Origin of the sequence: Achromobacter sp. DH1f (assembly GCF_000633435.1) — a bacterium.
GTDB classification, from domain to species: Bacteria; Pseudomonadota; Gammaproteobacteria; order Burkholderiales; family Burkholderiaceae_B; genus Achromobacter; species Achromobacter deleyi.
This window is the reverse complement of the sequence record NZ_AYMF01000037.1, coordinates 1-45,014: the sequence shown is the minus strand read 5'-3', so window position 1 is coordinate 45,014 and position 45,014 is coordinate 1. Positions and strand designations below refer to the sequence as shown.

General features: G+C 66.1%; 37 protein-coding genes. 18 read left to right on the top strand and 19 right to left on the bottom strand.

Annotation, left to right across the window (positions count from 1 at the left end):
* The 4 genes from U858_RS34475 to U858_RS35790 form a co-directional block, all read left to right on the top strand.
* Positions 1 to 2,926 (top strand): LysM peptidoglycan-binding domain-containing protein (locus U858_RS34475; protein WP_115597041.1); only part of this gene is annotated, 2,926 nt, incomplete at its 5' end.
* A 585-nt stretch (positions 2,927 to 3,511) separates the two neighbouring features.
* A complete protein-coding gene (locus U858_RS35800; RefSeq protein WP_157838874.1) occupies positions 3,512 to 3,808 on the top strand; it encodes a hypothetical protein in 297 nt (98 codons plus the stop codon).
* 2 nt (positions 3,809 to 3,810) lie between these two features.
* The gene (locus tag U858_RS35795) at positions 3,811 to 4,293 is read left to right on the top strand and encodes a hypothetical protein (RefSeq protein WP_157838873.1); all 483 of its coding nucleotides are present in this window, start codon (positions 3,811 to 3,813) and stop codon (positions 4,291 to 4,293) included.
* Positions 4,294 to 4,464: 171 nt separating this feature from the next.
* A complete protein-coding gene (locus U858_RS35790) occupies positions 4,465 to 4,632 on the top strand; it encodes a hypothetical protein (RefSeq protein WP_157838872.1) in 168 nt (55 codons plus the stop codon).
* A gap of 582 nt (positions 4,633 to 5,214) precedes the next feature.
* Here U858_RS35790 and U858_RS0129505 read toward each other — a convergent pair.
* Both U858_RS0129505 and U858_RS0129500 read right to left on the bottom strand, forming a co-directional pair.
* Positions 5,215 to 6,189: a zinc-dependent alcohol dehydrogenase family protein gene (locus tag U858_RS0129505; RefSeq protein ID WP_025140715.1), complete on the bottom strand. Its 975-nt coding sequence runs from the start codon at positions 6,187 to 6,189 to the stop codon at positions 5,215 to 5,217.
* Between the two features lie 137 nt (positions 6,190 to 6,326).
* Positions 6,327 to 6,629, bottom strand: coding sequence for a helix-turn-helix transcriptional regulator (locus U858_RS0129500; protein ID WP_025140714.1), 303 nt, complete (start codon positions 6,627 to 6,629; stop codon positions 6,327 to 6,329).
* A gap of 289 nt (positions 6,630 to 6,918) precedes the next feature.
* Between U858_RS0129500 and U858_RS0129495 the strand changes: the two genes are divergently transcribed.
* Entirely contained in the window at positions 6,919 to 7,800 is an 882-nt protein-coding gene (locus U858_RS0129495; protein ID WP_025140713.1) for a hypothetical protein, read from the top strand.
* Here U858_RS0129495 and U858_RS34470 read toward each other — a convergent pair.
* The 4 genes from U858_RS34470 to U858_RS0129475 form a co-directional block, all read right to left on the bottom strand.
* Entirely contained in the window at positions 7,797 to 8,444 is a 648-nt protein-coding gene (locus tag U858_RS34470; RefSeq protein ID WP_025140712.1) for a 2OG-Fe(II) oxygenase, read from the bottom strand. The two genes, U858_RS0129495 and U858_RS34470, sit on opposite strands and share 4 nt — an antisense overlap.
* Before the next feature lie 23 nt (positions 8,445 to 8,467).
* Positions 8,468 to 10,756, bottom strand: a complete 2,289-nt coding sequence (locus U858_RS0129485) for a YcaO-like family protein (protein WP_198529767.1) — start codon at positions 10,754 to 10,756, stop codon at positions 8,468 to 8,470.
* A gap of 10 nt (positions 10,757 to 10,766) precedes the next feature.
* Complete coding sequence (locus tag U858_RS0129480; RefSeq protein WP_081821765.1) at positions 10,767 to 13,025, bottom strand: YcaO-like family protein; 2,259 nt, start codon at positions 13,023 to 13,025, stop codon at positions 10,767 to 10,769.
* A gap of 91 nt (positions 13,026 to 13,116) precedes the next feature.
* A complete protein-coding gene (locus U858_RS0129475) occupies positions 13,117 to 13,305 on the bottom strand; it encodes a hypothetical protein (protein ID WP_025140709.1) in 189 nt (62 codons plus the stop codon).
* 171 nt (positions 13,306 to 13,476) lie between these two features.
* Between U858_RS0129475 and U858_RS0129470 the strand changes: the two genes are divergently transcribed.
* Positions 13,477 to 13,932, top strand: a complete 456-nt coding sequence (locus U858_RS0129470; protein ID WP_157838871.1) for a hypothetical protein — start codon at positions 13,477 to 13,479, stop codon at positions 13,930 to 13,932.
* Positions 13,933 to 14,184: 252 nt separating this feature from the next.
* Here the strand turns inward: U858_RS0129470 and U858_RS0129465 are convergent, their stop codons facing one another.
* Entirely contained in the window at positions 14,185 to 15,651 is a 1,467-nt protein-coding gene (locus U858_RS0129465; RefSeq protein ID WP_029954493.1) for an SEL1-like repeat protein, read from the bottom strand.
* A gap of 275 nt (positions 15,652 to 15,926) precedes the next feature.
* Positions 15,927 to 16,862, bottom strand: a complete 936-nt coding sequence (locus U858_RS0129460; RefSeq protein WP_025140706.1) for a LysR family transcriptional regulator — start codon at positions 16,860 to 16,862, stop codon at positions 15,927 to 15,929.
* 305 nt (positions 16,863 to 17,167) lie between these two features.
* On the opposite strand from U858_RS0129460, the gene U858_RS0129455 reads away from it, so the two are divergent.
* Positions 17,168 to 18,322 carry an MFS transporter gene (locus U858_RS0129455; protein WP_025140705.1) on the top strand — a complete coding sequence of 385 codons (1,155 nt, stop codon included), beginning with the start codon at positions 17,168 to 17,170 and terminating at the stop codon, positions 18,320 to 18,322.
* Positions 18,323 to 18,673: 351 nt separating this feature from the next.
* Positions 18,674 to 19,159 carry a phospholipase D family protein gene (locus U858_RS0129450; RefSeq protein ID WP_025140704.1) on the top strand — a complete coding sequence of 162 codons (486 nt, stop codon included), beginning with the start codon at positions 18,674 to 18,676 and terminating at the stop codon, positions 19,157 to 19,159.
* A 44-nt stretch (positions 19,160 to 19,203) separates the two neighbouring features.
* Here the strand turns inward: U858_RS0129450 and U858_RS0129445 are convergent, their stop codons facing one another.
* Complete coding sequence (locus U858_RS0129445) at positions 19,204 to 20,103, bottom strand: LysR substrate-binding domain-containing protein (RefSeq protein WP_025140703.1); 900 nt, start codon at positions 20,101 to 20,103, stop codon at positions 19,204 to 19,206.
* Between the two features lie 199 nt (positions 20,104 to 20,302).
* Here U858_RS0129445 and argH point away from each other — a divergent pair, with 199 nt between their 5' ends.
* Both argH and U858_RS0129435 read left to right on the top strand, forming a co-directional pair.
* Entirely contained in the window at positions 20,303 to 21,820 is a 1,518-nt protein-coding gene (argH, locus tag U858_RS0129440) for an argininosuccinate lyase (protein ID WP_025140702.1), read from the top strand.
* Positions 21,821 to 21,936: 116 nt separating this feature from the next.
* Entirely contained in the window at positions 21,937 to 22,917 is a 981-nt protein-coding gene (locus U858_RS0129435; RefSeq protein ID WP_029954490.1) for a tripartite tricarboxylate transporter substrate binding protein, read from the top strand.
* Between the two features lie 12 nt (positions 22,918 to 22,929).
* On the opposite strand, the gene U858_RS0129430 is transcribed toward U858_RS0129435, so the two are convergent.
* Complete coding sequence (locus U858_RS0129430) at positions 22,930 to 23,421, bottom strand: GNAT family N-acetyltransferase (protein ID WP_025140700.1); 492 nt, start codon at positions 23,419 to 23,421, stop codon at positions 22,930 to 22,932.
* A gap of 357 nt (positions 23,422 to 23,778) precedes the next feature.
* On the opposite strand from U858_RS0129430, the gene U858_RS0129420 reads away from it, so the two are divergent.
* Positions 23,779 to 24,813, top strand: a complete 1,035-nt coding sequence (locus tag U858_RS0129420; RefSeq protein ID WP_025140699.1) for an AraC family transcriptional regulator — start codon at positions 23,779 to 23,781, stop codon at positions 24,811 to 24,813.
* 12 nt (positions 24,814 to 24,825) lie between these two features.
* Here the strand turns inward: U858_RS0129420 and U858_RS0129415 are convergent, their stop codons facing one another.
* Complete coding sequence (locus U858_RS0129415; RefSeq protein WP_025140698.1) at positions 24,826 to 25,716, bottom strand: LysR family transcriptional regulator; 891 nt, start codon at positions 25,714 to 25,716, stop codon at positions 24,826 to 24,828.
* Between the two features lie 163 nt (positions 25,717 to 25,879).
* Here U858_RS0129415 and U858_RS0129410 point away from each other — a divergent pair, with 163 nt between their 5' ends.
* On the top strand, positions 25,880 to 27,304 hold the full coding sequence (locus U858_RS0129410; protein ID WP_025140697.1) for an MFS transporter: 1,425 nt from the start codon (positions 25,880 to 25,882) through the stop codon (positions 27,302 to 27,304).
* A gap of 85 nt (positions 27,305 to 27,389) precedes the next feature.
* Here U858_RS0129410 and U858_RS0129405 read toward each other — a convergent pair whose 3' ends face one another.
* From U858_RS0129405 to U858_RS0129380, 6 genes are all read right to left on the bottom strand, one after another.
* Positions 27,390 to 29,510 (bottom strand): DNA/RNA non-specific endonuclease, encoded by a 2,121-nt coding sequence (locus U858_RS0129405; protein ID WP_025140696.1) that lies wholly within the window; start codon positions 29,508 to 29,510, stop codon positions 27,390 to 27,392.
* A gap of 151 nt (positions 29,511 to 29,661) precedes the next feature.
* Entirely contained in the window at positions 29,662 to 30,510 is an 849-nt protein-coding gene (locus U858_RS0129400) for a class I fructose-bisphosphate aldolase (protein ID WP_025140695.1), read from the bottom strand.
* 27 nt (positions 30,511 to 30,537) lie between these two features.
* Entirely contained in the window at positions 30,538 to 31,518 is a 981-nt protein-coding gene (locus U858_RS0129395; RefSeq protein WP_025140694.1) for an aldo/keto reductase, read from the bottom strand.
* Positions 31,515 to 32,546, bottom strand: coding sequence for an ABC transporter permease (locus U858_RS0129390; RefSeq protein WP_025140693.1), 1,032 nt, complete (start codon positions 32,544 to 32,546; stop codon positions 31,515 to 31,517). Before U858_RS0129390 ends, U858_RS0129395 begins: the two co-directional genes overlap by 4 nt.
* A complete protein-coding gene (locus U858_RS0129385) occupies positions 32,543 to 34,066 on the bottom strand; it encodes a sugar ABC transporter ATP-binding protein (protein ID WP_025140692.1) in 1,524 nt (507 codons plus the stop codon). The genes U858_RS0129390 and U858_RS0129385 overlap by 4 nt, the downstream gene beginning before the upstream one ends.
* On the bottom strand, positions 34,063 to 35,097 hold the full coding sequence (locus U858_RS0129380) for a substrate-binding domain-containing protein (RefSeq protein WP_025140691.1): 1,035 nt from the start codon (positions 35,095 to 35,097) through the stop codon (positions 34,063 to 34,065). Before U858_RS0129380 ends, U858_RS0129385 begins: the two co-directional genes overlap by 4 nt.
* Before the next feature lie 184 nt (positions 35,098 to 35,281).
* Here U858_RS0129380 and U858_RS0129375 point away from each other — a divergent pair, with 184 nt between their 5' ends.
* The 3 genes from U858_RS0129375 to U858_RS0129365 all read left to right on the top strand — a co-directional run bounded on the left by U858_RS0129375 (position 35,282) and on the right by U858_RS0129365 (position 39,311).
* A complete protein-coding gene (locus tag U858_RS0129375; RefSeq protein WP_025140690.1) occupies positions 35,282 to 36,763 on the top strand; it encodes an FGGY family carbohydrate kinase in 1,482 nt (493 codons plus the stop codon).
* 71 nt (positions 36,764 to 36,834) lie between these two features.
* Entirely contained in the window at positions 36,835 to 38,556 is a 1,722-nt protein-coding gene (locus U858_RS0129370; RefSeq protein WP_025140689.1) for a glycerol-3-phosphate dehydrogenase/oxidase, read from the top strand.
* Positions 38,553 to 39,311, top strand: coding sequence for a GntR family transcriptional regulator (locus U858_RS0129365; protein ID WP_025140688.1), 759 nt, complete (start codon positions 38,553 to 38,555; stop codon positions 39,309 to 39,311). The genes U858_RS0129370 and U858_RS0129365 overlap by 4 nt, the downstream gene beginning before the upstream one ends.
* A gap of 115 nt (positions 39,312 to 39,426) precedes the next feature.
* On the opposite strand, the gene U858_RS0129360 is transcribed toward U858_RS0129365, so the two are convergent.
* Positions 39,427 to 40,032, bottom strand: coding sequence for a hypothetical protein (locus U858_RS0129360; RefSeq protein ID WP_025140687.1), 606 nt, complete (start codon positions 40,030 to 40,032; stop codon positions 39,427 to 39,429).
* A 349-nt stretch (positions 40,033 to 40,381) separates the two neighbouring features.
* Between U858_RS0129360 and U858_RS0129355 the strand changes: the two genes are divergently transcribed.
* From U858_RS0129355 to U858_RS0129345, 3 genes are read left to right on the top strand one after another with little or no spacing between them, the layout of a single operon-like run.
* Positions 40,382 to 41,095: a gluconate 2-dehydrogenase subunit 3 family protein gene (locus U858_RS0129355; RefSeq protein WP_025140686.1), complete on the top strand. Its 714-nt coding sequence runs from the start codon at positions 40,382 to 40,384 to the stop codon at positions 41,093 to 41,095.
* A 3-nt stretch (positions 41,096 to 41,098) separates the two neighbouring features.
* Positions 41,099 to 42,874, top strand: coding sequence for a GMC family oxidoreductase (locus U858_RS0129350; protein WP_025140685.1), 1,776 nt, complete (start codon positions 41,099 to 41,101; stop codon positions 42,872 to 42,874).
* Between the two features lie 10 nt (positions 42,875 to 42,884).
* Positions 42,885 to 44,204 (top strand): cytochrome c, encoded by a 1,320-nt coding sequence (locus U858_RS0129345; RefSeq protein ID WP_025140684.1) that lies wholly within the window; start codon positions 42,885 to 42,887, stop codon positions 44,202 to 44,204.
* 144 nt (positions 44,205 to 44,348) lie between these two features.
* On the opposite strand, the gene U858_RS0129340 is transcribed toward U858_RS0129345, so the two are convergent.
* Positions 44,349 to 44,864, bottom strand: coding sequence for a GNAT family N-acetyltransferase (locus tag U858_RS0129340; protein ID WP_025140683.1), 516 nt, complete (start codon positions 44,862 to 44,864; stop codon positions 44,349 to 44,351).
* Between the last annotated feature and the right edge of the window lie 150 nt (positions 44,865 to 45,014).

Sequence of the window (45,014 nt, the reverse complement as noted above, 5' to 3'; positions counted from 1 at the left end):
CATCTACGCCGACGGCGGCACGGCAGCGGGCTTCACCACGGAAAGGTACACCTACGACGCCATCAACCGCCTGACCACGCTGCGGCGCGACGGGCTGCTGCTGGATGCGCGCTACTACGACGGCGCCGACCGCGTGGTGCTCAGCGGCATCGACGGCTCATTGGGCAAGGCGTTCTTTGATCGGTCGGGGCTGGCGGGCGAACAGCGCCGCAACGTCTACGACGGCGCCGGACGCTTGTACTCGGCGCGGGTGCTCAAGATGACCGATGCCGGCTTGTCGGGCGGCTACGCCACCACGTATTCCGGCTACGACCAGGCCGGCAACGTCACGCAGTACCGCATGGATGTGTACGACGGCTCGCCGTACACCAACACATACACCTACGCCCACGACCGCTTCGAGGGCTACCGCGAGAAGACGCTGTCCGGCACCAGCACCGCGCTGGATCCGGGCCAGACGACCTACCAGTACGACGTCAACGGTAATTTGATTGGCGTGGTCGACACCAAGGACGCCAGCAAGAACCAGACCCTGGTCAACGACGCCAGCGGCAAGATTTTGCAGCGGGTGCAGAACGGCCAGACGATCCGGTCGCTGGTGGTCAACGGCGAACTGCTGGGCACGACCGGCCCGGCCGCAGGCGCGGATGACTTCTCGCCGAGTTTCCGGCCAATTGATGGGGGCAACCCGTCGGCCAGCCCGGGGTCTTATCGGATTCAGGCGGGGGATACGCTGCAAAGCATTGCGCAGCAGGCGTATGGAGATAGCCGGTTGTGGTACCTGGTGGCCGAAGCCAATGGCCTGGCCAGCGACCGCGATCTGCGGGTCGGGGCCACGGTCACGATTCCGAATCGGGTGTCTGGGAACCACAACGACTACAAGTCGTTCAAGCCGTATGACCCGGGTAAGTTGATCGGGGATACGCAGCCGACGATGCCGGTGCCGAAACCGGATAGCGGTGGCGGTGGCGGGTGCGGCGGGATCGGGATGATCATCGTTGCGGTGGTGGCGGTGGTAGCGACGGTCTTTACGGCCGGGGCGCTGGCGCCTGTGGCGGCCGGCGCGGCTACGGGCTTTGGGGCCACGATGGCGGCAGGCGCTGCCGTCCTTACCGGTGCCTCGGCGGTGTCTGGATTGGCGGCTGTAGGGATCGGTTTGGCCGCTGGCGCGGTGGGAAGCATCGTGAGCCAAGGCGTAGGCATGGCGATCGGCGTGCAGTCCAAGTTCTCGTGGAAGGGAGTCGCAACCAGCGCGTTAGGCGCGGGTGTGACCGCAGGGGTCGGCGCTGCATTCAACGGCGCGAATTTCCTGAGTGGAAATCAGGCCTTGGTGGATGCCGCAGCGAGAGGTGCAGCGACAGGATTCACCACTGGTTCCACCGCGGTGGATATGGCGTTGCGCGCGACCGTGAGTTCCACCATGAGCCAGGGCATCGCGATGGCGACCGGGTTGCAGTCCAAGTTCAACTGGACGAACGTAGCGGCCGCCGGCATCGGCGCCGGTGTCGGTTCGGCAGTGGGAGCGCAAGTGTTCCCGAACGCGTCGGATTTCAGTGAAAGATTGGCGCGTGGCTTTGTGGCGGGCGCAGCGGGCGGCGTTGCTGCATCGGTGTTGTCGGGCGGCAAGGCGAACTACTTGCAGATTGCCACTGACGCGTTTGGGAATGCGCTGGGGAATTCGGTGGTGGAGAGACTCGCTGCGCAAACTTTTGGGTCCGGATCGGATAGTGTTCAGCTACGCGGAATTCGTGTGGACGAAAAAGATCTTCCTGCGTGGGCAAGAGAGGCTGGTTCACAAGATCTTCCCAAGGTTGCTGGGCCGCGGCAGTCAAACGACGCGATGTACGACGCCCTGGTGGCCGAATTTGGAAGGGCCAGAGATGAGAGGAGTGGGTCGTCCGATAGTGGGACGCTAGTTGCGGGGCCGGCGATGTTGGTCAAGCAAGGACCCAAGAGTGGTGATGAAGATATCGTCACCATGCCGGGAACGACGGCGTACTCGGATGATACGTGGGAGTTCGAAGGCACCCCGCGAGGTTTGCTGTTCAGTCCAGGCACGCCGGTTGGCCTGGAGGGAGCTCCATGGGAGCAGCGGAAGTATTCGGGAGCAGGGATTTCGTCCAGCTTCCTGGATGATTTCGGCCGGGGATTCAATGGAGGCCATTTGGGCGTGATGGAAGGCCCAAGTCCCAGCTTTGGAGTGACTGCTGGCGATGCCGCGCGGGAGTTCTGGGGAGGGACGAAAGCGCTTTGGTCCTCCCTGAGCGGAGCGGGTAGCGTGGACAGCATGTCCAGCAATTGGCAGAAAGGCAATTACGGGCAGGCTGTGCTCTATGGATTAAAATCATTGGGCGAAGCGGGTTCGACTGTATTTGGGATCGGGTTGACGAAAGCCCCTGTGGTGGGTCTAAGCGGTTCGAATATAAGTGCTACTTCAACCAGAGTTCTCAGTGCTGGAAATACCACTGGCACAGGTGCCAAGCTGTCGTTTGATACCTCCCTCAATGTTGTGGACAGAGCATTCAGTAAGGAAGCTGGTTTAATTCTCTCGGAGAACGGTGTTGGGCGCGCCTCCTATGCTCGCCTACAGGCTCAAGGAACTGAAGTGCGTTTTGTAAATGATCCGCAGATGCACGAGATGGGGCTCTTCAATCCTTACAACAACACTGTTACGGTGAATATGCTGAGGCACACGTCGGCGAAAGAGGCAGCCTCTACTGTTGTGCATGAGGCCGTTCATCAGAATCGCGCGTTTAGGAGTAAGATCTTACCGACTACGCAGTATGAGGAATATCTGGCGTTTCGGAATGAATTTCTCTTCAGTGAAAGCCGTAGGCCTAGTTTGATTGAACGCCAATTAATATTGGATAGGGTGCAGGAACTGTATCCTCACCTGCCCAGTGGGAAGATTCCGTTCGGAGGTTAAAGATGCAAGAAACAGTCAATGCAGGTTCCCTATCGGGAGCCGAGCCGCTTCGGAAGTATGAGGAAGGCCTACGTGTAGTCTGCCCTGTGTGCTCTGCAGTACTTCAGTCCATCCCTGCAGGAGTGCAGCCGGGGCACCCCATATCTGGTCTTATTTGCCCAATAGATCAGCAGCATTACTGTCTGTATGGTGAAAACGAGTTTGCTATGAAGAGCATGCGTGCATTTATGAAGGAACTTGCAGCAAAGGGGAAGTAGGTCCATTTGAAATTTAGAATTTAGAGATACCGTCTTGCCGGTCAAGCGTTTAGTTGTAATCGGGGCAGTATGGTGAGTAGATTTAATGTATTAGACCACGTTTGATGCGGCAGGAATTGGGAAGCCCCGGCCATGTGGTGGTGCCGGGGTTTTTTTATTTCCTGAAGTTCGGTTTGACTAGGCCAATTATTTAATCCGATCATGATTTTTTCCTTGCGCGGCCATTGCAATATTCTGTCTGCGTGAGGTGTCAGAGAGCTACCTGCAAATTAACGTGTCAGACTACGCATAATGCAATCCGAGTGGTGGTGCAATTGGAAATGAAATTTTGCTCCCCAGTGAGTTTTCTATTTCTGCGCTAAGACATGAGTATGGGCATTTTTTAGACCATCAAGCCCTTGGCTTTCCAAGATGTGTTGAGTATTTCAAGAACCCCGAGCTAATTATTGCTACAGAGCGTCGCCAATATTTGGGCGAAATTGGTTTTGCGCGGCGCATCGGTGACCAAGGGGCGCGACGTACGCTTATTGAAAACTATCTTTCCGAGCGCAATCGTACTATTGAAAATTACTACCAACGTCCATATGGTGGTGCATACAATTCGAATCCATTCGGAGGTAATTAGTCATGTATTTTCCATCGGATCCAAATAAGAATCCTGCTTTATGGGAAGCTCTTAGAGATGGCCTACTTACTTCAAATATTTCGTATATTCTGGAGAATGGAAAAGACCAGTCTGCGAGCTTGTCAAGAAAGGCAACGAGTGCTGAAGCGGATGTTTTAATTAATCGGATGCGAAGTTTTGGCTATGTAAGGATAGGGGCAAGTCGACTAACAGCCACTCCACCACATTTTGGTGTGTCGCTAAGCTCTGATGGGAAGATCGCAAATCTAATGGAATATCTCGCTCTCGACAGTGAAAAGGATAGGCCGGATCGCGATATTTCGTTGCTTGTGGATTTGATGTTTTATGAGCTGCCCAATTTGCGTAAATTGATTGTCCCGCTTAGATTGGAAGTAATTGAGATTCCAGGGGTCGGGGTTGATATTGGTAGCCATAATGGTGTTGCGGAATTTTCTCGTGCTCCGATTTCCCAAGTTATTAAGTAGAGGATTTAAAGTATCAGACTACGTTTGATGCGGAAGTAATTGGGAAGCCCCGGCCACGTAGTGATGCCGGGGTTTTTTATTTTCTGAGGTACGGTTTGGCTAAGCCAATTATTTAACTTGGTCACGATTTTTCCTTGCACGGCCATTGCAAGATTCCGTCTGTGAGAGGAGTTGGACAGCTACCTGCGCCAGAACCTCGACTACGACGCCAACGGCAACCGCCAGTCCGACACGTATTGGGACAAGGTCATCTACGCCGACGGCGGTACGGCGGCCGGCTTCACCACGGAAGGGTACACATACGACGCCATCAAAATTAACGTGTCAGACTACGTTTGATTGCGAACAGCAACGCATGCAGCAATTGCAGGAATTCGTTGTCGAACGGGCAGTTCACAAACACCGACGTATTGAAATCAGCCTGGGCACCATTGCCTGCTGCGCGCAGGGTTGTCGTTACCGAAGGCGGCAATGCTGCGCCGTGTGTTGAGGCCACCCGAGATCACCGTGATTCTGCAGTGACCGCGGCCGCGACGGCCGCACGAATCCGTTCGACGCAGACGTGACGGGGCGCAATGGGCGAGGTATATACGACGAAACCGCCAGAGGACCTGCCTTGATGTATGGGGAGGGAAGTGGGTGTCGGTGATGCCTTGCCAGGCTCAGAAGGATGGGTATTTTTGATCTTGCCGGCCGGGCGCTGGGTTGAGGGGGGAGTGGAAGGTTTGGGCATGGCGATAGCCGATGAAGGTCGCTGGGTTGGGATGTATCCAGTCTAGGCATTGCGAGGTGAAAAACAATACGTATGACCCGCGAGAGCGTCCGAATTATCACGGTCGGGCGCTGCCCCCGCCCGTGCGCTGCCCGCCGACGCTTATGCGGTGTCAGCAGGCAGCGCACGACGCATTTCAGCGCTTTGTGTCATGCCTCCGCCAACGGCCCGACCGCAATCGCGATCTTCCCCTTCAAGCCATTGTTGGCGCTTTCCAACCGAGCATGGGCCGCCGGAATGTCCGCCAGCGCGTACACCGCGCCCACATGCGGCCGCAGTTGGCCGCGATCGACCAGCGCGCGCAGCTCGTCGAGCTTGCCGCGGTTCTGACGGGTGAAGACGAAGTGGTAGCTGGCGTTCTTGCCCCAGGCCTGGATCAGGTTTTGAGGTTGGGCGATGTCTACGATGCTGACGACCCGGCCTAGCTGCGCCAGCACGTCGGGGCTGCGGGCCAGGGTGTTGCCGCCGATGGTGTCGAACACAACATCGACGCCGCGGCCGTCGGTCAAGCGCATGACGGCGTCGACGTAGTCTTCTTGTTCGTAGTCGATGACCTCGTCGGCGCCCTGGCTGCGCGCGAATTCGAAGTTGGCTTCGCGGACGGTGGTGTAGACCTTGGCGCCGATGGCTTTGGCGAGCTGGATTGCGACGTGGCCCACGCCGCCTGCGCCGCCGTGAATCAGGATGCTTTCGCCGACCCGCAGCCCGGCGCGCACGACCAGGGCTTCCCACGCCGTGCCGCCCACCAGGGTCAGGCTGGCCGCTTCAAGATGGCTGAGCGACGCGGGCTTTTTGCCGACGATGCTTTCGGCGGCGACGTGGTATTCGGCGTAGCTGCCCGGGCCGTCGAAGATCTGCGGGGTGTACCAGACTTCGTCGCCGACGGCGAAGGCGGTGACGCCGGGGCCGACGGCCTCGACGACGCCGGACACATCGTGGCCGGTGATGGCGGGCAGGGGCACCAGGTCAGGGTAGTCGCCTCGGCGGACCTGGTAATCCAGCGGATTGATGGCGGTGGCCTGCACGCGGACCAGGACTTGTCCCGCCTGGGGCACGGGCTTGGGCACGTCGCGCAGTTCGAAGGCGTCCGGGCCGCCAAAGGCGGTAAGTACTAAAGCTTTCATGAGAATCCTTGTTTCGGTAAAAAGGGATATCGGGAATTATCGATGTGTTGGTGCGAAAAAAAGGGGTGAGAAAAAGTGCGAAAAAAGGGTGAAGGGAACGGTGAAAAAAAAGGGTGAAGAGAAGAGCACAGAAAAAATCAGAGATCTTTGCCAATCAGCCCGGCCAGCGTGCGGATGGTGGCTTCGTTGCGCTTGTAATAAGTCCATTGCCCAATGCGTCGGACTTCGACCAGACCCGCGCGTTGCAGGGTGGCCAGGTAGTCGGACACGGTGGACTGCGACAGCCCGACGCCTTCTTGAATGCTGCTGACGCAGACGCCCACGGTGTGAACGTCGCCTTCGTCTTGCGGCGGGAAATTCTTGGCAGGGTCTTTCAACCCTTTGAGGATGTCCAGACGGGTGCGGTTCGAGAGGGCTTTGAAGATTTCGAGCAAGTCCATGGTTGCCATGATATCGAGATTTTCCGATATGTCAATACACGGCCTGACGGCGTGAATGGCTTGGTCCCCTAAACCGGACGCCTGCGGACGGGAGAAGTTAACACTTGGGGGTGCGCAGGATTGTCCTGTCCACGACCCCTGTCACGCCCGCCCCAGTCACGCCCCCCCAGTCACGCCCGAACCTGCCTCGATGCACTATCTTTTTCGCCCCATCAAACACCTGTACCCGATCCGAGAGTGGGCGCTTGAGCGGGGCGCCCAGATGCGGATTGCACCTGAAACGTACGAGATGTCGTTGCAATTGGGCGAGCGCAAGGTGGTGCTGTTTCCGCGCTTCGTGACGGAAGAGCAGGGCCGCATCGTGTACCAGCGCGACATGTCGGCCGACGGCAATTTCATCGGATGGATGCCGTACATCGTGAAGTCGTGGGCGCTGTCCAACGACAAGCGCAATTTCAAGGACTACGCCGTGGCCAATGGCCTGCGGGTGACGGCCAGCTGGTCCGACGGCCCGACCCTGGCGCCCGACTACATCGTGAAACCGGCAGTGGGGTCGTTCGGTGAGGGGATACGCGGGCCGTTTGGCCCCTTGGCGCCGCTGGACCCGACGGTGGCGCTGGCGGAAGGCGAGTTCTTCGAGCAGTTCATCCGGGGTCGCAGCGCCAAGGCCTGGTTCTGGAATGGCCAGCCCGTGGCGCTGGAAGTACTGAGCCCGCCGACGATTGCGGGGGATGGCCGGCGCAGCCTGCGCGAGATCGCGGCGCAACCGCGCGGCAATTTCGATGTGGCGCTGAAGCTGGAAGACTCGGTGCAGATTCTGGCCTGGCAGGGCGTGGACCTGGATTCGGTGCTGCCCGCGGGGACGGAAGTGGTGCTGGATTATCGCTACATGACGCCCTACGACCGGGTGACGGTGGCAAACCGCAATGTGTGGTCGTCGGTGGCGCCGGAGATCGCCGCGCAGTTCAGCTATGCCGGGCAACTGCTGTACCGCGGCATCGACGCGGCGGTACAGCGCAATTCCGTGTTCACGCTGGACGCGGTGATCGACGCCGAAGACCGGGTGTGGCTGCTGGAAATGAACAGCCACCCCATGATTCACCCCAGCGTGTATCCGCACATGCTGGCGTCGGTCTTTGACGACGAGGCGCAGGCCGACGCGCCCGCTTAGCCCGGCTGGGCGGCCGGCCGCTTGATGTTGGCGGCATCCACCAAGGTCTGCAGCAGGGTTTCATCCCACATCTTGAAGACGAGCACGCGGCGGTCGCTGGGGCAGATGCGCGAGACGGAACGGCCGACGTGGTGGGGGTCGCCGCGCAGAATGGCGATGCGCCCCGGCCGGGGCATGATGCCGCCGCTGATTTCGCCGTCTTCGTCGAAGATCAACGTTTCGCCGGCCCAGGTGATGTCCCATTGCGGACTGCAGTAGATCAGCACGGTCAGGTGGGCGGGGGCGACAGCGCGGTTGCGAAAGTCGAAGTGCGGATTGCCTTCGGTGCCGAAGGTGTTGGCGCTGACGCTGCATTCGTACAGGCCCAGGGTGCCGCCGATGCGGGCGGCAACCATTTCCCAGGTTTCGCGCAGCACGTCCAGGGGCTCTTCCAGCGCGTCCATCTGGTCTTCGACGCGGCCGAACAGCGCTTCTTCGGTGACGGCGACGGGGTAGTACCAGTGGATGTCCAGCGAGTGGGTGTCGAACCGGCTGGCGCGGTTCAGGAAGTACATGGGCATCCAGTTGGACGCCTGGGTCAGGCGCTCGAGCAGGTCGGGCGTGAACCAGTCGTCATGGATGTCAACGCCGGCGGGCAGTTGCATGGGGTTTCCGGGTAGTGAAGCGTTCAGGGAAAGGGATGGGGGAAGGTCGACGCGGGATGGTGGCTGGCCACGCTGCCGCGCGGCTCCATGCCGCTACCGAATGACATGGGCACCAGGCCGGGTGCAAAGGCGCGCGCAACCGTCAGGCGTTCGCCCGAGCCCAGGGCGTTCTGGCGGGGCGTGATGTCGACGAACAAGGGGGCGATGCCTTGCGCGATCAGGCCGTCGTACAGCGCCTGCGCGTTCGGCAGGTCGCGGCGTTCGGCTTGCGTGAAAGGCTGGTGCGTCGTGGGCGTGGCCAGGTGGTCGGCCCGGTCAAACCAGGTGGGGCTGGCGTACAGGTCGAAGTGATCGTCGGGCGTACGGACGCTGGCCGGGCGGACGCGGCCGATGGCAACGCCGTGCAGCAGCGAGAACACGCGGGATTCCAGTTCGGCCAGGGCCGATTCCAGGGCGCGTTGCAGGCCCAGCCCGGCGCCTGCGCTGACGCAGGCGACGCGCCGCTCGGCATGACGCGCCATCAGGAAGATCACCTGGGCGTAGGGGGACGGCAAGGTCTGGACCGAGACGGAGAAACCGGTGTCGTGGATGGCCCGGACGCGCGCCTGGAACGAGCCAGGCAGCGAGTCGACCGGCAGGCCCGTGCCGGGCTGCTGGGCGAGCCAATGGCGCATGAAGCCATCGCGTTCGATCAGTTCCAGCATGCCGGCCAGGCGGGCGTCGGCCTGGGTGGTGCCGGCGGCGCAGCCCGAGGAATTGCTGTACCAGTAGAACGCGCTTTGCCCATGGCGGTTGCGCAGCGAGTCGGCCGAGTAGACCAGGTCGGCCAGCACGGCGATGCGTCGGCCGTCGGTCAGGCGTTCGGCGTTGGCCCAGAACTGGGGGGCATGCTCATCGAACGGCGTGCAGGGAAAGCCCTTGCGGCGGTATTGCTGCGGGGTAAAGCGCGCGATCTTGTGCGGATGCAGGACATCGGCCAGGTCGGCGTAGACGGCCTGGTTGAGGTCGCGCGGTTCGCAATAGCCTTGGCGTTCGATGGTCTCGGCGACGGCCTTGCGGCAGGCCAGCACGGGGTCGGTGTCGCGGCCCCAGGTGGGGCGTTCGATCGGGCCGTGCCGGAGCTTGGCGCGGCCAACGTAGTAGGGCAGCGTGTAGGCAGCCGAAGGCGCATCGGCCCACACGAAATCCACGGTGGGCGCGGCGTCTGCCTGGGCCAGTTGGCCGGCGGTGGGCAGGGCGCCGAAGATCGCCGCGCCCAGGATCAGGTGGTCCGGCGTGCCGCACAGGCTGCGCACGATGGCTTCGTAATAACTGCCGAAGGTGACGAAGCCCAGGTCGTGGTGGCTGGCAGCCAAGGCGCCATTCTGCAATGCCATGCCGGCTTCGGTGTACAGGTATTGCACCGCGCGGTTGCGATAGCGCAGCGTGGCCAGTTGCGCATCGGCCGCCAGGAAGATCATGCCCGCAGCCGATTCCAGCAGCCAGGGTTTGGCGATGGCGCGCGGCAGCGTCGCCAGCGACGGGTCGATCAATTCGTATTGCAGGCGATAGGCGTCGGGATAGCGCACGCGGTACAGGCCGGGCGCCAGCGTCTGGCCCGCGTCGCCCTGGGTGGGCCGCTGCAAGGCCAGGTAGACCTCGGTCAGGTGCATGGCGCCGGCCGACGGCGTGGTGCGTCGCGGCAGCACGTGACCGGCGCGTTGGCGGGTGGTGCAGACGATGCCGGCCAGCGACCAGGCCAGGGCGTCCAGCGCGTCTTGCGACACGGGGGCATCGCCGTAGGTGTAGGTCGAGCGGCGGGCGTCCAGGGCGGCCTGCAGGGCGTCGTCCGGTTGGCGGGCGATGGCGCGTTGCAGGATGGGTCGGGGCGTTGCCGCAGCGGCGGGAAGGGGCTGCTCGGACGCGATGGCCGCGTTGGCAAAGCGCTGGTCGATGCGGTCGGACAGGTTGTCGGCCGCTGGCTGGCCATAGGGGTTGCTGCCCCAGGCAAAGCCCATGTTGGTCAGCAGGTAGCTGCCGGCGTCCACCAGGGCGCCGCTGTCCAGCAGAAAAGGGATGAACCGGCTGAGCCGATCGCGGGTGTCGCGGTGGGTGACGCTGTCCAGCAGTTCCGTAATAGAACGGGTGCCGTCGCACAGGGCGAAGGCTCGGCGCAGCAAGGCGCGGTCGGCGCGAATGGCGATGTCGCCCTGGGCGTGGCGCACGGTGAGCGTGTCGCCATCGATCAGCGCGGGGCCGGCCAGCATGGGGCACACCCTGTCAGGGTCGTTGGCGCCCAGGTCTTCGGCGGTGATTAAGGCTGGCGTGAGCATGCAGAGGTCGTCAAGGAAAGGGATGGGGAAATTTGGCGTGGCGATGCACCGCATCGACCATGCCCAGGGGCTCCTGCCCCACGCCGAACGACAGGGGCACCAGGGACGGCACGAATGCCTTGACCACGTGCAGCGGGCGCGTGCCGTGGTCCAGCACGCACTGCGGGGTGGTGAGATCGACGATGACGGGCGCCAGGCCGGCCGCGGCCAGTCGCTGCGCCAGCGCGCCGGGCTGGGGCGGCTGCATCGGTTCGCGCCAGTCGATGGCGGGGGCCTGCGGTTGAATCAGCGCATCGGCGCGCCGGTAATACCGCCTGACGCCATACAGCTCGACATGATCGGCCGGGGTGCGCACCGCGGCCGGGTGGCTGATCGTGGGGGCATGGTCCAGCGTCCAGGCCAGTGCGCGCGATTCCAGCTCGGCCAGGGCATGCGCCAGGGCCTCATGCGGATCGGCGCCCGCGGCCGCGCCCAGGGTCGTGAAGGGGCGGGTGTCGTTGCGCGCCCAGGCAATGAAAACGTGTGCCCAGGGCGAGTCCAGCCGTTGCACGCTGATCTGGCAAGGCAGCGCGCGCAGCCGTTGCAGGCTCGCCCGGATATCCGCGGGCAGGCGGCTTTCGGCCAAGGGCGCGCCGGGCCGTTGGCCCAGCCAGTGGCGCATGAAGGCGTCGCGCTCGACCAGTTCCCACAGCGCGCGTTCGACGGCGTCGGGCACCGTGGCGCCGGCCGCGCAGCCGGACGTCGTGGCGTAGGTCAGGGGCGGATGGGCGGCCAGGCCGGCGGCAACGAGCGACGGCCGGGCGTAGACCAGGTCGGCGGGAATCCAGGCGGGGCGGCCATCGCCGCTGTGCGTGGCGCGGGCCCAGTGGTAGCGCTGGGCCGCCGAAAACGGCCGGAAAGGAAAGCCCGGCCGACGGTACTGGGCCGTGCGATATCGAATGAAGGCGGATGCGTCCAGCGCGCCGGGCAGGTCGCGGGCGCAGGCCTCGGCCGGCGCCGTCGGCGTACGCCAGGCCAGGCGTTCGATGGCTTCTGCGCTGGCTTTGCGATAGGCGGTGTCCGGGTCCAGGGCAGCGCCCCAGGCATCGTCGCGGTCGGGTGCGTCGTGCCGCAGGCGAGCACGGGCCAGGTGCAGCGACGGGGCGGCGCCCGGCGTAGCCGAAGCAGCCGGCGGGCCCGTGTCGATCCACGAGAATTCCAGTTCCGGGCCGGTTGCCATCGGCGCGGACGCGTTTGGCAGCGGGCCGAACACCGCCGAGCCCAGGATCAGTTGCGGCCCGGTGCCGCAAAGCGCCTGCACGGCCGCTTCGTCGTAGCAGCCCAGCGTGGCGTAGCCCAGGCCCAGCGCGGTGGCAGCCAGCGCGCCGTTGTGCAAGGCGGCGCCGGCTTCGGTGTACAGGTACTGCACGGCGCGGTTGCGGTAGCGGGCGGCGGCGACGGTGATATCACCGGCCAGAAACAGGCCGCCGGTGGCCGTCTGCACATGCCAGGGCTGGACGAAGGCGCGCATCAACAGGGCGGCATCGCCGACGCGTTCGAGCGCCACCTGGCGCGGCCCGGGATAGTGCACGCGGTAGACGCCCGCCGCATGGCCGTCGACCGGACGGCGCAACGCCACGTAGGGGTGGACCCGATGCAGCGCGCCGGCAGAGGCGAGCGTGCGTCGGGCAACGTCGCCGCCCAGCCGCTCGTGGCCGGCCCGCACGATGCCGCACAGCGCCCACAGCAAGCCCGTGAGGCTGCCGGCCGGCAGGGCCGTATCGGCGAAGGCGTAGCGGGAGATCCGCTTGTTCAGCGGCGCCATCCAGGCGGCTTCGTCGACGGTGTCGATGCGCAGATCACCCGCGGCCGACGCGGAGGCGGGCCCGCGCGGACGCCGGCTGAGACGATCCGTGTCCTGTGTCGGCGCGGACCGGCCGTGCGGGGCGGCCTGCCTGGCGTATTGCAGTGCATGCGCCGTCAACAGGTTGCCGTCCACCAAGGCCCCCGCCGCCAGCAGATCGGCCAGAAAGGCCGCGAAGCGCGTGGCGTCGATGGCGGCGGGCAACGCCGACAGGATGGTATCGACAGGGCGCGTGCCGTCGCACAGATCCAGCGCCGCGCGCAGAAAGGCGGGCGGCGCGGTGACGGACAGCTCGCCATCGGCGTGGCGGATGCGCAGGCGACGGCCGGTCAGGATGGCAGTGCCCGTGACCGCCGGACACATCGTCGTTGCCGCGCGCGGCGCCAGGGGGCTGGGCGGCGCGGTGGCGTCGGTCTGTGAAGCCATGAGGGGATGAGGGGGAAGAAAAATCCCTCACTGCCGCCAGGCGGGCGAGGGATCGGGCAATGCGGACAACGGAGGGGGCGGCGCGTGCAGCTCAGTTGCTGGCGTCGTCGCCGCTGCCACCGGAGCCCAGCGGCATGCCGACTTTGTGGGGCAGGCGCATCTTGTGCGTCACCGACCATTCGACTTCCCGGCGGGGCTTCTTTTTCTCGACCTTGCCCGCCGCGCCGCGTTCAAGCGCCTCGGCGGATTCCGCGACCTGTTGGGCAGCGATGAGCGTCATGGATCTCTCCTGATATGTGTAGACAACGAGGACCTGCGTCGACCTTTTTTGGCATCCTCGACAACATATCCGGCTGGCGTTGGAAAAGTTTAGCGGGGCGACGGCATTTGCCGCGCGGGTGTGGGGCATCAGCTTGCGCTACGATCTGATTTCGTCACCGAATGAGGGAGCATGGTGCCCATTGCCGCTCGAAGACGATGGCCGGTTTTTCTGGCGTTGATCCTGATCGCCGTCCTGGGCTACGCCGGCCTGTCGATCTGGTCGTTCAAGCTGCAGGAAGACGGCGTGCCGCGCGGCAGCTGGTCTGCCCGCTCCATGCCGGCCATGCTGAACGCTTTTCCGGTGTTCGAGACGTGCGGTCCGGTGATGCAGCGGCTGGAAGGCCGGGACGGTGAACGTGCCCAGGCCAACTTTGTGTCGTATGCGTCTTCGTTGTCTGCCGAGGCGCTGCTCGGCCGCTACCGCACAGCCTTGGCGTCATTGGGGTGCACGGTCTCTCCGGGCGACGCGGCGCTGTCGCTCAGTTTGGCGTGTCCGGGCCAGGCCGTGTCGGGCTTCGATATCGAGGTCACCGACGGTCCAAGTTGCCGATCGGTCGAGGCGTTCTGGTGGGGCGGCGAGGACTGAGGCTTCGCGGGTCAGTGGGTCTAGGGCGTGCCCGGCGGCCCGTCTGGCAAGAGCGCATCGCTGGCACGGGCAAACCTCTCGATCAGGAAATCCAAATCTAACGTGTCAGACTACGTTTAAAGGGGCTTGCCCTGGGGAGGCCTTGGAAAAATGTAGTCTGACACTGAGGTTTCAGCAACACTGAGGTTTCAGCATGTTCCGACGAACTTCTGTGGGAGCCAGCATTTTCCCCGCCGAGGTCGTCCGGCCGTGCTATTGCTTCAGAATGCCCGTCGCCAGCAAGTCCTGGTTCCACCTGTTCACCGTCGCGGTTGCGGCCTTGATGCGGTACTGCATGTCGCGATGGCAAAAATCATCGGTTTGCATGGGCACTAGCGCGGACCCCTCGAACGAGTTGACGTCGTGGCCGTTTTTTTCGTTCATGGTGTTCAGACCGAAGGGGGCAAAGGCCACGATGCGCTGGGAGGTCGCGCCTTTATCGTTCTGAAACTCGATGGTGATCCGCAGATTGGCGATTTCACCAATCTGATTGGTGCTGACCGAAAAATGGGGCTCGCATGCCACCTCGTTGCCGCCGAGAAAGGTTGATTTGTGCCGCAGCGTCAGTATGGGCTGCGTTTGAGCGGCGCGCTTGCGGGATGCCTGATCTAGCTTGCAGGTGCTCAGAAATCGGGGGTCTTTGGAAGGGTTTGCGCCATACCGCATCTGGCGATACTGCAAGGCCTTGTCGCAATCGACCTGGACTCCCTGGCCGTTGTAGTACATCCAGCTCAGCTGGCTGGCCGCACTGCTTGAGCCGCGTGTTACAGCCTGTTGGTACAGCGTGTGGGCTTTTGCGTAATCGACCCGAACGCTTTCCCCCTGGTAGTAGATGTCGCCAAGATTGACGAGGGCGTCCCGGTTGCCTTGTGCCGCGGACAACTCGAACCAATGCATACCCGATTGCGGATCGGCCTGGATACCCCACTCTCCGTTCAAGTAGAGCTGACCAAGGATATTCTGCGAATCGGCATCGCCGGCCTGCGCGGCGCGGCGGAACCATTTCAGTGCCTCGAGGTTTTCCTTGTCGACGTAGGACCAGCCGAAGTTGTAGAAGTGGCCGACCAGGAAGTTGAGGGTGGGGTCTCCCCCCTGGGCCCACAGCCTCGCGAGCCATAACGTGTGGCTTTTGCTGAAGCCGCTGCGCTCGGCCATCAGACGCATTTCGCTGTCGCCCGAGCCGGCCAGGTAACTTGCATTCTCGATCAGTTCCGGGCGTCGGGTCGCGTCGGCTTCAGCGCTTGCCTTGATGTCATAGGCAAGGCGAAAGTCTTTCTTGAGTTCGGCGGCGTAGGTCTTGTCGATGCCGTCCATATTGAGCAGGCGGTCATAGTGTCGGGCTTGGTCCGGGTCTTTCGCCACGCCGATGCCATAGTCATAGAAATATGCGGCATTGCCGCAGCCATAATCGCCGCCGAGCTCGCAGGCTTGCGCGTAGTAACGGATGGCTGCCGGGATGTTCTTGGGCACGGTCACGCCGTGTTCCTGGATGAAGCCCAGCGCAGCCAGCGCTTGGGCATCCTGTTTTTTCCCCAGGGCCACAAGGGCGTCATACGCCTTGGCATCATGCTGCTCGATGCGGTCGTAGAGGATGTCGACTTCGCGGTCATTCTGGTCGGCCGCGCATAGCGGCATCCAAAGCAGCAGGGCAATCGCCAGGTATTTGGGGGTTGAACGCATGGTCATTGTCCGGGTAAGAGCAGGCACCACCGGAGTCGGTATGCCTGGAAACCGGCGCAACGTATCACGCGAGCGTATGGGGCAGGGGCGCGTCATCACGCCCGCAATGGTGGCGGGCGGCATCGTGGATGGCGTTGGAATCTGCTGCCGACCGCCGCGTCATAGGGAAGCGGCATGCCCGGCATTGAAGTCGTGGTTGGTTGTTTTTTGTCGTTTTTTTTAACAAAAATGTTGGCGGCCCTGTGATGGGTGAGCCGGACAAGGGCGTGCGCGGCTCAACCCGAGCCTTGATCGTGGAGCAATACCTGGGTCGCTCGGGCGAAGCGTTCGATCAGGAAATCCAGCAGTCGCCTGACCCGCGGGGCCATGTAGCGGCTGCCGTGAAACACGGCGTGCACACCCGCTTCGGCGACGCCGTATTGCGGCAGTACGGCGAGCAGGCGCCCGGCGCGCAGGTCTTCGGCGGCGTCCCAGATGGTTTTGCGGGCAATGCCGCGGCCGGCCAGGGCCCAGTTGCGGGCCAGCGCGCCGTCGTTGGTTTCCCAGGCGCGTTCCAGCGGCACGGTGATGCTCTGGCGCTGGCCGTCGTGGGCGAAGTGGAACTGGTTCAGGGGGCCGGCGGCGGTGACGAGCACGATGAAGTCGTGGTCGGCCAGGTCGGCGGGCGTGCGGGGCTGGCCTCGCTTGGCCAGGTACTCGGGTGATGCGCACAGCACGCGCCAGTTGGGCGCCAGGTAGCGGGCGACCAGCGAGCCATCCTGGGGCTGCCCGAAGCGGATGACCAGGTCGATGTCGTCCTGTAGCAGGTTGGACAGCGAGTCGGACAGGGTCAGCGCGATCTTCAGGTCGGGGTGAGCGGCGCTGAATTCGTCGAGCCAGGGGCTGAGCAGGTGGCGGCCGAAGTCGGCGGAGGCCGACAGCCGCAGCTTGCCGCGCACGCTGTGCTGGCCGGCCTGCAGCGCGGCTTCGGCGTCATCGATGGCGCGCAGCGCGACTTCGCAATGGGCCAGGTAGACGCGGCCCTCTTCGGTCAGGCGCAGTTGGCGCGTGCTGCGGTGAAACAGCTTGGCGTGCAGTGCGGTTTCCAGCTTGATGAGGCGGGCGCTGGCCGCGGCCGCCGACAGGCCGAGCTTGCGGCCGGCGGCAGACAGGCTGCCTAGGGCCGCTGCCTGCGCGAACAAACGCATGTCACCGAGTCGATCCGTTGCCATCTTGAATTTGGATTTGAAAGTTATACAAATTCTAGGCCAATTATCAAATTCAATAATGGGTAGCGGACTGGCGTCTTTTCAATCCAGGGCCTTGGCCCACGATGCAAGGGAAGCCAACAATGCGTCAAACCTCTTCTTCGGCGGCGTTGTCCGCCCGCGTGCCGGATGCCCGTATGCCGGACGCCGTTATGCCGGAGGCCCGTACGCCGGATGCCCGTATACCGGCTGCCCTCATGTCGGCTGCCCATGTACCGGCTGCGGCGACTCCTACCTACAGGCAACCCGTCGCGTCACCCAGCCTGCCCATGGCGGCGCTGCTGGCACTCACGATGTGCAGTTTCATCGCGACCGCCAACGAGACCGTGCCGGCCGGCCTGTTGCCGCAGATTGCAGACGGCTTCGGGGTGTCCGAGGCCTGGGCCGGACAACTGGTGACGTTGTGCGCGCTGGGGTCGGGTCTTGCCGCGATTCCGCTGACGTTGCTGTTGCGGGGCTGTCGGCGGCGCGTGGCGCTGTTGCTGGCGATAGGCGGGTTCTTTGCGTGCAATGCGGTGACGGCGCTGTCGCCCCTGTACGGTTTGACGCTGGCGGCGCGTTTCCTGGTGGGCGTGGCGACGGGGCTGGCGTGGAGCCTGTTGGCCAGCTACGCGCGGCGCATGGTGCCACCGGCACAGCAGGGGCGGGCCATGGCGGTGGCGATGGTGGGGATTCCGCTGGCGCTGTCGCTGGGGGTGCCGCTGGCGGCGTGGCTGGGCGGCATCGTGGGGTGGCGCGGCATCTTCGGCATCTTGTCGGGCCTGAGTCTGGCGCTGATGGCGTGGGTGTGGTTGAAGGTGCCCGATTACCCCGGCCAGGCCGAGGCGCGGCGCGTGCCGATGCGGCAGGTCTGGACGATGCCGGGCGTGCGGCCCGTGCTGTTCGTGATCCTGGCGTGGATTCTGGCGCACTACACGCTGTACACGTATATCGCGCCGTTCATGGCGTCGCTGGGAATGGCGGGGCAGGTGGACGTGGCGTTGCTGGTGTTCGGCGTGGCGTCGTTGGCGGGCATCTGGCTCACCGGGCTGCTGGTGGACCGCTGGCTGCGCGCGCTGGTGCTGGCCAGTCTGGCCGCGTTTGCGGTGGTGGCGTTGGCGCTGGGACCGGGCCAGGTGCAGGCGCCCTGGGTGTTGGTGGGCGTGGCCGTGTGGGGCCTGAGTTTCAGCGGTGCGCCGACGCTGCTCCAGACGGCCTTGGCCGACGCGGCGGGCGACGGGGCTGAGGTCGCGCAGTCGATGCTGGTGACGGTGTTCAACCTGGCGTTCGCGGCCAGCGGGGTGCTGGGCGGCGTGCTGTTGGAAACGACAGGGGCGGGCGCGTTGCCGCGGGTGGTAGCAGCGTTGTTGGCGGTGGGGCTGCTAGCGGCGGGGGCGGCGCGGACGCATGGGTTCAGGCCGGGGCGGCGCGCCTCGGGGCAGTGAATCGGGAGCAATGGATAGGGAGCAATGAATCCGAGGCAATGAATCCGAGGCAATGAAGGGATGGCAGTGAATCTGCGACATTGGCTTGCGGCAATCACGGACAGCGCGGAAGGGGGCGTCGCGGTACAGTGACCACCTTGGGCGGCAACGAGGCCGCCGATGCTTTTTTTCCGGAAGATTGCCGTGAATGCTTCGTTTGCCTTGTCCCGATTCGCTGCGGTCTGTGCGACCGGTTTGGCGTTGACGTTACCGTTGCCCGCACAGGCGCAAAACAAACCCGCGGCGTCGGCGCCTGCAACGGCTGGCACGGGCGCAACAGGCGCCAGCGCCGCGCCCGCCGCACCCATTTCCGTGCCCGCCGCCGGCACGATCGAAGTCGGTTTTTCCCCCGACCAAGGGGCCGAAACATTGGTGCTGCGCGTGATCGATTCGGCCAAGACCGAGCTCAACGTGATGGCCTACAGCTTTTCCAGCAAAAGCGTCACCGAAGCACTGGTGCGCGCGGCCAAGCGCGGCGTCACGGTGTCGTTGCTGGCCGACCATAAACGGAACCTGGTCACGGACCGCAGCGGCAAATCTCGCAATGCCCTGGAAACGCTGGCCGAGGCCGGCGTGAACGTGCGCATCGTGTCGGCCTTCAAGCTGCATCACGACAAGGTGCTGATCGCCGACAAGCAGACCGTGGAACTGGGCAGCTTCAATTTCGCCTATTCCGCGGCACACGAGAATTCCGAGAACGCGCTGGTGAACTGGAACAACCCGGCGCTGGCCAAGGCGTACCTGGCGCACTTCGAACGCAATTGGGCGCTGTCGCAGCCGTTCCGTTCGGCGGATTGACCGGCCGCGCGACGGCTGTGCAAGCGGTCGAGCCAGGTTGTCGTTCAGCCCGGCGTGGCGGGCATGTCCAACGCGGTGAAGGTTTCGCGCACGCATTCGGCCATGCGCCGGGCCAGCGTGTTGACCGGATGGTGATCCGACGTGACCGCGTAGCTGTGGAATTCGACCTTCTCTGAAAACGGGATCTCGCGCAGGTTCGGGATGGCGAGCGCGCGCGGCACCACGGGATTGACGATGGAGATGCCCAGGCCTTTGCTGACCATGGTGCAGATGGTGGTGGCGTAGGGCGTTTCGATCGACAGGATGCGGGCGTCGTCGGGAAAGTAGCGGTCGATGGCAGCGCGGTTGAAGCTGCCCGCGGGCAACGAGATGAAGTTCTCGTCGTGAAAGTCGGCCGGGGTCAGCAAAGCTTTGGCGGCCAGCGGATGCGCGGCGGGCACGATGCCGGCGCCGTGGGCGGTGTTGATGCGTTCGTAATGCAGGCCGGGCAGGTCGGTGTGCAGCGAGCAAAAGCCAATGTCGCAAACGCCCGTGGCCAGCCATTTGGCGACGACATCTGACCCGCCCGTGTTGACCACCACGGGGATGTCGGAAAACTTGCGGCGAAACAGCCGCATGGCGTCGGGCAGCACGCATTGGGTGATGGACGCTACCGCACCCACGCGCAGCAAGCCGGTGCCGCGGCGGCGGATCGAACTGGCGCTGTCGTTCAGCGATTCCAGGCCGATGAAGGCGCGTTCGACATCGGTATAGAAGGCCTCGGCTTCGGGGGTGGGAATGATGCGGGTGCCCACGCGCTGGAACAGCACGAAACCCAGCGTTTTCTCGAGCAGGGCGATCCAGCGGCTGACGTTCGGCTGCGAGGTGTGCAACAGGCCGGCCGCGGTGGTCATCGAGCGCGTCATCATGACGGCGCGAAAGGCCTCGACTTGCTTGAAATTCATGGACGGAAATCCTGGCGGGGCGAAACGGAAACACGCCGCTTGCGTCAGACGGCGCCGGGTGCATGGGCATCTGCCGACCCCGGGGCGGCAAGCGGTTCAAATCATATCATTTTTGTATGAGAAGCCCTAAGAATCTGATTTGACGTATGAATTGGCCCGGCGAGAGACTACGGTTTTCCCTGTTTCCTCCGGACCCGATATGGAATCGAAAGTCAGTACGCGCTTGAAGCAACCCCTGGCCAAAGAGGTGCTGCAGCACCTTTTCCTGCCGCGCCTGAACCGGGAGTTCTTCGCCAATTTCGAGATGCTGACCCAGGTGAACCTGGCGCATCTGCTGATGCTGCACGAGCAGGGCATCCTGGACCACGACGCCTCGCAGCGCCTGGCGCAGGCGCTGCTGGTGATGCAGGCCGAAGGCCCCCATGTGGTCGAGCTGGACGCGGCGCGCGAAGAGGCCTATTTCAACTACGAGGCGCACCTGATCAAGGCGGTGGGGCAGGAATTGGGCGGCCGCCTGCACACGGCCCGCAGCCGCAACGACATCGGCGCCACCATCGACCGCATCCGCGCACGAGATTTCGCGGCCCGCATCGGCGCCGCCCTGATCGGCGTGTCGCAGGCGGCCTTGGCGCAGGCCGAGCGTTATGCGGACTGTGTCATGCCCGGCTACACGCACATGCAGGCGGCGCAGCCGATCACCTATGGCTATTACCTGTCGGCGCTGGTGGACGCCTGGTCGCGCGATATCGGCCGGCTGGCGCACGCGCTGGAAACGGCGGATGCCTCGCCGCTGGGCGCCTGCGCGCTGGCGGGCACGTCGTTTCCCATCGACCGCGGCACGACCAGCGCGCTGCTGGGGTTCAGCGCCCCGCTGGCCAACGCGCTGGACAGCGTGGCGTCGCGCGATTTCGCGTTGGAACTGAGCGCGACGCTGTCGATCATGATGATCACGTGCAGCCGCATGGTGCAGGACTTCTATATCTGGTCCACGCCCGAATTTGGCTACCTGACGTTCCCGGACAGCATTGCCAGCACGTCCAGCATCATGCCGCAGAAGAAGAACCCGGCGGTGCTGGAATACCTGCGCGGCAAGACGGGCCACCTGATCGGGCTGACGTCGGCGGCGCTGTCGACGGTGAAGTCGACCCATTTCACGCATTCGGGCGACAGCAGCCGTGAAAGCACGCGCACGTGCTGGGAGTCTTGCGAGGAAGCGCTGAAGGCGCTGGAACTGATGCAGCTGTTGGTCGAGCAGGTGGCGCCCAACCGCGACCGCATGGCCGCGCGTGCGGCGGACGACTTTTCCACGGTGACGGACCTGGCCGACCTGCTGGTGCGGCGCGCGGACGCCTCGTTTCGCGACGCGCACCACATCATCGGCGCGGTGGTGCGGCAAGCGCTGGAAGCGGGCCTGCCGGCGCGCGCCATCACCCCCGCAATGATCACGTCGGCGGCGGCCGAGCAGTTGGGCCGCCCGGTGACGCTGGACGAGGCGGACATCGCGGCCTGCCTGGACCCGGTGCGCAACGTGGCCGCACGCCAGTCGCTGGGCGGGCCGGCGCCGCAGTCGGTGCGGGCGCACCTGGCCGAGCAGCGCGCACGGCTGACGTTGCAGCAGGCGGCGATCGACGCGGCGCAGCAGCGGGCGGCCGATGCGCAGGGCGCGTTGCAGCGCCAGGCCGCCGCGTTGGCGGCCGCGGAAACGGCGGCGGCGTAGCGATTCTTTCAGGCACGCCGCCTGGTCGCGACAGATTCACATCGATTCAACACACGGCACAAGGCGCGGCATCCTGCGCCGCCGTATCAATCACACCATGCAAGGGGAATTCAATCATGGTCTATGCATTGCCGAAGTTCGCCGCGGCGCTGGTCGCGGCATTGGGAATCAGCGTGGGCGCCCAGGCGGCGCAGACGGGTTATCCGAACAAGCCGATCACGCTGGTGGTGCCGTTCGCGCCGGGCGGCACGGTGAACCTGATGGGGCGCCTGTTGGCCAACCATATGTCGGAAAAGCTGGGCCAGACGGTGATCGTCGAGAACAAGCCGGGCGGGGGCGGCAGCATCGGGGCCAATTTCGTCTCCAAGGCCGCGCCGGACGGCTACACGCTGCTGCTGGCGACGATGGGGCAGCAATCGATTCTGCCGCTCCTGTCCAAGAACCTGCCGTACAACGCCGACAAGGATTTCGCGCCGGTGGCGTTGTTCTCGACGGTGCCCAACGTGCTGGCGGTGTCCAAGGACGCTCCGGCTACCACGGTGGCGGAATTGGTGGCGTACGGCCGCGCCAATCCGGGCAAGCTGAACATGGCGTCGGCGGGTATGGGCTCGGTCAATCACCTGACCGGCGAGCTTTTCATGTTCCGCTCGGGCGCCAAGTTCGAGCACGTGCCTTACCGTGGGGCGGGGCCGGCCACGTCGGACCTGCTGTCAGGCCAGGTGCAGGTGCTGTTCGCCAATCTGCCCAATGTGCTGCCCTACGTGAAGACGGGCCAGGTGCGCGTGCTGGCGGTGGCCAGCGATAAGCGCAGCGCATCCATCAAGGACGTGCCGACGCTGGCGGAAGCGGGCGTGAAGGACGCGGTGGTCGAGTCCTGGTATGGCATGATGGCGCCGGCCGGCACCGACCCGCAGGTGATCCGCAAACTGCAGGACACGGTGATTGCGATTGCCAACGACAAGGCGCTGGTGGGGCAACTGGCCGATCAGGGCGCGGTGCCGTACCCGGGCACCAGCGAAGACCTGGCCAAGCTGTCTTCTGAAGAGACCCGGCGCTGGAAGGAAATCATCGACAGCGCGAAGATCCAGCTGGATTGAAGGCGCGTCCGCCTACAGGTCCATCACCATTTCATGCCAGGCCATGCCGCCGTGGTCGGACGGCGACGGCCGCACGTAGCGGTAGCCCAGCTTGCGGTAGAGCTCGACGTGGCGTTCCTTGCACATCAGGTGGATGGTCTGCTTGCCCAATTGGCGGGCGTTGTCGACGAAAGCGTGCATCAACCGGGTGGAATAGCCCTTGCCCTGGTGGGCGGGGTCGACCACCACCGACATGATCACCACGTTGGGCGCATCCGGGTCGTGGCCGACCAGTTCCTTGAACGCCTCGTCGGACATGACCACGTCGTGGGCGCAGCCGCTGTTGATGAAGCCGACGATCTGGCCGTCGGCTTCCAGCAGCAGGAAGCCCTGGGGATATTGGGCGATGCGGGTGGCGATCTTGGCGTGGGTGGCGGCTTCGTCGCCTTCGTAGGCGGTGGTCTCGATCTGGAAGCAGCGGTCGACGTCGGCGGGTTGGGGCGGGCGAAATACCAGGTTGGGCATGGCGGTAGCGGTGCAGCAAAAACAGGCAAAGGCGGTATGGTAGCCGGTTCGCCGGCCAGCGCCCGCGCTGGGGCCCGTCGACCGCGCCGCAGACAAAAAAAGCGCATTCCCCGGGGAGGGGGAATGCGCGAAATAGCTGTGTGGCGTCGCACGAGAAACCTGCTTGCGGCGCCCCGCCGGCTTGCGGTACTTCGGCCCGAGTCCGCGAACTGCTGCGGGAACTCGCGGCCAGATTAGATACTGTTGGTCGCACGGCTATACCGTGCGTCTCAGTTTCAGGGTAATCCTCGGGGTATTTACTTTTTGTTATGCTCGGGACAGCCCAGCCTGCAGCCCACCGCGCAGCGACCCTCGAGCATGAACGCAAATGCTTTCCTGGCCGGCCCGCCGCCGTCCGCCACGTCCGATATCGTCCACCATCATTTCGATGTGGCGGCGCAGGCCCCCGAACGCCGTTTGCTGGCCTGGCGGGAACAGGTCGGCCACGTGGTCGACGTGCTGCCCACGCGTGATGCGCTGCAACAACCCTTCAATGCCTCGATCGACCGCTTTCGGGTCGGCCCCCTGATGTTCACGGATTGCCGTTCCGACGCCATGCGGCTGGAACGGTCGCTGGTGCGCATTTCACGCGACAACATCCGGGATTTCGCCTTCCATGTGTTCCTGGAAGGCAGCGTGGACAGCGTTGCCGTGCGCAACGGGCCGCGCACGCAGGACGAGGGCGGCGGGGTACGGGTGCTGGCGGTGGACCTGGGCCAGCCGGTGCGGATGCGCCGCCATGCCTGCCGCATGCTGACGTTCTTCGTGCCGGCGGACATGGTGCTGGAAGTGTTTCCGGACCCGCAGGCGCTGCATGGCCGGATGCTGCGGGACGCCACGCCGCTGACCCGGCTGGCGCTGCGGCAGGCGGGGGCGCTGGGGCAGGCGGTGCGCGGCTTGAGCGCGGCACAGGCCCAGGACGACATCACCGCCTGCGTGCGGCTGCTGCTGGCCGCGTTCGGCAAGGATGCACGCCTGTCCGGCAATGCCCGGGCGGCGGCGCGGGCCGCGATGTTCGGCGAGGTGCGGCGCTACATCCAGGCCAATCTGCACCAGGCCGGGCTGACCCCGGAATCCGTGGTGCAGGCGCTGCAATTGCCGCGGCCCACGGTGTACCGGATGTTCCAGCACGAAGGCGGGCTGGGCGCCTACATCCGCCACCTGCGGCTGCAACTGGCGGCCGAGGAACTGGTGCGCTATCCGCACCTGACGGTGATGGAAATCGCGTACGGACTGGGGTTCGGCAGCGCATCGGACTTCACCCGGGCGTTCCGGCGCGCCTACGACATGGCACCGCAGGAATTTCGCGAGCAATCGTGGCGCTGGCCGGAACCGGCGAAGCAGCCGGCTTAGGGAAGTCCCGTCCTATTGCGTGCAGACTTGCCGCACGCATTCCCTCAACCAGCGGTGCCCGGGGTCGGCGTCCATGCGCGGATGCCACAGCATGGACACGGTGATGCCGGGCGTGTCGACGGGCAGCGCGAAGCTGTACATGCCGGCGCGCAGGTTGCCGGTGTGGCGTTCGGGCACGCTGGCGACGAGATCGGTGCCGCGGGCCAGCGTCAGCGCGTCGGAAAAACCGGCCACGATGGTGGCGATCTGGCGGGTCAGGCCCAGCGACGCCAGGGCCTCGTCGATGGGGCCCTTGTCCAGCCCGCGCCGCGACACCAGCACGTGCTGGCCGGCGGCGTAGCGGGCCGGCGTGATCTTGCCCTTGGCCAGTGGGTGATCGGCGCGCACGGCGCCGATGAACCTGTCACGGAACAGCGCGCGCGTGCGGATTTCGGGGCTGCTGGCGGCGCCGACGACGCCGGTTTCCAGGTCCACGCTGCCATCGCGCAGCGGCGCGCTGTTCTTGTCGGACTTGGCGACAAAGCGCAGCGTGACGCCGGGCGCCTCGCGGCCCGCCAACGCGATGAGGGCGGCGCCGAAATTCTCCACGAAGCCGTCGCTGGTGCGCAGCGTGAACGTGCGCGCCAGCCGGGACGGGTCCAGCAGTTCGGCGGGGCGCAGCACGGCGTGGGCTTCCTGCACCAGGCGGGCCACCTGCTCGCGCAGTTCGATGGCGCGCGGCGTGGGCACCAGCCCGCGGCCGGCCCGCACCAGCAAGGGGTCGCCGGTGGTGTCGCGCAGGCGGGCCAGCGCCCGGCTCATGGCCGACGGGCTCAGGTGCAGGCGGCGCGCGGCGCGGGCGACGTTGCCTTCGGCCAGCAGCACGTCCAGCGTCAGCAGCAGGTTGAGGTCGGGGCGGGACATGGCGCGACGTTATCACGGCAGGCGCATCAGATGGCGTCTGGTGCACGTATAAAGTGCAAATGCTGCGTCTTCCGCCAGGGTTTGGGCGGCCATAAGCTGGGGGGCACGGTCTGCCTAATGAATGTGGGGCGGCCTTTTTCGATGCCAGTCTTCGCAGAAAACCATGTCGCAAACTTTGTCGAACCCGAACCCGAACCCGAACCCGAACCCGCCGGCCGCCGCTGCGCCGCGCACCCCCTGGGCCCTGGTCAGCCTGGCGCTGTCCTTGCTGCTGGCGTCCCTGGGCACCAGCAGCGCGAACGTCGGGCTGCCGGCGCTGGCGCAGGCCTTCTCCGCACCGTTCCCGCAAGTGCAGTGGATCGTGCTGGCCTACCTGCTGGCGATCACGGTCTGCGTGGTCGGCGCCGGCCGCCTGGGGGACCAATGGGGGCGCAAGCGCCTGTTGCTGGCGGGTATCGCGGTGTTCACCTTGGGGTCGGCGCTGTGCGGCCTGGCGCCCACGCTGGGGCTGCTGATCGCGGCGCGGGCGGTGCAAGGCGCGGGCGCGGCGGTGATGATGGCGCTGTCGATGGCCTTCGTGGGCGACATCCTGCCCAAGCACCGGACGGGTAGCGCGATGGGGCTGCTGGGCACGATGTCGGCGGTGGGCACCGCGCTGGGGCCGACGCTGGGCGGCGTGCTGATCGCCGCGCTGGGCTGGCGTTTCCTTTTCCTGGCAAACCTGCCGCTGGGCCTGCTGGGCATCATCCTGGTGGCGCGCTTTCTGCCGGCGGATCGCCCCAGGACGTCGGGCGCGGGCTTCGATGTGGCCGGCACGATGCTGCTGGGGGTCACGCTGGCGGCCTATGCGCTGGCGATGACGCTGGGACGCGGCCAATTCGGCGCCTTGAATATCGCACTGCTGCTGGCTGCAGTGGCGGGCGTAGGGCTGTTCCTGCGGGTCGAGTCCCGGGTGCCGGCCCCGTTGGTGCGCCTGGCCATGCTGCGTGAACGCGGCCTGGGGGCAGGCCTGGCCATGAACGCGCTGGTGTCGACGGTGATGATGGCGACGCTGGTGGTCGGCCCGTTCTACCTGACCCAGGCGTTGGGGCTGGGCGCGGCCGAGGCCGGCCTGGTGATGTCGGTGGGGCCGCTGATCAGCGCGGTGTGCGGCGTGCCGGCAGGGCGCCTGGTGGACCGCCTTGGCGCCGCGCGGATTGCGCGGCTGGGCCTGGCCGCCATGGTCTTGGGCGCGGCCTTGCTGGCGGCGTTGCCCGCCACGCTGGGCGTGGCCGGGTATCTGGGACCGATCGTGGTGCTGACGATCGGCTACGCGGTGTTCCAGGCGGCCAACAATACCGGCGTCATGGCGGACGTGGACGCGCGTCAGCGCGGGCTGGTGTCGGGCATGCTGAGCCTGTCGCGCAATCTGGGGCTGGTGACGGGCGCGTCGGCCATGGGGGCCGTGTTTGCCCTGGCGGCGGGGGCGGTGGACCTGACCGCGGCGGCGCCTGGGGCGGTGGCGCGGGGAATGGGCGTGGCTTTTGGGATGGCCGCGGCGCTGGCGGCCTGCGCGTGGGGAATCGGCGGGCGTCAGCGGCGCGGCTGAGCCGGGCTGTACCGGATGGCGCCGGCGCCATCGCCGGGTCTGGCCGAACCCGGCCCGGTCGGACCGGATCGGCCAGACCCCGCCGTTATCGGCGCGTGCGCCTGGGCCGCGCCACCAGCCGTTCGATGGCGGCGTCGTCGACCCCATCAGACGCGCCGTCAAAGGTATCGGCCTCGCGCAGCGCTTGCGGAAACACCAGGCCGGTGGCGCTTTCGATCCAGCTGATGGGCTTTTGCTGCAGCTTGAACAGCTTGTCGAAATGCAGCACTTCGAAGTCGATGCCGTCGACCAGTTTTTCCTGCGACAGGCGAAAACCCGTGGCCCGCAGCGCGCCGCCCGCGTCGAACCAGGCGACCACCTTGAAGTTGCTCAGCGCCACCTGCACCGAGCTGTAGACGGGGTCGCTGTTCAGGAACAGCGGGCCGCTGTAGACGCAGATGCGCGCGCTTTTGCCGGCTTCGCCTTCCACGCCCTGTTCCAGCAGCAATTGTTCCAGCCGGCCCCATTGGCCGTGGTAGCCCATGACGGCGCGGTTGAAGGCCGGCACCTGCGGCACGGCATTGGCATACGAGCAGGTCATGTCCGCGGCGGTCTTGGCCGCCTCCATGGTCGGCCCCCACTCGGCGTCTTCGCGGCGTGACAGGTGGCCGCGGTCAAAGCCGCTCTTGGCATACCAGGCGTCGTCCAGCTGGGCGGCGTAGTCGATGCGGTTGTCGCGCAGCCAGCGGTCCTTGCGGGTGCTGTTGTCCAGCTCGGCATAGCGCTGCTTGCCGTTGACGTTGAGGGCGCTGAGCACCGGCACGCGCCGCACGGCGTGCTGGATCGTGCTGAAGTGGTGGTACTTCAGCACGTAGTCGTTGGGGGCGTTGCCCTGCATCGCCAGCTTCTTGCGCAAGGCGGCGCTGGGGGCGGGCAGGGCAAGGCGCAGGCCCATGAACTGGTCGTCATAGCCCAGGCAGGCCGAATAGTCCTGTTCGTCTTCGCGCTTGGTCTCGAAGGCTTGCGGCAGGGCCGTGGCCGGGTCGGCCAGCGTCTGCACCGAGACCGGCTGGCCGGCGCTGACCAGGATGCGGATTTCGACGGGGGCGGAATTCGCGGCGGCGGCCGGCGTCGGAACCGAAACCGGAGCCGCTAGCGGGGCAAGCCCCAGTTCCTGCGCGGCCAGCACCGGCAACGACACGGCGGTGAAGGGCCGGGCGTTGGTGTAGGCGGGGCTGCGCAGGGTCTGGATCAAGGGATGCCGGTCGACGCCGCTGGCCGGCGACAGCAGGTAGCCGACGATGGCGCTGACACGAAAGCCGCGATTGCTGATCCACACCACGCGGGATTCATCGACGCGGCCGTTTTCGACGGGAACGGGCTGGCCGTCGCGGTCCAGGTAGTTGCCCGCGGCGTCTTTCTTTGCCACGCCCGCGCTGTGCAGGGCAATGACCTGCCATTCGTTGTTGAAGACGGCCGCGCCGCTGCTGCCCGGCGCGGTGTCGCTCTGGTAGATCAGCGCATCGGGCAGGCTGTTGTCGACGATTTCGTTGTTGCGCAGCGCCACTTGCTTTTCGCGGCCGTCGGGGTGCTGCACGATGGTGGCGTAGTCGCCGGCGCCGGCCTTGCCCAGCGTGCCGTCCAGCACCAGGTAACCCTGGTCCGACAGGCGTCGCTGGCCACTCACGTCCCGCGGTTTGACCGCCACCAGCGCCAGGTCCAGCGCGGCGTAGGTGTGCAGGAAAGTATCCGGGTCCAGGGCGTGGGCCACGGGTTCCTGGCGCCGGCCCAGCACGTCGTATTCGTAGCCGAATTCGATCGCCGCGTCGTCGGCAAAGGCCGCGAATTCGGCGGCCGTGGCGACGGGAAAGACGTGATGGTTGGTCAGCATCAGTTCGGGCGTGACCATGAAGCCGGTGGCGTAGGCGGCCCTGCGCGTGGTCTTGTCCAGATAGCGGACCCGCCCGACCGAACGCGCATGCAGGTAGCCGGACAGCAGGTAATTGCTGGGCAGCAGGTCGTTGGTGCCGATGTAGCGTTCAAAGGCCAGGTCGGCGCTTTCGCGGGCGGTGGCCGACAGCATGGCGCGGCGCCGCTCGAAATGTACCGCGCCGTCCAGCTCGCGGGCCGACGCGGCCGCATTGCGCTGGCGCAGCGCGGTGACATCGTCGGCGCCGATGGGATACGCCGCTTCGGCTTGGGCAAGCAGTTCGACCGGCAGCTTCATGGAGGGTCTCCGCCAGGGCGGCGAAGCGGGGCTTCGCCTGGGTAGCGTCGAGCGTAGCGTGCGATCGATGACAACTCTATTGCCGAAAAGGTGGAGGTCGGGCGGACGAGACCTGGGACAAGAACCGCCTTGCCGGCGGCTCGGCCACCCCTTATCGGCTACCGGTCTCGTAGATATCCCAGGCCTGCCTGGCATCCGCGTTGTCGTGAATCATCGCCATCAGCGCCCGCACCACCGCCGACGGATCGGCATGCTGGTACACATTGCGGCCGTACACCAGCCCCACGGCGCCCTGGTCCAGCAGTTCACGCGACCGGCCAAAGACCTGGCGCAGGTCTTCGCGGCCGCCGCCGCGCACCAGCACCGGGCAGCGGGCGGCTTGCACCACGCGGTGAAAGTCCTGCGTATGCGTGGTGGGGTCGGCCTTGACGATGTCGGCGCCCATTTCGCGCGCCAGCCGCACCAGCGTCACGATCTTTTCGGCGTCGCCATCGACCATGTAGCCGCCGCGCTCGGTGTGGGGCGCCATCACCAGCGGTTCGATCATCAGGGGCATGCCATAGCGGTCGCAGTCGGCGCGTACGCGGGCGATGTTGGCCACGCATTGGCGAAACAGGTCGGGTTCGCCGGGCAGCATGAACAGGTTCACCACGACGCAGGCCGCGTCCATCTGCACGGCCGGCAGCACGGGGTCTTGCTCGTTCTGCAGCACCGCCCACATGACGCGGTGGATGGTGGCGTTGTAGGGGTTGCCCATGTCCAGGCGCATCACCAGGGCGGGCTTGTCGCGGCCGGGCTGCTGTTGCAGCAGGTCGGCCTGGCCGTAGTTCAGCTGGATGGCGTCGGGGCCGGCGGCCAGCAGCTGGGCCATGACGGCGGGCATGTCTTCCAGCCCCGATAGAAAGCTGGGCTCGTTGCAGACGCCATGGTCCACGGCGATGTCCAGGCAGCGGCCGGCGTTCAGCAGGCGGTTCAGGCGGGCTTGTTTGAGGGACGGCATGAGGGCTCCGGGGTCAGTCCAGCGGGTTCAGTCCAACGCTTGCAGGTGGCGCTGGGCCGCCGCGTCGATGGTGGCGATGTGGGGGGAATCCAGGCGCAGCGCGGCGGCGCGCGCGTTCTGGGTGGCCTGGCGGGCATCGCGGGCGCCGCACAACGCCGTGGTGACGCCGTCGGGCCGGGTGGTCCAGGCGATCATCAACTGCGCCAGCGTGCAGTCCAGTTGTTGGCGCAGCGGTTCCAGGTCCTGGAAAAACGCGTGCAGCCGGGTGCGGTTGGCGGTGGAAAAGCGCGGGTTGCCGGCGCGCTGGTCGTCGCCGCCGAACTGGCGCGCCGGGTCGATGGGGCCGGCCAGCAAGCCCAGCGCCAGCGATGAATAGCCCAGGATGCCGACGCTGTGCTCGCGGCACAGCGGCATCAGGGTGGATTCGATGTCGCGGTCGATCAGGCTGTAGCGTTCCTGTATGGCATCCACGGGGCCGTGGCGCAGGTATTCGGCCAAGGTCGCGGCTTCGACGTTGCTGACGCCGATGCCGCGGATCTTGCCCTGGCGCTTCAGGTCGAGCAGGGCGTCCATGGTCTCGGCCACCGGCGTGGTGTCGTCCTGCCAGTGGGTGATGTACAGATCGATATAGTCGGTGCGCAGCCGCGCCAGGCTTTGCTCGACTTCATGGAAGATCGACGCGCGCCCCAGGTGGCGGTGCACTGCCTGGCCGTCTTCGTCAAAGAAGTGGCGGCCCTGGCGGGTGTGCCAGACCAGGCCGCACTTGGTGGCGACCACGGCCTGCTGGCGGCGGCCTTCCAGGGCGCGTCCGACAAGGTCTTCGGCGTGGCCCAGGCCGTAGGCCGGGGCCGTGTCGATCAACTGCACGCCGGCATCGAGCGACGCGCGAATGGCGTCGATGGCGGCCGCGTCGTCGTTGCCGCCCCACATCCAGCCGCCCATGGCCCAGGTGCCCAGGCCCACGGTCTGGCAGCGGATGCCGGAAGTGCCCAGCGTGATGGTGTTCATCGGTGTCCTTTCTTGACGTTCATGAGATGGTCGACGGTGACGGCGCCGAGCAGAATCAGGCCCTTGACCACGTCCTGCCAATACGGCGATACGTCCAGCAGGATCAGCGAGCTGGTCACCACCGACAGCAGCGCCAGGCCCAGCACGGCGCCCAGCACGGTGCCCGAGCCGCCTTTCAGGCTGGCCCCGCCGATGACGACGGCGGCGATGACGTTCAGTTCCATGCCGACGCCGAAGGTGGGCGTGGCGGCGCCGAAGCGCGCGGTGTACACCACGCCGGCCAGGCCCGCCAGCGCCGAGCACAGCACGGTGACCCAGAACTTCACGCGGCCGGTGCGGATGCCGGCATACAGCGCGGCCTTTTCGTTGCTGCCGGTGTAGAACACCTTGCGCAGCAGGGCCGAGCGGCGCAGGGCGAAGTCGCTGATGGCGACGATGGCGCCGAAGATCAGGATCACGGCGGGGATGCCCGCGATCGTGCCCTGGCCGATGAACTTGAACTGCGCCGGCAAGGAAAACAGCGACTGCGGCGTGCCCTGGGTAATGGCCAGGCACAGGCCGCGCACGATCACCATGAAGGCCAGTGACGCAATGAAGTGGGACAGACCGATGCGCGTGACGCAGCCGCCGATCATGGCGCCCACCGCGGCGCTGGCGGCAATGGCCGCCAGGCCCGCCGTCCAGGGGGCCAGCCCCATCAGGAACAGCTTGCCGGTCACCACCATCGCCAGGCACACCACCGAGCCCACCGACAGGTCGATGCCGCCGACGATGACCAGGAAGGTCATGCCGACCACCACGATGCCTTCAATGGAAAACGACAGCAGCATCGCCCGCACGTTTTCCCAGGTCAGGAAGTGGGGCGAGGCAAAGCTCATCACGATGCACAGCGCGGCAATGATCAGCAGCAGGCCGGCTTCGCGCAGGCTGGCCAGCCGGTGGCGCAGGCGCGGCGGCGCGTCGGCGGCCCGGGCAGGGGGCGCCAGCGCGGCGCTGGCCGATGGCGGGGAGGGTAGGTTGGTCATCATGCCGTCTCCTGTGCGCCCAGGCCCGAGGCCAGCCTGAGCAGCTTTTCTTCTGTCATGTCGGCGCGGGCCAGCTCGCCGGCCAGCCTGCCGTTGCGGATCACCAGCGCGCGGTCGCACAGGCCGATGATTTCGGGCAATTCCGAAGAAATCACCACCACGCCCACGCCCTGGTCGGCCAGTTCGCGCAGCAGGTGGTGGATTTCAGACTTGGCGCCCACGTCGACGCCGCGCGTGGGTTCGTCCATCAGCAGCACGGCGGGGCGGGTGGCCAGCAGCTTGGCGATGGCCACCTTCTGCTGGTTGCCGCCCGACAGGCAGGCCGCGTCCTGGCCCACGCCGGCCGCCTTGAGCTTGAGCCGCGCGCCCAGGTCGACGGCCAGCTGGCGTTCTGCCGTGCGCCGCAAGAGACCGAAGCGGCTGCTGATGCGCGCCAGCGCCATGGACGACACGTTCTGTTCGATCGGCATGTCCAGGAACAGGCCGGCGGCCTTGCGGTCTTCGCTGAGGTAGGCGATGCCGTGGCGCAGCGCATCGGCGTAACGCCGCAGCCGCAGGGGCTTGCCGCGCAGGCTGACCGTGCCCTGGCGGGCGCGCCGCAGGCCGCAGACGGTTTCGGCCAGCTCGCTGCGGCCGGCGCCCATCAGCCCGGAAATGCCCAGGATCTCGCCGCGCCGCAGGCTGAACGAAATGCCATGCACGCGCGCGCCGTCGTCGATGTCCTGCACGTCCAGCAGGGTCTCGGGTGGCTGGGCGGTATCGGCCTGCCCGGGCGGGTAATAGTTGCCCAGGTCGCGTCCGACCATGCTGCGCACCAGGGCGTCCGGCGTCATGTCGGCAATGGCGGCGCAATGCACGTCGCGGCCATCGCGCAGCACGGTGACGCGGTCGCAGTGTTCGAAGATCTCGGCCATGCGGTGGCTGATGTAGATGATGCCGATGCCCTGCGCCTTCAGGCCGTGCAGCACGCGGAACAGCGCGGCCGATTCCACTTCGGTCAGCGCTGCGGTGGGCTCGTCCAGGATCAGCACCTTGCAGTCCAGCGTCAGCGCGCGGGCGATCTCGACCAGTTGCTGGCGCGAGATGCCCAGTTGATCCACCCGCAGCGCCGGGTCGATGTCCTGGCCCAGCCGGCGCAGCACCTGCGCGGCGCGGCGGTTCAGGTCGGCGTAGTCCATCCAGGCGCCGGGCTGCGTGTTGATGTGCGGCATGAACAGGTTTTCGGCTACGGTGGCATCGCCGCACAGCGCGATTTCCTGGTGCACCAGGCCGATGCCCAGCCGCATGGCATGGGCCGGCCCGTCGATGGCCACCCGCTGGCCTTCGAGCAGGATGGCGCCGGCGTCGGGCGCATGGATGCCATCGATGATTTTCATCAGCGTCGACTTGCCGGCGCCGTTCTCGCCGCACAGGGCATGGATTTCGCCCCGCTGCAGCGAGAAGCACACGCCGGCCAGCGCCTGCGCCGCGCCGAAGCGCTTGCTGATGCCCTGCAGTTCCAGCAGGGGCGCGGCGGGCGTCATTCGTTGATGCCCTTGGTGCCGCGGCGCGCCAGGTACTTGTCCCAATAGAAGTCGTCGGCGTTGGCCTTGCTGACGATGGACAGGCCGTTGTCCAGGAACGGCACCGCCATGGGGTTGCTGCCGTTGCGCTTGGCGTCATTCATGGGGTCGATCAGTTGCTGGTTGCGCGCCAGGAACAGCAGCATCATGCCCATGTAGCCCTGCACGCCCTGGTTGGGGTTGACCGAACCGTAGACCTCGCCGGACTTGATCATGTCCAGGATCTTGGCGTTGACGTCGCAGCACAGCACCTTGATGTTCTTCTTGGTTTCGATGCTGGCCTGCGCCGCGCCCAGCGCGGAATTGGCCTCGGGCATGAACAGGGCGCCCAGGCCGGGATTGGCCTGCGCCAGGCTCAGCGTGGCCTGGTAGGCCTTGTTCGGGTCCTGGTTGCTGGCGGCGCGGCCCACCAGCTTCATGCCGGGGTGCTTGGTCTTCATGCGGTTGATGAAGGCGGCGATGCGGCGGTCGTGGTTGTCCTGGCCGGGGTTTTCCAGCACGGCATATTCGCCCTTGCCGCCCAGGGCCGCGGCGATCGCGTCGGCCGCCTGCGCGCCTTCGCGGTCGTTATCCGACGTCACGAACGACACGCGCTTGGAATTGGGCGAATCGGCCGCGAAGGTCACCACCGGAATGCCCATGGCCGCGGCGCGGTTGATGGGCTCGATGAAGGGGTCGGGGTTCATCGGGTGCAGCAGGATGCCGGCGGGCTTGCGCGCCAGTTCCTGCTCGAACGAGGCCAGCTGCTTGTTGACGTCGTACTCGGGCGTGCCCGAATAGCGGGTGCGCACGCCCAGCGACTGGCCCAGCTGCTTCATCATTTCGTACACCGGGAACCAGTATTCCACGCCCGACACCATCACGTTCATCACGTAGACGTCATTGGCATTGCCGCGTAGCCCGGGGGCTTGCGGCGCGGCCTGCGCAAAGGCATTGGCGCTGGCCAGGCCCGCGCCCGCCGCCGCCACGGTCTTCAGGAAATCTCGTCTCATGTCTCCGCTCCTTTTATTGCATGGATGCAACCATCGGCCGTCTGGCCCGGGGAACCTGCCGATCGACCTGATTCGATCGATTCGTTGTTATGACATCGACAGCACTATAGGGCAGCCGAAATTTTTAGATTACTAGGGGAAACACTGCTATCCTGCCGAAAATTTCCGTAGACAATGTTATGACATGAGAACAGACATCTACCTCGGGATAGACATGGGCTCCACGGGCTTGAAGGCGGTTGCCTTGGAAGCCGGGAGCGGGGCCACCCTGGCGGCCGCGGGCGGGGCGCTGCCGTATCGGCAACTGCCGCAGGGCGGGTGCGAGCTGGCGGCCGACGCCATCGCGTCCGCGCTGGCGCATGCCTTGCAAGGCGTGGCGCAGCAGCTGGGCGAACGCCTGCGCGATCTGCGCGCGCTCAGTTGCACGGGCCATGGCGCGGGCCTGTATCTGCTGGACGAGGGCGGCCGCTTGCTGGGCGCCAGCGCAGTCGCGTCCACTGACCAACGCGCCGCGGCCCGCGCCCGCGCGCTGGGACAGCGGCTGGGCGATGCGCTGTATGACGAGGTGGGCTGCCGACCGTGGTCGGGGCAGTCATCGCTGATCGCCGCCGAGCGTTTCCAGGCCGATCCGGCGCTGCGCGGCCGCGTGCGGCACCTGCTGTTCGCCAAGGACTACCTGGCGTTCCTGTTGACCGGCCAGGTCGCCACCGATGCCAGCGACGCCAGCACGGCGGGGCTGTTGAACCTGCGGAACGGCGCCTGGTCGGCCATGGCGTTCGAAGCCGCCGGGGTGGCCGACCTGCATGCGCAGGCCGCGCCCCTTCTCACGGCTGGATCGGTGGTCGGGCAGGTGTCGGCGCCCGCCGCGGCGGCGTTCGGCTTGCCGGCGGGCGTGCCGGTGGCGATGGGCGCGATCGATCTGCTGGCATCGTTGCGGGCCGTGGGCGCCGAGCGCCTGGGCCATGCGGTGGCCGTGCTGGGCACCTGGTGCGTCAATGCTGTGGTGGCGCCCGCGCGCGAACCCAAGCCGCAGGTCGGCGCCATCGTGCGTTTCGGCGACCCCGACCGCCGGCTGTACCTTGAGAACAGTCCGTCGTCGATGGCCAATGTGGCCTGGGCGGCGCGGGCGCTGCAATTTCCCGATGCGGCCGCGGTGGTCGACAGCGCGATGTCGGTGCCCCTGGGGGCAGAGGGCCTGCGCTTTCTGCCGTTCATCAATGGCGGCAACTGGCCGCCGGGCGCCAGCGCGGGGTTCGTGGGGTTGCAAGGTCACCACAGTCGCGCCCATATGGCGCGGGCTGTGGTGGATGGCGTGGCGGCCTGGCATGCCTGGCACCTGAAGCGCCTGGCGGCTCAGGGGCTGGGCGTGGCGGGCAGGGTGGCCGCACTGGGCGGCGGCGCGCGCGACCGCCGCATGGCGCAACTGCTGGCCGGCCTGCTGGGCCACGCGGTCGAGCGTTGCGGTGACGATGAAACCGGTGCGCGCGGCGCGGCGGGATATGCGGCGTTGTCGCAGGGCGCCGATGATTGCCTGCCGGCGCCGTGCGAGCGGGTCGAGCCGGATCCGGGCCAGCAGACGGCGCATGCCGATTTCTACGCGCAATTCCATGCGCTGGTGGACAGCATGGCGCCGGTTTTCGCGCAGGTGACGGGAGCCGCGCGATGAGCGCCGCCGGTATGCCCATGGCCGGTATGCCCGAAGCCGGCACGCCCGCCGCCGGTACGCCCGCAGCCGGTATGCCCGCCGCCGACACCCCATACGTGCGTCCCGCCCAGCTCGCCGGCCGCCACTTTTCCACCGTGATCGTCGGCGCCGGGGTCAACGGCGCGGGCGTCTTTCGCGACCTGTGCCTGCAGGACGTGGACTGCCTGATCGTGGACAAGGGCGACATCGCCGCGGGCGCCAGCAGCGCGCCGTCACGCATGATCCACGGCGGCCTGCGCTATCTGGAAAGCGGCGCGTTTTCGCTGGTGGCCGAGGCCACGCGCGAACGCAACCTGCTCTTGCGCAACGCTGCCCACCTGGTGCGGCCGCTGGAAACCGTGGTGCCGCTGTCCAGCCGCTTCGGCGGCCTGGTGGGCAGCGTGCTGCGCTTTGCGGGCCTGCGCGCTTCGCCGGGCGCGCGCGGGCTGTGCGTGGTGGGGCTGGGGCTGCGCCTGTACGACCGCCTGGGCCGGCGCCAGCGCGTCATGCCGGAACACCGCATCGCGCGCGTGCCGGCCGCTGACGGCGCCTTGTTCGGCGCAGCAGTGCGCTGGACGGCCACCTATTACGACGCCTGGATCCGCCACCCGGAATGGCTGGTGCTGGAACTGATCCGCGACGGCCATCGCGACCAGCCCGCGTCCGCGGCGTCCAACTATTGCAGCGTCACGGCCTGCCAAGGGCGCACGGTGACGCTGCGCGATGGCCTCACCGGCGAATCGGTGCAGGTCACGGCCGACACCGTGGTCAACGCCACCGGCGCGTGGCTGGACCGCTCTGCCGACGCGCTGCAAGGCCAGGGTTCGCGCGTGATGGGCACCAAGGGTTCGCACCTGATCCTGGATCACCCGGCGCTGCGCGATGCCTTGCGCGGCCGCATGGCGTACTTCGAGGCGTCCGACGGCCGGGTCTGCATCGTCTACCCCTTCCTGGACCGCGTGCTGGTCGGGTCCACCGACATTCCGGTGGACGATCCGGACCAGGCGGCCACCGATCCGGCCGAGATCGACTACTTGCTGGACGTGCTGCGCGAAGTGTTCCCGCGGCTGGATTTTGGCCGCGGCCACGTGGTCTACACTTACGTCGGCGTCAGGCCTTTGGCCCATTCGGATGCCGACAAGCCGGGCCAGATCTCGCGCGACCACGCGGTGGTGATCGACCCGCCGAACGCCTCGCGCGACGTGCCGCTGATCTGCCTGGTGGGCGGCAAATGGACCACCTTCCGCTCATTGGCGCAGTTGGCGGCCGACGCGGTGCTGGCGCAATTGGGTCGCGCCCGCGCGCATTCCACCGAACAGTTGGCCATCGGTGGCGGCGCCGGCATGCCGGCCGATGCGCCGGGGCTGGACCGTCTGCTCGATGCCATCCAGGCGGCCAGCGGCCTGGGCCGCGTGCGCGTGGCCGAACTGGTCAGCCGGTATGGTTCCGGGGCGCAGGCGCTGGCGCGGGGCTTTGCGCACGAAGGCGATGCGCCGCTGCGGCACGCGCCGGAGTACTCGGCCCCGGAAGTGCGTTTCCTGTGCCGCGACACCGCCGTGCAGCACCTGGCCGATCTGGTCATCCGCCGCACGCTGCTGGCCATTCGCGGCCGCATGACCGCCGCGCTGGCGGCCGAGCTGGCCGGCATTGCCGCGGCCGAGCTGGGCTGGAGCCCCGCGCGCCGCGACGCCGAATTGCAGGCCTGTATCGCCATCTTGCGCGATCGGCACTTTGTTTTGTTTCCCGTTTCGATTTCCAGTCCCGTCACGATATGAGCAGCTCGACCCCGACCGAAGACACCGTACTGGACCGCAGCGCCGGCGCCCCGTTGTGGGCGCAGTTCCGCGATGTGGTGCGCGGCAAGATCCTGCAAGGCGAACTGGCCGTGGGCGCCAAGCTGCCGACCGAAGCCGAGTTCGGCGAGCAATACGGCATTTCGCGCATCGTGGTGCGCGAAGCCCTGGCCGACCTGGTGCGCAATGGCCTGATCTACAAGATCCGCGGGCAGGGCGCCTTTGTGTCGGCGCGCGAACGCGACGAGGATTTCGTCTCGACGGTGCTGGGCTTCTCGGATGAAATGGAGCGCAAGGGCCGCACGGTGCGCACCCAGGTGCTGCTGCAGGAACTGCGTGCGCCCACCGCGCGCGAGGCCACGTCGCTGGGCCTGGCCGACGACGCGCAGGTGGTGGCGCTGAAACGCCTGCGCAGCGTGGACGGCGAATTGCAGCTGCTGGTGGAAACCGCGGTGCCCGCGGACCTGGCGCCGGGGCTGAACCGTACCCGGCTGGAAAATCGTTCGCTCTACGACGTGCTGCGCCGCCAGTACGGCCTGCGCATCGTGCGCGCCGAGCGCTGGATCGACGCGGTGCTGCCCGACGCCGACACCTGCGCGTTGCTGGGCATGACCGAGCCTGAGCCGCTGCTGCGCATCGAGTCGATTGCCTACGGCGCCAATGGCCGGCCGCTGGAACACTACCGCGCGCTGCACCGCTGTCAGACCAGCCGCTTGCACGTGCAGACCACCACCTAGCCGGTTCCGCCGCTTACGCGGGCGGGCCTCCCCATCTGGCCTGGCCCGCCCTTTGCACGGGCAGGTGAGCGCTTGACGGGAAGGCGCCTGCGCCGCAGCGGGCGTGCTGCCGGGGTCACACCACGTTCATCAGCCGCAGCACCCACCAGGCCAGGCCCACGGCCACCACCACCAGCACGATGCGCAGCAGGCCGCTGCCGCTGCGCGGCACGGCGCCCGGCGCCGGTGCGTCGGGCGACGACGCGCTTGCCGGAAACGCTTGCGCCTGCGGCGCGCCACGCTCGGCAGGCGCCGCGCTGCGCACGTCGGGGATATCCGTTTCGATGATGAATTCGGGCTTGTCCGGATCACGCTTGTCCGATGCGCCCGCCAGGCCGCCGATGTCGATGCCGGCGTCCTTCAGCATATTCCACAGCCCGCCATCGGCCAGGCCGCCGCGCAGCGCCTCGATGCGCTCGCGCTCGGCGCGCGGCACCTCTTCCAGGCTGCTGTAGCGCTGGCCGTTCACCGTGACCGCGCCATCCTTGATTTCCACGTTGAACGGGCCGTCGTCGCCGCTGCTGGCGTAGCGCCATTGCTCGCTGACGCGCACGCCAGGGCCGCCCAATTGGCCGTCGAGCAGCGATTCGATGCTGGCGCGCTGTTCGTCGGACAGGCCTTTCGTGGTGCTCCAGCTGGTCGTGGTGGTCGAGCTGCGCCAGGTTTTGTTTTTCTCTGTCATCGATTGGTGTCCGTGAGTAACTTTTATTAGCAGGCTGTACGTCTGTCTGGCGACCGAACAAAAGGGGCCTCTGCACTATACAGAGCCGTCGCGTGGGCACCGTCTTCTTACAGAGTCCTTAATGCAAAACTGAATCCCAAGTCAAGAAATACGAACTGATCCGGTCAAACGAGCGGATCAGATGCGGCAAAAAGCGCATAATGGGGGCCGCTTTCCCTTGCGTCCCTTTTCAAGGGAAGGCTGTTTTTCTGTAACGAAAAGCGTGTTGTTTCTAGCTCGGCAGTTCGTGTTTCCAGGGTTCATGTTCGGTAGCGCGCTAGGACAACTTGGAATTCTCACGGAGATGTCTATGACAGAAGACGCAAAGCCGCGCAGGCGGTTTCTGCAGGCGTTGGCCATCGTGCCAGCGTCGACGCTGGCGGTCGGCACGCTGACCACCGCCTGTACCAACGCGTCGGAGGGCGGCGCGGCCAGCGCAGCCAAGGCTTACGAGCCTACCTACTTCACCAAGCCCGAATGGAACTTCATCGTCGCCGCGGTCGATCACCTGATCCCCGCAGACCAATATGGTCCCGGCGCGATCGAAGCCGGCGTGCCCGAATTCATCGACCGCCAGATGGAAACGCCGTTCGGCCACGGCAAGCTCTGGTACATGCAGGGGCCGTTCCATCCCGACGTGGCGCCCGAACTGGGCTACCAGATCAACCAGAATCCGCGCGAGGTCTATCGCCACGGCATCGAGGCCTGTGATGCCTGGTGCAAGAAGACCCACGGCAAGGTCTACGCCGAACTCGACAAGCCCCTGCAAGAGCAGATCCTGAAAGACCTGCAAGGCGGCAAGATCGAACTGGACAGCGTGCCTGCCAAGACGTTCTTCAGCTTCCTCCTGTCCAACACCAAGGAAGGTTTCTTCGCCGACCCGATGTACGGCGGCAACAAGAACATGGTGGGTTGGAAGATGGTGGGTTTCCCTGGCGCGCGCGGCGATTTCATGGACTGGGTCGACCAGCCCAACGTCAAGTACCCCTATGGGCCTGTATCGATTTCCGGGGAAAAGGGGTAAGCCATGGCAATCAAGAAAGAAAAAGTCGATGCCGTGCTGGTCGGGTTCGGCTGGACCGGCGCCATCCTGGGCCAGGAACTGACCGAGGCCGGCCTGCACGTGCTGGCGCTGGAACGCGGCGTCATGCAGGACACGCCCAAGGACGCCGAATACCCCAAGGTGCTGGACGAGCTGGCGTACTCCGTGCGCGGCAAACTGTTCCAGGACCTGTCCAAGGAAACCGTCACGATCCGCCACGGCGTGGACGACGTGGCCGTGCCGTACCGCCAGAACGGTTCGTTCCTGTTGGGCACGGGCGTGGGTGGCGCGGGTTTCCACTGGAACGGCATGCACTACCGCACGCTGCCCGAAGAGCTTGAACTGCGCACGCGCTACGAAACGCGCTATGGAAAGAAGTTCATTCCCGAAGGCATGACCATCCAGGACTTCGGCGTCACCTACGACGAACTGGAACCGTACTTCAGCAAGTTCGAGTACGTCTGCGGCACGTCGGGCAAGGCCGGCAACCTGAACGGCAAGATCGTCGAAGGCGGCAACCCGCTGGAAGGCAAGCGCAGCAAGGAATTTCCGCTGCCGCCGCTGGCCAACACCTACGGCGCCCAGCTGTTCGAGAAGGCCGCGCGCGAAGTGGGCTTTCACCCGTACCCCGCGCCGGCCGCCAACGCGTCCGGCCCGTACACCAACCCGTACGGCGTGCGCCTGGGCCCCTGTAATTTCTGCGGCTTCTGCGAGAACTACGGCTGCTATATGTATTCGAAAGCCTCGCCGCAGACCACGATCCTGCCGGTGTTGCTCAAGAAGCCCAATTTCGAATTGCGCACCCAGTCGCACGTCATCAAGGTCAACCTGGATTCGACCGGCAAGAAGGCCGTCGGCGTGACCTACATCGACGCCGAGGGCCGCGAGATCGAACAGCCCGCCGACCTGGTGATTCTGTCGGCCTACCAGATGCACAACGTGCGCCTGTTGCTGCTGTCGGGCATCGGCAAGCCCTACGATCCCAAGACCAACGAAGGCGTGGTGGGCAAGAACTACGCCTACCAGATGAACGGCGCGGTCAACGTGCTGCTGCCCAAGGGCACCCAGCTCAACCCCTTCGTGGGCACGGGCGCGGGCGGCGTGGGCATGGACGACCTGAACGGCGACCAATTCGACCACGGCCCGCTGGGCTTCGTGGGCGGCGCCAGCATCCGCCATGTGCGCTACGGCGGCCGTCCCATCAAGACCACGCCCACCATGCCGGGTACGCCCAGCTGGGGCACGGCCTGGAAGGCCGGCGTGCAGGACGCCTACCAGCGCTACATGACCATCGGCATTTCCGGTTCGGTCATGTCGTACCGCGACGCCTACCTGTCGCTGGACCCGACCTACAAGGACAGCTTCGGCCAGCCCTTGCTGCGCATGACATTCGATTGGCACGACAACGAATTCGACATGCTCGGCTACATGGGCGGCCGCATGGACGAAGTGGCCAAGGCCATGAAGCCCGAAAAGCACTTCGTGGCCGTGCGCAAGAAGGGCGCCCGCTACGACACCCGGGTGTACCAGAGCACGCACAACACCGGCGGCGCCATCATGGGGTCCAACCCCAAGGAAAGCGTGGTCAACAAGTACCTGCAAAGCTGGGACGTGTCCAACGTGTTCGTGATGGGCGCCTGCGCCTTCCCGCAGAACATGGGCTACAACCCGACCGGGCTGGTCGGCGCCTTGGCGTACTGGGCCGCGCAAGCGATTCGCGACCAGTACCTGAAGAACCCCGGCCCGCTGGTCCAGGCCTAAGGAGCCCACAATGATGAAGAAAACCATTGTTGCGGCGCTCTCGATGCTGGTGTGCGGCGCCGCCTGGGCGGCCGACGGCACCCCGGCCGCCGTGGATGCGCAGCTGATCAAGCAGGGCGAATACCTGTCGCGCGCTGGCGACTGCATCGCCTGCCACACCGCCACGAACGGCAAGCCGTTCGCCGGCGGCCTGGGCATCGAATCGCCGCTGGGCACCATCTATTCCACCAACATCACGCCCGACAAGGACACGGGCATCGGCAACTACACCTACGAGGACTTCGACCGGGCCGTGCGCCACGGCGTGGCCAAGGACGGGCATTCGCTGTATCCGGCCATGCCGTATACCGCCTACGCCAAGGTGACGCCGGATGACGTCAAGGCCCTGTACGCCTACTTCATGCACGGCGTCGAGCCGGTCAAGCAGGCCAACAAGGACACCGACATCACCTGGCCGCTGTCGATGCGCTGGCCGCTGGGCGTGTGGCGCTGGATGTTCGCGCCGGACGTCGTGACGGCGCCCGCCGCCAACGCCGCCGCGGTGGCCGATGCGGACAAGCAGGCATTGCTGCGCGGCCAGTACCTGGTCGAAGGCCTGGGCCATTGCAGCACCTGCCACACGCCGCGCGGCGTGGCCTTGCAGGAAAAGGCGCTGAGCGACGCGGACGGTTCGGCCTTCCTGTCGGGCGGCGTGGTCGAAGGCTGGCTGGCCAAGAACCTGCGCGGCGACATGACCGACGGCCTGGGCAGCTGGAGCAAGGAAGACATCGCTGCCTTCCTGAAGTCCGGCCGCAACGGCCATTCGGCGGCGTTTGGCGGCATGGCGCAGGTGGTGCAGGACAGCACGCAGCACCTGACCGATGCCGACCTGAACGCCATCGCGGTGTACCTGAAGAGCTTGCCGCCGGTCAACAAGGACGCGACCAAGCCGCTGGCCTACAACGAGACGGTGGCGCAGGCGCTGCGCACCGGCACGGACAAGGGCGACGGCGCCATGGCGTTCCTGAACAACTGCGCGGCGTGCCACCGGAGCACCGGCAAGGGCTACACGGAAACGTTCCCGCAGCTGGCGCTGAGCTCGACCGTGAATTCGGCGGACCCGACCTCGCTGATCCACATCGTGCTCAAGGGCGCGCAGATGCCGGGCACGACGGCGGCCCCCACGGCCTACGCCATGCCGGGCTTTGACTGGCGCATGACCGACAAGGAAGTCGCCGACGTGGTGACCTTCGTGCGGTCCAGCTGGGGCAACCAGGGCGCCAAGGTCAGTGCGTCCGATGTGGCCAAGGTGCGCAAGGACGTGGGCGCGGCGCCGCAGCCCAAGCGCTAGCTTCACGCGTTTTGCATGCGGCCAACGGCGCCGCGTTGCCTTCGGGCGGCGCGGCGCCGTTTTCTTTGGCAGTCATCTTTGGCGGCTTGCCCGGACGTGGCCTGTGGGCAGCGACAACCGTCTTGCCGCGGCCCTGACGAGGCCCTATAGCGGCCGCTCGTAGCGCCGCGCCTGCGCCGTGATGCCGCCGATCTGGTCGGTCTCGGTGCCGGCGTATTGCCAGCCCTGGCGTTCATAGAAATCGATGGCGCGGGTGTTGCCTTCCAGCGCGTACAGGTACAGGTGCGAGGCGCCGCGGGCGCGGGCCCAGGCTTCGGCCTGTGCCACCATGCGCTTGCCGGCGCCCGTGCCCTGGTAGGCGGGCAGCACGTGCAGGTTGTCCAGCAGCACGCCGTCCGGCTGGTCGTGTTCCTGTTTCACGCAGACAAAGCCGATGGGCTGACCATCCTGTTCGGCGATGAACACGGCCTGCGCGTCGGCATTGGCGTCCTGCATCTTGTCTTGCCAATGCACCATGCGTTCGCTGGCCAGGTTCGTGTCGAGAAAGCCATCGGGCAGCAGGCCGCGATAGGTGACGGCCCAACTGGCCGCGTGCATCTGCGCGATGGCGTCGGCGTCGCGGGCAGTGGCTTGTCGCAGGGTCACGGTGGGAGAGGGCATGGGATCCTTGTTGACAGCGTCGGTGGGCGCGCGCATCATCTTCGCATGAACCGCCCGCAGCTTTCGTTCGCTTCGATTATTACCACCATTGGGCCAATGGTGGGTTAGCGCGCGTCGGATCATCGCTACATCAACCCGCCACTGGCGGGT

Coding starts and splice junctions, on each gene's coding strand:
- U858_RS35795 (WP_157838873.1), top strand. CDS start 3,811: ATGTATTTTCCATCGGATCCAAATAAGAATCCTGCTTTATGGGAAGCT.
- U858_RS0129505 (WP_025140715.1), bottom strand. CDS start 6,189: ATGAAAGCTTTAGTACTTACCGCCTTTGGCGGCCCGGACGCCTTCGAA.
- U858_RS0129500 (WP_025140714.1), bottom strand. CDS start 6,629: ATGGACTTGCTCGAAATCTTCAAAGCCCTCTCGAACCGCACCCGTCTG.
- U858_RS0129495 (WP_025140713.1), top strand. CDS start 6,919: ATGTCGTTGCAATTGGGCGAGCGCAAGGTGGTGCTGTTTCCGCGCTTC.
- U858_RS34470 (WP_025140712.1), bottom strand. CDS start 8,444: ATGCAACTGCCCGCCGGCGTTGACATCCATGACGACTGGTTCACGCCC.
- U858_RS0129485 (WP_198529767.1), bottom strand. CDS start 10,756: ATGCTCACGCCAGCCTTAATCACCGCCGAAGACCTGGGCGCCAACGAC.
- U858_RS0129480 (WP_081821765.1), bottom strand. CDS start 13,025: ATGGCTTCACAGACCGACGCCACCGCGCCGCCCAGCCCCCTGGCGCCG.
- U858_RS0129475 (WP_025140709.1), bottom strand. CDS start 13,305: ATGACGCTCATCGCTGCCCAACAGGTCGCGGAATCCGCCGAGGCGCTT.
- U858_RS0129470 (WP_157838871.1), top strand. CDS start 13,477: ATGGTGCCCATTGCCGCTCGAAGACGATGGCCGGTTTTTCTGGCGTTG.
- U858_RS0129465 (WP_029954493.1), bottom strand. CDS start 15,651: ATGCGTTCAACCCCCAAATACCTGGCGATTGCCCTGCTGCTTTGGATG.
- U858_RS0129460 (WP_025140706.1), bottom strand. CDS start 16,862: ATGGCAACGGATCGACTCGGTGACATGCGTTTGTTCGCGCAGGCAGCG.
- U858_RS0129455 (WP_025140705.1), top strand. CDS start 17,168: ATGGCGGCGCTGCTGGCACTCACGATGTGCAGTTTCATCGCGACCGCC.
- U858_RS0129445 (WP_025140703.1), bottom strand. CDS start 20,103: ATGAATTTCAAGCAAGTCGAGGCCTTTCGCGCCGTCATGATGACGCGC.
- argH (WP_025140702.1), top strand. CDS start 20,303: ATGGAATCGAAAGTCAGTACGCGCTTGAAGCAACCCCTGGCCAAAGAG.
- U858_RS0129435 (WP_029954490.1), top strand. CDS start 21,937: ATGGTCTATGCATTGCCGAAGTTCGCCGCGGCGCTGGTCGCGGCATTG.
- U858_RS0129430 (WP_025140700.1), bottom strand. CDS start 23,421: ATGCCCAACCTGGTATTTCGCCCGCCCCAACCCGCCGACGTCGACCGC.
- U858_RS0129420 (WP_025140699.1), top strand. CDS start 23,779: ATGAACGCAAATGCTTTCCTGGCCGGCCCGCCGCCGTCCGCCACGTCC.
- U858_RS0129415 (WP_025140698.1), bottom strand. CDS start 25,716: ATGTCCCGCCCCGACCTCAACCTGCTGCTGACGCTGGACGTGCTGCTG.
- U858_RS0129410 (WP_025140697.1), top strand. CDS start 25,880: ATGTCGCAAACTTTGTCGAACCCGAACCCGAACCCGAACCCGAACCCG.
- U858_RS0129405 (WP_025140696.1), bottom strand. CDS start 29,510: ATGAAGCTGCCGGTCGAACTGCTTGCCCAAGCCGAAGCGGCGTATCCC.
- U858_RS0129400 (WP_025140695.1), bottom strand. CDS start 30,510: ATGCCGTCCCTCAAACAAGCCCGCCTGAACCGCCTGCTGAACGCCGGC.
- U858_RS0129395 (WP_025140694.1), bottom strand. CDS start 31,518: ATGAACACCATCACGCTGGGCACTTCCGGCATCCGCTGCCAGACCGTG.
- U858_RS0129390 (WP_025140693.1), bottom strand. CDS start 32,546: ATGATGACCAACCTACCCTCCCCGCCATCGGCCAGCGCCGCGCTGGCG.
- U858_RS0129385 (WP_025140692.1), bottom strand. CDS start 34,066: ATGACGCCCGCCGCGCCCCTGCTGGAACTGCAGGGCATCAGCAAGCGC.
- U858_RS0129380 (WP_025140691.1), bottom strand. CDS start 35,097: ATGAGACGAGATTTCCTGAAGACCGTGGCGGCGGCGGGCGCGGGCCTG.
- U858_RS0129375 (WP_025140690.1), top strand. CDS start 35,282: ATGAGAACAGACATCTACCTCGGGATAGACATGGGCTCCACGGGCTTG.
- U858_RS0129370 (WP_025140689.1), top strand. CDS start 36,835: ATGCCCGCCGCCGACACCCCATACGTGCGTCCCGCCCAGCTCGCCGGC.
- U858_RS0129365 (WP_025140688.1), top strand. CDS start 38,553: ATGAGCAGCTCGACCCCGACCGAAGACACCGTACTGGACCGCAGCGCC.
- U858_RS0129360 (WP_025140687.1), bottom strand. CDS start 40,032: ATGACAGAGAAAAACAAAACCTGGCGCAGCTCGACCACCACGACCAGC.
- U858_RS0129355 (WP_025140686.1), top strand. CDS start 40,382: ATGACAGAAGACGCAAAGCCGCGCAGGCGGTTTCTGCAGGCGTTGGCC.
- U858_RS0129350 (WP_025140685.1), top strand. CDS start 41,099: ATGGCAATCAAGAAAGAAAAAGTCGATGCCGTGCTGGTCGGGTTCGGC.
- U858_RS0129345 (WP_025140684.1), top strand. CDS start 42,885: ATGATGAAGAAAACCATTGTTGCGGCGCTCTCGATGCTGGTGTGCGGC.
- U858_RS0129340 (WP_025140683.1), bottom strand. CDS start 44,864: ATGCCCTCTCCCACCGTGACCCTGCGACAAGCCACTGCCCGCGACGCC.